Source organism: Streptomyces sp. NBC_01433 (assembly GCF_026340105.1).
In the GTDB taxonomy this organism is placed as follows: domain Bacteria; phylum Actinomycetota; class Actinomycetes; order Streptomycetales; family Streptomycetaceae; genus Streptomyces.
The window spans coordinates 171885-228523 of sequence record NZ_JAPEPM010000004.1 but is presented as its reverse complement, the minus strand read 5'-3'; the positions used below and the strand labels follow the sequence as shown (position 1 = coordinate 228523).

Annotated in this window: 56 protein-coding genes (2 of these 56 cut by a window edge); 12 read left to right on the top strand and 44 right to left on the bottom strand. The window is 70.2% G+C overall.

What is annotated here, in order from left to right:
- From OG413_RS40730 to queC, 34 genes are all read right to left on the bottom strand, one after another.
- Positions 1 to 285 carry the beginning of a DEAD/DEAH box helicase gene (locus tag OG413_RS40730; protein WP_266814710.1) on the bottom strand. It extends 2469 nt beyond the left edge of the window, so 285 of the gene's 2754 nt are visible here — the first part of the coding sequence; its start codon is at positions 283 to 285; its stop codon lies off the left edge, out of view.
- 230 nt (positions 286 to 515) lie between these two features.
- Positions 516 to 1190, bottom strand: coding sequence for a 2'-5' RNA ligase family protein (locus OG413_RS40725; protein ID WP_266814709.1), 675 nt, complete (start codon positions 1188 to 1190; stop codon positions 516 to 518).
- Complete coding sequence (locus OG413_RS40720; protein ID WP_266814708.1) at positions 1190 to 2146, bottom strand: endonuclease/exonuclease/phosphatase family protein; 957 nt, start codon at positions 2144 to 2146, stop codon at positions 1190 to 1192. The genes OG413_RS40725 and OG413_RS40720 overlap by 1 nt, the downstream gene beginning before the upstream one ends.
- Positions 2147 to 2245: 99 nt before the next feature.
- Positions 2246 to 3361, bottom strand: coding sequence for an NUDIX hydrolase (locus tag OG413_RS40715; protein ID WP_266814707.1), 1116 nt, complete (start codon positions 3359 to 3361; stop codon positions 2246 to 2248).
- Positions 3362 to 3481: 120 nt separating this feature from the next.
- The gene (locus OG413_RS40710) at positions 3482 to 4006 is read right to left on the bottom strand and encodes a GFA family protein (protein WP_266814706.1); all 525 of its coding nucleotides are present in this window, start codon (positions 4004 to 4006) and stop codon (positions 3482 to 3484) included.
- A 38-nt stretch (positions 4007 to 4044) separates the two neighbouring features.
- A complete protein-coding gene (locus tag OG413_RS40705) occupies positions 4045 to 5139 on the bottom strand; it encodes an NUDIX hydrolase (RefSeq protein WP_266814705.1) in 1095 nt (364 codons plus the stop codon).
- Between the two features lie 57 nt (positions 5140 to 5196).
- A complete protein-coding gene (locus OG413_RS40700; RefSeq protein WP_266814990.1) occupies positions 5197 to 5955 on the bottom strand; it encodes a PIG-L deacetylase family protein in 759 nt (252 codons plus the stop codon).
- 5 nt (positions 5956 to 5960) lie between these two features.
- Positions 5961 to 8324 (bottom strand): methyltransferase, FxLD system, encoded by a 2364-nt coding sequence (gene fxlM / locus OG413_RS40695; protein WP_266814703.1) that lies wholly within the window; start codon positions 8322 to 8324, stop codon positions 5961 to 5963.
- 50 nt (positions 8325 to 8374) lie between these two features.
- A complete protein-coding gene (locus tag OG413_RS40690) occupies positions 8375 to 9028 on the bottom strand; it encodes a M15 family metallopeptidase (RefSeq protein WP_266814701.1) in 654 nt (217 codons plus the stop codon).
- Positions 9025 to 10059 (bottom strand): GNAT family N-acetyltransferase, encoded by a 1035-nt coding sequence (locus OG413_RS40685; RefSeq protein WP_266814699.1) that lies wholly within the window; start codon positions 10057 to 10059, stop codon positions 9025 to 9027. The genes OG413_RS40690 and OG413_RS40685 overlap by 4 nt, the downstream gene beginning before the upstream one ends.
- A complete protein-coding gene (locus OG413_RS40680; RefSeq protein WP_266814697.1) occupies positions 10056 to 11504 on the bottom strand; it encodes a phosphotransferase in 1449 nt (482 codons plus the stop codon). The genes OG413_RS40685 and OG413_RS40680 overlap by 4 nt, the downstream gene beginning before the upstream one ends.
- Entirely contained in the window at positions 11501 to 12370 is an 870-nt protein-coding gene (locus tag OG413_RS40675; RefSeq protein ID WP_266814696.1) for a class I SAM-dependent methyltransferase, read from the bottom strand. The genes OG413_RS40680 and OG413_RS40675 overlap by 4 nt, the downstream gene beginning before the upstream one ends.
- On the bottom strand, positions 12367 to 13662 hold the full coding sequence (locus OG413_RS40670) for a methyltransferase (RefSeq protein ID WP_266814694.1): 1296 nt from the start codon (positions 13660 to 13662) through the stop codon (positions 12367 to 12369). Before OG413_RS40670 ends, OG413_RS40675 begins: the two co-directional genes overlap by 4 nt.
- Positions 13659 to 15248: an NUDIX domain-containing protein gene (locus OG413_RS40665; RefSeq protein WP_323138026.1), complete on the bottom strand. Its 1590-nt coding sequence runs from the start codon at positions 15246 to 15248 to the stop codon at positions 13659 to 13661. Before OG413_RS40665 ends, OG413_RS40670 begins: the two co-directional genes overlap by 4 nt.
- Positions 15245 to 15736 carry a hypothetical protein gene (locus OG413_RS40660; RefSeq protein WP_266814692.1) on the bottom strand — a complete coding sequence of 164 codons (492 nt, stop codon included), beginning with the start codon at positions 15734 to 15736 and terminating at the stop codon, positions 15245 to 15247. Before OG413_RS40660 ends, OG413_RS40665 begins: the two co-directional genes overlap by 4 nt.
- A complete protein-coding gene (locus tag OG413_RS40655) occupies positions 15733 to 16698 on the bottom strand; it encodes an MFS transporter (protein WP_266814690.1) in 966 nt (321 codons plus the stop codon). The genes OG413_RS40660 and OG413_RS40655 overlap by 4 nt, the downstream gene beginning before the upstream one ends.
- Entirely contained in the window at positions 16682 to 17716 is a 1035-nt protein-coding gene (locus OG413_RS40650; protein WP_266814688.1) for a phosphotransferase enzyme family protein, read from the bottom strand. The genes OG413_RS40655 and OG413_RS40650 overlap by 17 nt, the downstream gene beginning before the upstream one ends.
- Complete coding sequence (locus OG413_RS40645; RefSeq protein WP_266814686.1) at positions 17713 to 18249, bottom strand: HIT family protein; 537 nt, start codon at positions 18247 to 18249, stop codon at positions 17713 to 17715. The genes OG413_RS40650 and OG413_RS40645 overlap by 4 nt, the downstream gene beginning before the upstream one ends.
- Positions 18246 to 20255 (bottom strand): ABC transporter ATP-binding protein, encoded by a 2010-nt coding sequence (locus tag OG413_RS40640; protein WP_266814684.1) that lies wholly within the window; start codon positions 20253 to 20255, stop codon positions 18246 to 18248. Before OG413_RS40640 ends, OG413_RS40645 begins: the two co-directional genes overlap by 4 nt.
- Positions 20256 to 20755: 500 nt before the next feature.
- On the bottom strand, positions 20756 to 22078 hold the full coding sequence (locus OG413_RS40635) for an aminotransferase class I/II-fold pyridoxal phosphate-dependent enzyme (RefSeq protein ID WP_266814682.1): 1323 nt from the start codon (positions 22076 to 22078) through the stop codon (positions 20756 to 20758).
- A 64-nt stretch (positions 22079 to 22142) separates the two neighbouring features.
- Positions 22143 to 22916 (bottom strand): HAD family hydrolase, encoded by a 774-nt coding sequence (locus tag OG413_RS40630; protein WP_266814680.1) that lies wholly within the window; start codon positions 22914 to 22916, stop codon positions 22143 to 22145.
- Positions 22910 to 23737, bottom strand: coding sequence for a 5'-3' exonuclease H3TH domain-containing protein (locus OG413_RS40625; protein ID WP_266814678.1), 828 nt, complete (start codon positions 23735 to 23737; stop codon positions 22910 to 22912). The genes OG413_RS40630 and OG413_RS40625 overlap by 7 nt, the downstream gene beginning before the upstream one ends.
- Positions 23734 to 25113, bottom strand: a complete 1380-nt coding sequence (locus OG413_RS40620) for a glycosyltransferase family 4 protein (RefSeq protein ID WP_266814676.1) — start codon at positions 25111 to 25113, stop codon at positions 23734 to 23736. Before OG413_RS40620 ends, OG413_RS40625 begins: the two co-directional genes overlap by 4 nt.
- Before the next feature lie 18 nt (positions 25114 to 25131).
- Complete coding sequence (locus OG413_RS40615; RefSeq protein ID WP_266814674.1) at positions 25132 to 25935, bottom strand: reverse transcriptase domain-containing protein; 804 nt, start codon at positions 25933 to 25935, stop codon at positions 25132 to 25134.
- Positions 25932 to 27035 carry a glycosyltransferase family 4 protein gene (locus tag OG413_RS40610; protein WP_266814672.1) on the bottom strand — a complete coding sequence of 368 codons (1104 nt, stop codon included), beginning with the start codon at positions 27033 to 27035 and terminating at the stop codon, positions 25932 to 25934. The genes OG413_RS40615 and OG413_RS40610 overlap by 4 nt, the downstream gene beginning before the upstream one ends.
- The gene (locus OG413_RS40605) at positions 27032 to 27583 is read right to left on the bottom strand and encodes an SUMF1/EgtB/PvdO family nonheme iron enzyme (RefSeq protein ID WP_266814670.1); all 552 of its coding nucleotides are present in this window, start codon (positions 27581 to 27583) and stop codon (positions 27032 to 27034) included. The genes OG413_RS40610 and OG413_RS40605 overlap by 4 nt, the downstream gene beginning before the upstream one ends.
- A 134-nt stretch (positions 27584 to 27717) precedes the next feature.
- On the bottom strand, positions 27718 to 28317 hold the full coding sequence (gene folE / locus OG413_RS40600; RefSeq protein WP_266814668.1) for a GTP cyclohydrolase I: 600 nt from the start codon (positions 28315 to 28317) through the stop codon (positions 27718 to 27720).
- Positions 28317 to 29024 (bottom strand): WbqC family protein, encoded by a 708-nt coding sequence (locus OG413_RS40595; protein WP_266814666.1) that lies wholly within the window; start codon positions 29022 to 29024, stop codon positions 28317 to 28319. Before OG413_RS40595 ends, folE begins: the two co-directional genes overlap by 1 nt.
- Positions 29024 to 29722 (bottom strand): PIG-L deacetylase family protein, encoded by a 699-nt coding sequence (locus OG413_RS40590; protein WP_266814664.1) that lies wholly within the window; start codon positions 29720 to 29722, stop codon positions 29024 to 29026. Before OG413_RS40590 ends, OG413_RS40595 begins: the two co-directional genes overlap by 1 nt.
- A 52-nt stretch (positions 29723 to 29774) precedes the next feature.
- A complete protein-coding gene (locus OG413_RS40585; RefSeq protein ID WP_266814662.1) occupies positions 29775 to 30344 on the bottom strand; it encodes a phosphoribosyltransferase in 570 nt (189 codons plus the stop codon).
- Positions 30341 to 30790: a DUF6884 domain-containing protein gene (locus OG413_RS40580; RefSeq protein ID WP_266814660.1), complete on the bottom strand. Its 450-nt coding sequence runs from the start codon at positions 30788 to 30790 to the stop codon at positions 30341 to 30343. The genes OG413_RS40585 and OG413_RS40580 overlap by 4 nt, the downstream gene beginning before the upstream one ends.
- The gene (locus tag OG413_RS40575; RefSeq protein ID WP_266814658.1) at positions 30780 to 31496 is read right to left on the bottom strand and encodes a 7-carboxy-7-deazaguanine synthase QueE; all 717 of its coding nucleotides are present in this window, start codon (positions 31494 to 31496) and stop codon (positions 30780 to 30782) included. The genes OG413_RS40580 and OG413_RS40575 overlap by 11 nt, the downstream gene beginning before the upstream one ends.
- Entirely contained in the window at positions 31493 to 32194 is a 702-nt protein-coding gene (locus OG413_RS40570) for a 6-carboxytetrahydropterin synthase (protein WP_266814657.1), read from the bottom strand. The genes OG413_RS40575 and OG413_RS40570 overlap by 4 nt, the downstream gene beginning before the upstream one ends.
- On the bottom strand, positions 32191 to 32901 hold the full coding sequence (queC, locus tag OG413_RS40565; protein ID WP_266814655.1) for a 7-cyano-7-deazaguanine synthase QueC: 711 nt from the start codon (positions 32899 to 32901) through the stop codon (positions 32191 to 32193). The genes OG413_RS40570 and queC overlap by 4 nt, the downstream gene beginning before the upstream one ends.
- Before the next feature lie 215 nt (positions 32902 to 33116).
- Between queC and OG413_RS40560 the strand changes: the two genes are divergently transcribed.
- On the top strand, positions 33117 to 34586 hold the full coding sequence (locus OG413_RS40560; protein ID WP_266814653.1) for a peptide deformylase: 1470 nt from the start codon (positions 33117 to 33119) through the stop codon (positions 34584 to 34586).
- Between the two features lie 606 nt (positions 34587 to 35192).
- On the opposite strand, the gene OG413_RS40555 is transcribed toward OG413_RS40560, so the two are convergent.
- Entirely contained in the window at positions 35193 to 36083 is an 891-nt protein-coding gene (locus tag OG413_RS40555; protein ID WP_266814651.1) for an SAM-dependent methyltransferase, read from the bottom strand.
- Positions 36080 to 36637 (bottom strand): DUF6302 family protein, encoded by a 558-nt coding sequence (locus tag OG413_RS40550; RefSeq protein WP_266814649.1) that lies wholly within the window; start codon positions 36635 to 36637, stop codon positions 36080 to 36082. Before OG413_RS40550 ends, OG413_RS40555 begins: the two co-directional genes overlap by 4 nt.
- A gap of 145 nt (positions 36638 to 36782) precedes the next feature.
- On the opposite strand from OG413_RS40550, the gene OG413_RS40545 reads away from it, so the two are divergent.
- Complete coding sequence (locus OG413_RS40545; RefSeq protein ID WP_266814647.1) at positions 36783 to 37103, top strand: hypothetical protein; 321 nt, start codon at positions 36783 to 36785, stop codon at positions 37101 to 37103.
- A 1385-nt stretch (positions 37104 to 38488) separates the two neighbouring features.
- Here the strand turns inward: OG413_RS40545 and OG413_RS40540 are convergent.
- Positions 38489 to 40297, bottom strand: coding sequence for a Scr1 family TA system antitoxin-like transcriptional regulator (locus OG413_RS40540; protein WP_266814645.1), 1809 nt, complete (start codon positions 40295 to 40297; stop codon positions 38489 to 38491).
- Positions 40298 to 40701: 404 nt separating this feature from the next.
- Here OG413_RS40540 and OG413_RS40535 point away from each other — a divergent pair, with 404 nt between their 5' ends.
- The 5 genes from OG413_RS40535 (at position 40702) to OG413_RS40515 (ending at position 44190) form a co-directional block, all read left to right on the top strand.
- Positions 40702 to 40902, top strand: coding sequence for an SDR family NAD(P)-dependent oxidoreductase (locus OG413_RS40535; protein ID WP_266814644.1), 201 nt, complete (start codon positions 40702 to 40704; stop codon positions 40900 to 40902).
- Entirely contained in the window at positions 40853 to 41305 is a 453-nt protein-coding gene (locus tag OG413_RS40530) for an SDR family oxidoreductase (protein WP_266814986.1), read from the top strand. Before OG413_RS40535 ends, OG413_RS40530 begins: the two co-directional genes overlap by 50 nt.
- Before the next feature lie 250 nt (positions 41306 to 41555).
- A complete protein-coding gene (locus OG413_RS40525; RefSeq protein ID WP_266814642.1) occupies positions 41556 to 42653 on the top strand; it encodes a polyprenyl synthetase family protein in 1098 nt (365 codons plus the stop codon).
- Positions 42650 to 43345, top strand: coding sequence for a polyprenyl diphosphate synthase (gene uppS / locus OG413_RS40520; RefSeq protein ID WP_266814640.1), 696 nt, complete (start codon positions 42650 to 42652; stop codon positions 43343 to 43345). Before OG413_RS40525 ends, uppS begins: the two co-directional genes overlap by 4 nt.
- Positions 43342 to 44190 (top strand): hypothetical protein, encoded by an 849-nt coding sequence (locus tag OG413_RS40515; protein ID WP_266814639.1) that lies wholly within the window; start codon positions 43342 to 43344, stop codon positions 44188 to 44190. The genes uppS and OG413_RS40515 overlap by 4 nt, the downstream gene beginning before the upstream one ends.
- A 2-nt stretch (positions 44191 to 44192) precedes the next feature.
- Here the strand turns inward: OG413_RS40515 and OG413_RS40510 are convergent, their stop codons facing one another.
- On the bottom strand, positions 44193 to 44969 hold the full coding sequence (locus tag OG413_RS40510) for an isoprenyl transferase (RefSeq protein ID WP_266814638.1): 777 nt from the start codon (positions 44967 to 44969) through the stop codon (positions 44193 to 44195).
- An 82-nt stretch (positions 44970 to 45051) separates the two neighbouring features.
- On the opposite strand from OG413_RS40510, the gene OG413_RS40505 reads away from it, so the two are divergent.
- From OG413_RS40505 to OG413_RS40485, 5 genes are all read left to right on the top strand, one after another.
- Positions 45052 to 45741, top strand: coding sequence for a hypothetical protein (locus tag OG413_RS40505; RefSeq protein WP_266814637.1), 690 nt, complete (start codon positions 45052 to 45054; stop codon positions 45739 to 45741).
- Positions 45738 to 46346 (top strand): hypothetical protein, encoded by a 609-nt coding sequence (locus tag OG413_RS40500; protein WP_266814635.1) that lies wholly within the window; start codon positions 45738 to 45740, stop codon positions 46344 to 46346. The genes OG413_RS40505 and OG413_RS40500 overlap by 4 nt, the downstream gene beginning before the upstream one ends.
- The gene (locus OG413_RS40495) at positions 46343 to 47011 is read left to right on the top strand and encodes a hypothetical protein (protein ID WP_266814633.1); all 669 of its coding nucleotides are present in this window, start codon (positions 46343 to 46345) and stop codon (positions 47009 to 47011) included. Before OG413_RS40500 ends, OG413_RS40495 begins: the two co-directional genes overlap by 4 nt.
- A gap of 178 nt (positions 47012 to 47189) precedes the next feature.
- Entirely contained in the window at positions 47190 to 49595 is a 2406-nt protein-coding gene (locus tag OG413_RS40490; protein WP_266814632.1) for a DEAD/DEAH box helicase, read from the top strand.
- A gap of 94 nt (positions 49596 to 49689) precedes the next feature.
- Complete coding sequence (locus tag OG413_RS40485; protein ID WP_266814631.1) at positions 49690 to 50244, top strand: NUDIX hydrolase; 555 nt, start codon at positions 49690 to 49692, stop codon at positions 50242 to 50244.
- On the opposite strand, the gene OG413_RS40480 is transcribed toward OG413_RS40485, so the two are convergent.
- The 6 genes in view from OG413_RS40480 to OG413_RS40455 are tightly spaced (at most 40 nt apart) and all read right to left on the bottom strand, a layout consistent with a single transcriptional unit that may run on beyond the window.
- Positions 50228 to 51568 (bottom strand): hypothetical protein, encoded by a 1341-nt coding sequence (locus tag OG413_RS40480; RefSeq protein WP_266814630.1) that lies wholly within the window; start codon positions 51566 to 51568, stop codon positions 50228 to 50230. The two genes, OG413_RS40485 and OG413_RS40480, sit on opposite strands and share 17 nt — an antisense overlap.
- 22 nt (positions 51569 to 51590) lie before the next feature.
- Positions 51591 to 52406, bottom strand: coding sequence for an inositol monophosphatase family protein (locus OG413_RS40475; RefSeq protein ID WP_266814629.1), 816 nt, complete (start codon positions 52404 to 52406; stop codon positions 51591 to 51593).
- On the bottom strand, positions 52403 to 53440 hold the full coding sequence (locus tag OG413_RS40470; RefSeq protein WP_266814627.1) for an N-acetylglucosamine kinase: 1038 nt from the start codon (positions 53438 to 53440) through the stop codon (positions 52403 to 52405). The genes OG413_RS40475 and OG413_RS40470 overlap by 4 nt, the downstream gene beginning before the upstream one ends.
- Entirely contained in the window at positions 53437 to 54582 is a 1146-nt protein-coding gene (locus OG413_RS40465) for a 3-dehydroquinate synthase (RefSeq protein WP_266814625.1), read from the bottom strand. Before OG413_RS40465 ends, OG413_RS40470 begins: the two co-directional genes overlap by 4 nt.
- The gene (locus OG413_RS40460; RefSeq protein WP_266814623.1) at positions 54579 to 56474 is read right to left on the bottom strand and encodes a thiamine pyrophosphate-dependent enzyme; all 1896 of its coding nucleotides are present in this window, start codon (positions 56472 to 56474) and stop codon (positions 54579 to 54581) included. Before OG413_RS40460 ends, OG413_RS40465 begins: the two co-directional genes overlap by 4 nt.
- A gap of 40 nt (positions 56475 to 56514) precedes the next feature.
- On the bottom strand, positions 56515 to 56639 hold the end of the coding sequence (locus OG413_RS40455) for an amino acid adenylation domain-containing protein (RefSeq protein ID WP_266814621.1). The gene runs 1411 nt beyond the window's last position; only the last 125 of its 1536 coding nucleotides appear in the window; the start codon falls outside the window, past its right edge — the gene reads right to left on this strand; its stop codon occupies positions 56515 to 56517.

Genomic DNA, 56639 nt, shown 5'->3' with positions numbered 1-56639 from the left:
CATGACCTCTCTGTCGCCACACACAGCGATGATGTGGCCCAGCGCTTCACGACCCAGGGCCTCCAGCCAGCCGGTGAGCGTCTGGGCAACCAGGTCGAGCGTGGGCACCACGATCAGCACGGGCCCGGACGGCGACACCAGACCCGCTACTTCGGCTCCGACCCGAGTCTTCCCTGTGCCGCACGCCATGACATTGGTGGCGCGCCCCGCCGAGGAGAGTTCGGCTTTGAGGTCGCGCAATGCCTCGCGCTGGTGTTCCCACAGGGGTAATGCTGTCAACGCCACGTTCGCTCTCTCTGCTTTCGAGGTCGTAGGGGTGGCGGCGCCTTGCCGACGCCGTCCGTCGTGTGATCGAAATTCCGGGCACCTGACCTGCTGTGAGTGACCGTCTGGCCGGACACCGTTCGCGTCCCGGGACCAGAACTGAATGCCGCCGAAGCGGCACGGCGTCGTCGGCGACGCCGCCTGTGTCCGCCGGCCCGCGCCGACGGACACAAGGGCGGATCAGCGTCAACTCACGCGGCCTTGCCCAGATGCAGCTCGTGGACACGGGTGAACGTGTACGCGTTGCGGTCGGGTTCCTGCCGCTCCCACACCAGCCACAGGGTGGAGACGGTGGCTGAGGTGCGGATGCCGGGGCGAATGCTCTTGCCGATCTCCGAGGCGAACTGGTCTGACCGTGCAGCCAGTTCAGGCGTATCACTGTCCTGGGCCCCGTACCCGCACGAAATGTGGCACCAGAAATGCTCCTCGGCCGGCGGGAGGATCATTCCGGCCGACAGCAGGCCTTCGCGGACGCGCCGGTTAAGGTTCGCCAGCCCGTCCTCGGGCCAGATCTCTACGATGCCCGCGGAGCCGGATGCACGGGCCGGGCCGATCTGGATCTGGAAGGGGTCCACGTCATCGAGCTGTCTCTGCACCGTGACGGCGGCAGCTGCGAGCTGCTCGTCGTCCACGCGGACACCGGAGGTGTTGAGCTGCCGGACGGACTGGATTGTCATGTGCAGGTCCTCGTCCGCGATCGGCGTGATCACGTCCGGGAACCGGGCGGCGATCTCGCGCAGCCGGCCGAAGTAGTCGAGGACGTGCGGGTCGTCCTGCGGTAGCCACAGCACGTGCGGCTTGATCCAGTCCTCGTCCGGCCCCTCCACGCTGCCCCACAGCCGATTCGGGCCCATGAAGCGCCGCATCACCGCTCCTCGCTGATCTTGGACGGGTCGATCTCGCAGATCACGGGCAGATGATCCGAGGCCTCCCTCGCGGCCGGGCTCGTGTGCGTGCTGTAGCTGACCAGGGCTGGTACGACGGGCCGGGTGGCGTACACCAGGTCGATACGGCGCGCACCCCACGGGTCGGGATCACCCTGCCCGTCCTCCCAGTGCCCGACGGTCGCCTGCCACGGCACCCCGAGATGGGCGGCGGCGTCGACCATGAACCCGCGCCGCAAGAGGACCTCACTCTGGCGGCGGTCGGCCAGCTGCGTGTTGCCGATCGTCCCCTCCAACAGCTGGTACTCGAGGTCGTCGTGGTCATGGTCGAGGTAGGGCTCGGGGTCGTAGTACTGCTCGCCCTGCGGCCCGTCGACGTTCGCGGCCGACAGGGCGTTGAAGTCCCCCAGCGCCAGGCCGGGCTTGGCGCCGCCGGTGGTGCGGAAGGCGCTCTTGATGCGGAACGCCTCGTCCCGGCGCCAGTTCCCGCGGAACGGATCGCCGTGGTACGAGGCGACCGTGACCGGCTCGGCGGACCCGATGTCGAAGCGCACCGTGGTGAAGCCGTGCCAGAAGTCCGGGGCGCCGTACGGGCGGAAGCCTCCTGCGACCGGCTTGACGGTGCTGGGGTTCCACAGGAGCGCCGTGTACCAGCCGCGCGCCAGGTTGTTGGCCATCGCGGTGGGGCCCGGCGTGCCATCGGCGCGCAGGGTGGTCGCGCTCAGCCCGGTCTCGGCGGCGAGTTGCTGGATGACCGTCGATGCCTCGGTCGCCCACTCTTCGGACGGCCGGGTCTCGTCGACAATCACCTCCTGGAGGGCCAGGATGTCCGGGGCGATCTCGCCGATCGCGGTCACGCGCGCCTTCCACGACGAGGTGTCGATCGTGTCGCGGCCGAGCTTGTAGGCGTTGAGGTTGGCAAGACGTATGGTCCGCACGAAGTCCCCTCCTGCTATGGGCTGTTGATTGCTACTGGTGTGCTGGATCTGGACGAGCCGTCGGCACGGGCGGGGCGCGTGCCGGGGCGAACGGTGCGCTCATACGTGCGTCGCGCGGAGTTCGGTAACCGGGCCCGCTGCCGCGCGGGGGATACCCCACCGTTCATGCGCCCAGCGGGCGGCGAGTTCGGCCTGCTGATAGCCGCTCTCGCCCCAGCCCAGGAGCGCGGCCGCCTGGTCAGGGGTGGCGAGCAACCGGGCGAAGACGCGGCCGGTGGCCGGATCCACCCCGGCCGGCCCGACACCTGTGACGGGGGCCGCCAGGCGGAGGCGTGCGCACGGCCCGATGCCCCCGTAGACCTCCCCCGTCGCGTCATGGACCCAGCCGAGCCGGACGATGTCGTCGCCGATCGTCACCTGAGCCTCTTCGACCGCCTCGCGCCGCAGCGTCTCCTCGGGCGAGGCGTCCGTGGTCTCGACCGTTCCTCCCGGCAGCGCGGGGAGCCGGTTGCCGGGGTCCACGACGAGGATCACGCGGCCGTCCGGTACGAACAGCCACCCCCACGACTGCATCACCGGTAACCCCGCCGGCACCGGTTCCGGGCGCCAGGGCCACGTGCGACCGGCCCGGGGCCGGACATACACGTCGTGGCGGTCCAGCGGGGGGACCTCACCGACGTGCCGGCCGCTCTCCAAGTGCGCGGTCGTGCCGGACAGTCGGGCACGCAGCGCGGCGAGCATGATCTGCCCGTCGACCGGGATCATCCGTTCGCGGGCCTGCGTGGAGTCGACGAACTCGAATCCCAGCAACTCGTCGGCGGGCACGCGCAGCGCCGCCATCTCCTCTTCGGTGAGGGTGCCGCCGTCCAGGATGTACCGGACCTCACCGGGCACGGTCATGCCAGCATCGATGTCCGGATGATCCGGGGGCAGCCAGTGCACGGCCAGCAGCCGGCCCGGCGCCCGCTCCATACCGAGTTCCTCGCGGACCTCCCTCACCCACGCCTTCGCGGGGCTCTCCCCGGGCTCGGCGCCACCGCCGGGCAGAAGCCACTGCTCACGGTAGGTGGGCTTGACCAGCAGAACGCGGCCGAGCGGGTCGGTGAACAGGGCCGCGGCGCTCATCCAGACCGTATGCCGGGAGCGGGCGTACTCGGCCGCCGACATCTGCGGTTGCTCAGGGAGGGCGGGGGCGGTCTCGTGCTCTGTATTCATCAAGGACTCCTTAGTCCGCGCGCGGGCCTGGGGGTTCGGGAGTGTCGGCCGGGCCGGGGCACCGCTGCAGTCGGCGACGCCCTCGTGCCGGGTGCGCGACGCAGGGCAGCCAGGTGACGGTCAACAGATTTCGGTGGTCGGGCGGTTGAGCGGAGCAGGGGCGAGGGTGATGTTCATCCACGGCACGGCTTCCTCGCGGAAGGAGTGCCCAACGGGATCGGTGCCGCTGCGGTCGTCGAGGCTGAAGCCGGTCACCATGACCATGTCCGAGCCGTTCGCGACGGAGACGAGATGGGTCCCGCAGCGCGGACAGAAGCCCCGCTTCAGGGTGGGGTAGGTCGCGAACCAGGTGGGTTCACTGCCCGGACCGGTCCACTTCAGTCCGTCCTTGTGGAAGCCGACCCAGAGCACGGCGGGGCCGCCGGAGATGCGTGTTTCATGCTCGCAGGAACACAGGTGCGGGTCGTCCGGCGTGCCGAGCACCTCGTAGGCGATGTCACCGCACTGGCAGTGTCCCGTGCGGCGCTCCGGTTCCAGCCCTGCCGCCGCGGCACCCGGAGCGGGCGCGGGCCGGACCGGATCAGCCGCAGGCGGCAGAGCGGGGTCATCAGAGGCGGGCGTTGTCGTGCGGAGCGCGGGGTTCATGGGTTCCTCGGGAGGTTGGGGGAGCGGAAGCGGACGGGCTACCAGGTGATGGGGTCGGTGAGTTCGGTGACGGGCTGGCGGGTGGCCCGGGGGAGACCGAGTTGTCGGCGGGCCTGGTGGACCGCGGCGAGTTGGTGTGCGGTCGCCGGTCCCCAGTCGAAGAGTTCGGCGGCTTGTTCGGGAGTGGCCAGGATCCGGGTGTAGGTGTTGCCAGTGGCCGGGTCGGGCTGGGCGGGACCGATTTCGGTGACTGCGGCGGCGTAGCGCAGGTATCCGCGCTGGGCGGAGGGGTCGGTGACGTGTCCCAGGAGCAGCGGGTTGATGATCCGGGCGGCTGCTTCTTCTTCGGTCTCGCGGCGCAGAGTGGCTACAGGATCATCGTGGTCCTGCTCCTCGGGTGTGCCCCCGGGCAGGATGGCGACTGCGGTGTCGGGTTCAAGGAGGACCAGGACGCGTCCGTCCGGCGCGAACAGCCAGCCCCACACCTGCGTGACGGTGAGGTCGTGCGGGGCCGGTCCGGGGTGCCAGGGGTAGCGGTAGACCGGGCGGGCGGTCCGCAGAACGCCGAGGCGGTCCAGGACCCCGGGGGCGATGGGTTGGCCGTTCTCCAGGAGTGCCGTGCCGGCGGAGTTGATCCGGGCCCGCAGCGCGGACAGGGCGCGCCGGGCGTCGGCCGGGGAGAGCAGCTCGGGCAGCCGTGCGGGTTCGACGAACTCGACCGCGGTGATCTCGCTGGGCGGTAGACGGATTTCGCCGATCCGGTCGTCGTCCCAGACCCCGCCGTCGAAGACATGGAGGAGCTCGCCGGGAAACCGCATGGCCACTGGCGCGCTGGTGCTGCCGGCGGCGACCCAGTCGACGGCCAGGCCCTGGTTGGCGGCAGCGGTGATCCCGAGTTCCTCGCCCAGTTCACGGGCGGCGGCGTGAGCGGGGGACTCGCCCTGGTCGACGGCACCGCCGGGCAGGAGGCAGGTGTCGAGATAGTCGACGTGCTGGACCAGGACCTGCCCCAACTGGTTGGTGATCAGCACGGACGCCCCGACCCACAGGGCGGCCGAGGCCCGCAGAGCGCCGTACGCCTCGTCGGTCATGGCGCTGCCGGGCAACTCGCTGGGAATGGATGTGGTCGTCATGACTCTCCGATCAGGAACGGGCCGGTCCGGCCCGGAAGAGGGGGTAGTTGGCCGCCGTCAGGCGGTGAGCCGGTGGGGGCCACCCCGGACGGGCCCGGCCGCGAGCCGGGTGAAGTACTCGGTCGCGATGATGTCTCGCCGGGTCTCCTCGGGCAGGCGGGCGAGGATTCCGGGCAGCGGCCGTTCGCCGGCGACCTCCCCTCGGTGCGCAAGGATGGCCGTCCATTTCTGCTTCAGCCAGGGGGTGACGTCGACGGTGGTGGTGGCGTACGCGTCCGGGACCGCGAGCACGGTCTTGCCGACGGCCTCCAGAAGCGGACCGAGCTCGCCGACACCGGACTCCGGGTGTGTAGCGCAGTACACGGCGCGCGGTTGCCAGGGTTGCCCGGCTTCGGGGTGAAGGTGCGCGAGACCCGCGTCCTGGACGGCGTGCAGAGTGGCCTGGTGAGTGCGGCGGTGGTCTGGGTGGCCGGTCAGCTGGCCCAGCGCGTCATGCGTCACCACGATGTCGGGGCGGAACGAGCGGATCTGGTGGACGAGAGCGCCGATCACTTCGTCCAGCGGTGCATCGACGAGCCGGGAACGGCCGGGGGCGGCGTGCGGGTTGCGGGCGTCGCCGTATCCGAGCATGCGCGGTGGGCCCGCGCCGAGTGCGACCAGCGCGTCCGCGAGTTCGGCGGCCCGCGCGCTGTCGGATGCCCAGGTCATGGTGACGACAGCGGTACGCGCCCGCGCGGCGGCGTGCTGGGCGAGTACGCCGCCGGCGAGGAGGCTCTCGTCGTCGGGGTGAGCAAAAACGCCCAGCACGCTGCACATCTCGCTCACGCGACCTCCACCGCCAGGACAGCATCGGCGCCCTCAGCGGGAGCCGGGAGGTGCCCGGTACGGCCCGGCCACTGGAACACCAGGCGGCAGTGCTCCTTGTCCAGCACATCACCTGCGGGCAGGGCATCATCGGGAGTGCCGGCCGGGTAGACGGTCAGGACCGGGTCGATGTGCTCGTTGTTGTCGTCGGCGCGCACGTGGCGGTCCCACGCTCGCACCGTCGCTACCAGCTGCTCGGCGAGCCAAGGGGCCTGCTCGCCGAAGCCGTGGACGAACCACTCCCATTCCTTGTCCTCGGGGCGCTCGCCGTGCCGCGTCTGGACAGCAGTCAGGTAGGCCAGGGAGGCGTCGCCGACGATCGCGGGCACGTCCCTGCCCTTCGCGATCTCGGTGACGCCCTCGTCCGGGTCGCGGTAGGCGGCCAGCCGGCAGAAGCCGGGCAAGGTGGTGGCCGCGTACAGCTGCAGTGAGCCGAAGTAGACGCCCGATCCCATGGTCAGGCCGGTGGCGACCTCGTGCCGCGGCCCGCGCAGGGCCTCCTCCAGCCCTTGCGTGGGGGCAGCCTCGCCGTGCTCGAAGCGGAGCGCCAGCTCACCGTCGAGGAGGTCGACGACCGGAATGGCGCGGGCCTGCTGCCCCTGATCGCGGACGAAGCCGCAGTATGTGAAGCCGCGCGCGTGCAGCACCTGATCGCGCCGCTCGAAGGTGATGGCCCGGGTGTAGCCGCCGATCTCGAGCGGCAGGACCAGGCGGGCGCCCTGGGCCAGCTGCTCCCGCCAGGCCGGGGCGATGTCCCAGCAGTTGTAGGTGATCATGCTGGCGTCGAAGCCTCCGCGCGGCACGAGTGCTGCGGGTGCACCGAGGGCTGCGTCGGCCTGGACGACGCTGACGCGTCCGCTGCCGGCCTCCGTGGTGAAGCGGCGGGTGCGGTGTGCCACCCACGGGTCGATGTCCACGGTGACCACGCGCCCCGCAGGACCGGTGACGTGAGCGATCAGCTCGGCGTTGTAGCCGCCCGAGCCGGCCTCGTACACGATCGCGCCCGGAGTCAGGCGCAGGCTCTCGATCATGTCGGCTTGCAGCCAGGCCGCGGACACCGAGCTGATCGCCGTTCCCGTCCCATCGCGCCGGGTGATGACGGCCCGGTCACCGCCGTCGTAGGCGTCCGTGAGGGGGAACTCTGGCGCGTAGCGGTGGCGGGGCACGGTCCGCAGCGCCTCCTGGACCCGCTCGGAGGGAGCCCAGCCCCCGTCGATGACCGTCTCGGCCATCTGCTGGCGCAGCCGGGTCGCTTCGGCCGGCTCACCCGCTACGGCCGGCTGGTCGGCGGCCAGGGGGTAGGAGGTCACGGGCGGCAGGTCGGGAAGGACCCCGGGCCACACAGCGTTGAGTGCCTGGGCGCTGGGCGCGAAGATTTTTCCGAGCGAGGCCAACGTGGACAGCGCGTGCCACTCCCACCTCAGGAAGCGGTGCGGCTCGGGCAGAGCGAGTTCGCCGCCCCAGCTGGTGACACGGAGCACGGCGGTGATACGGCGTACGTCCAGCCGGTCGTCGTGGAGCACGGTAATGAAGTGGGCGTCCTCCGCTCGCGCGGTCAGCCCGCACTCCTCCTCCAACTCCCTTACAGCCGCCGACGGTGCGGCCTCACCTGTCTCGATCCGGCCGCCTGGCAGCTCCCACATGCCCCGGGTCGAGCGGCCCAGCAGAACCCGCCCGAAAGCGTCGGTGACCAGCACTGCGGCACCGAACACGGCCTGCGGATCGGGCCGCAACTTCTCTTCCGCGCTGAACGACCCGTCCCCACCGCGCAGAACCAGGACCGCCAGGCCCTCCGCGTCGAATCGCTCGGGATCCTTGAACCCGTCGGTGAGCGCGGCGAGTTCCGCCTCATCGAGCGCGATGTCGCGCCGCTCGTCCGGGGTGTGCTCGGCGACCGGAGTGATGACGACGAGTTTGCCGTGCTCGCGCAGCCGCGCGGCAAGGCGCCGAAGGACATAGGAGCGGTCGAGGAAGAAGGCGACGGACAGCCGGGTGACGATCAGGTCGTACCCGTCTTCGGCGAGGTCGGCCAGGTCGTCGTGCTCGATGTCCAGGCACAGCCAGCGCGCCCCCTCCACGTCGGCGTGCTCGGTGCGTGCCCGCTTCAGGGCGCCGTCGGCGAAGTCCGCCGCGTCAACGGCATAGCCCAGCCCGGAGAGGAACGCCGTCATCTCACCGGCACCACAGGCCACATCCAGGGCCCGGCCGTTCGGGGGCGGCGGAGCGAGCTCGGTGATGAGTTTCCTTTCCTCGTCACCGAGAGGCCGAAACCCCCGGCCTTTCTCGTAATGCGTGCTCCATTCGGCGCGGGTGTATCCCATGCTTGGCTCCTCACATCGAAACGGGGAAACTGTTTGGTGTGCTGGTCTGGTTACGGCAACTCGGCGGGCCCGTACAGGGCGGCAGGAAAACCGCCTTGCAGTGCCCAATATCTGTCCCCGTATGAGAAATGCCAGAATTCTGTTTTGTAATTACAGAAACCCGCCGCCTCCATTGCTCCGCTGAGAATGGCCCGGTTGCTCCGGGCCTGGTCGCTGATGTTGGGGGCATCGGTGTAGCAGGCGCCGCTGGACTCCTCCGGGGAGGCATTCACGCGCGTGCCCATGTCCAGCTCGCGGCCCTGGCCTTCGGTCAGCGTCACGTCGACGGCCGCGCCGGCGGAATGGGGCGCGATCTCCGGAGGCGAAACGAAGCGGCTGGTGGCTGCGCGGATCTCGGCGGCCTGCCAGTCCGGGTGGGCCCGGGTCAGCTCTTCGGCGTACTCCTCGAAATACCGCTTCTGCAGGCTGGGCGGCCTAAAGCCCTCGACGAACAGCAACTGCAAGCCGTCAGGGAGAACGGATTGCGCGTGCAGCAGCCGGTCGAGGACCCCTTGCCGGACGTGGGCGTAAGACCCGGCCGTATCGAATTTGCGGTCATCGACCTTGAGGCTGTGCGCGCGGACGTCGACGAGAGTTTCGCCGCATTCCTGAAGGGGGATGGCGGTCACTCTTGCGTCGGACATGAGCACGATGCTGCTGTTCATTCATCCCCCCAGTCCCAGGTGCCGAAGTACGCGGCCTCACCGGTACGGCGGGCCTTTTCCAGCGTGGTCAGGCGTGCGAAGTCGCGGGCCGGCATCGGCGCTTTCCATTCGGCCAGGGGCAGGATGCGGACCTCGTCGTGCTCCTGGGGGTTCAGGGCGATGTCGCGGATCTGCGCGGTGGTGAGCCGGCCGCCGTCGAAGACCATCCCGAGGGTGCTGTAGGGCCACTGGGCGCCAGGCAGCCCGAACACCGTGGCCAGGAGCCGTGGCGGGCCGGACACGGTCAGGCCGGTCTCCTCCCGGCATTCGCGTACGGCCGTCTCCCAGGGACGCTCACCCAACTCCATCGTGCCGCCCACCAACTGCCACGGGTGGGAGGGGGAGTAGACGGAATGCAGCTGAAGCGGCCGGTTGTCCTCGTCGGTGAAATACATGCAGGCGAACGCGGTGCTCTTGGGCAGCGTGGCGGCGTACTGCTCGGGCGGCATCCAGTCGGGGCCACTCGGTGGCGATGTTCGCGCTGTCGCAGGTTCGTCGAGACGGGTCATGCGCATCAGGGCGGGACTGCCCGCGAACCCGAGCTCGCGGTAGAGCGGGGCTGCCTCGATGCTGGTATGGAGCTCGAACAGCGTGACGTGCTCCACCTGGGAAAGGTGGTCGAGCAGCATCGACACCACGGCCCGGGCGTAGCCGCGGCGCCGTTCCTCCGGGCGGGTGGCGACGACGTGCACGCGGGCTGCGAGCCCTCGGGGGTAGGCCGGTGCCGGGAGGACGGGGTGGATCAGGCCGAGGGCGCAGGCGGCCATCGAGCCGTCCGGGGCGGTGACGACGAAGGCGCGTGCGTCCCCCGCCTCGGTTAGCCGCGGCGCCAGCTCGTCGGTGCACCGCCGGATCCACTCCTCGCTCAGGGGCGTGGAGAGGACGTACGCGGAGCGCATCCGGATGATGGATTCGGCATCGTCCGGCGTGGCCGGGCGGGCGGTGGCAGTCGGCGGCTTCGCTGTGGCGGTCGGTAAAGCATCACGGTTCACGGGGTTTCTCCTGTCGGCGAGTTGGGTGTCCGGTACTCGGCGCGCAGCCGGGCCAGAGTGCGCCGGCCCCGCTCGACGAGCTCCGGGTCACCGTGGGCGCTGCCGTATGCGATCCCGGAAACCGAATCGAGAGCCATGTCGATGACCAAGCGCGCTACCTCGGCGCCGGTCAGGGCCCGGCCGTAGCCGGTCAGGAACGCCTCGTACAGGTCGGGGCGCCCTGACCAGGCGTCGGACAACCGGACCAGATCCCGCACCGCGGGCCCGGGCTCGCTGCGCTCGAGGTCGATCACCGCCACGCAGCCCTCCGCCCCGTCCACAGCGTCAGAGAGGTCCGCTTTGTCGGTTAGGAGAATGTTGCGCAGCTGGAAATCTCCATGGGTCTGCACCCACTCCAGCGGTGGCAGCACCTCTGCTTGCCGGACGAGTCCGCGGACGAACTCCGCGTCACCCGCCGCCAGATGCGGCTGCGCCGCGGCCAGGTGCCGGTCGGCCTTGGCGACTGCCGCACCGGCGCCGGAGGGGGCGGGCCGCGGAGGAGATGCCTGGTGGATACGGCGGGCCAGCGCACCGATCCGGCGGAAGGCCACGCGCTCCTCCCGTGGGGACAGGACCGCGCCGTGCAGCGGGCGGCCCGGCACCGCAGTGAGCACCACCGCCCGGAGCTTCTCGTCGCAGGCCACCAGCCGGGGCGCGGCCGCGCCCAGCGTGGCCGCCCACGTGCGCAACCCGCGCACTTCCCTGCTGTGGAACGTATCGTTCTGGTGGATCTTCACGTACCAGGTGCCGCCCTGGGCACCTCGGACCCGCCAAACACGGCTGGCCTCGCGTGCCCACGACGTGTCCGTCCACTCGGTGATCCGTCCGACCGCCTGCTCCGCGAACTCCACGACGGCCGCTTCGGGGCGGTCGGCGGATTCCGGGACGCCCACGTCCGGCACGAGGCGCAGGCGATCAGCGTCGGGATCGTAGGCGATGCGGTCGCCGGGCATCTGGAAGTGGATCGCCAGCCGCGCCCCGGCCTGGTAGGCGTCCAGGCCGGCCCGGCAGTAGGCCACCATTGCGGCCGGCAGATCGTCCAAGCGGGTCCACTCCATCGCGTCGCACAGATGCGGCTCCGCGATACGGGCGTCCCCCTGCCACCGCCGGACGTCGAAGAACACACCGGTGCGGGAGAATCCGCCTGGACTGCGGTGATGCACGACCACCGCAGCGTGCACGTCGGCAGGGTCGATGATGACGCTGGTCTCCTCCCGGGCCTCCCGAACCAGGGCAGTGACGACGTCCTCGTGCGGGCCGTCGAGGCGACCGGACGGTAGATGCCACAGCCCCGCCGCGTACACCTGCCCGGCTCGCCGCGAGAGCAGGACCTCCGGCCCCTGGCTGGTGTCCCGGCGCAGGATCAGGTGGACGTCCACCTCCTCGGTGTGCCTCTCCCCGCTCATCGCGCACCCTCGGGACGCCGGGCGAGCAGCACCCTGAACGTGGCCTCCTCGACCAGAGACCCGTCCGCCGATTGCGCGTGGAGCAGTGCGAGGGCCTCGTCCTCGAACGCCCGGTGTCGCTCGGCGAAAAGTTCCAGCCCGGCGAAGGATGTGGTGCGCAGGTAGCCGAGTACCTCCTCCGGCGTCCAGGTACGGGTGACGGGGAAAAGGTGCTCGGTGAAGTCGCTGAACGGTGAGGCGGCGAGGTCCTCCTCGTACGAGCGGCGGGGCTCGGCGTAGGGACGGCGGGCGCCGGCCCGGCGCTCGGAGCCCAGGTAGAGCTGGATCAACTCGCGCAGCGCACGGGTCCAGTCGGCGTCGTGGGTCCACAGGCTCCCGTCGCCCATGATCGCCACTGCGGCACCCGGTGTGGCGACCCGATCGGCCATCTCCAGGACCGTCGTACCGTTCATCCAGTGGTAGGACCGGCAGCAGGTGATCAGGTCCGGGCCGGAGTCCGGTTCGCCGGGCAGCGTCGCGAGCGGCTCGTAGGCGTCGGCCGCCGCGTGGACCAGGGTGAGGGTGCAGTGGCCGAGCACGGGGGTGAGGGTTTGCCTGGCCTGATGCAGCATCTGCGGGCTGACGTCGACCGCTTCGATGTGCGTCAGGGCAGCGCCGGCGGACAGGAGCGCGAAGGGCACCTGCCCGGTTCCGGTGCCCAGGTCGAGCAGCACCGGGGACGGCCGGCCCCGCAGCGTGTCGGCGAGCAGGCGCACCGCCGCGTCCGGCAGGCCTGGGCGGTGGCGGGCGTAGGTCAACGCCGCGGCCTCGAACATCTTCTCCTGCTCCGGTGGGAGGCCCGGAAAGGGCCCCTCGGGGTAGGTCACGAGATGGCTCCCTCATCGAGCGGGTGGGGGGCGGGCAGGTGCCAGGACAGGCGTCCGCACTCGGAGGCGGCGCGCTGCCGACCGTCCGGGTCGAAGAAGAGGCGGTAACGGTCTGGGGAACGTGCGGCCCGCCACCGATCGGCGAGGTCCTGGATCTCTTTCCAGATATCCCGCGGTCCGTTGACGGTGACGCTCCAGCGCCGGTGGCCCACCGGCTCCGCGCGCATCCAGGATCCGCAGCCGGGTGCGCCGATCGCGAGGCGCTCAGACCCGAAGTCCCGCACAAGACCACCGCCGAGGAGATGGTCGGCCGCCAGCCAGAAACCGCGGTCACTGTCCGCGGGCGGCGCCAGCATGCTCCGCTGAGTCCACGTGCCCGGCTCGGTGACCATGCTCTTCCGGAACTCGTCGCTGAGCCAGATCCGCGCCATGCCGTGCCCGGCACGATGCGCGAACTCCACGGCCCGCAGCTCCGCCGTGATCCGCCCGTCGGCGGTGCGCCCGACGACAGCGAGGCCGGGCCACGACGGGGACGCGCTGCTGACGTGTGTCAGCAGCTTGCCCCCGGACGCGAGCTGCTCGACCAAGGCCGCCGGCACCTGCCCCACCGTGTACGACACGAGGATCCGGTCGAACTCTCGGGCCGGCACGCCCTGTTCGCCCGAACCGCACACCGCCTGCGGCCGGAAGCCGAGATCGGCCAGCCGGGCGGCGGCTGCGTCGGTGAGGTTCCGGTCCCGGTCGAGGGTGACAACCCCCTGGTCGCCGCAGACCTGGCAGGCCACCGCGGCGGTCACCCCCGCGCCCGTCCCGACGTCCAGCAACCGCAGTCCCGGGCGCAGATCCAGCTCCTCCAGCAGCTCGACGGTCAAACCCATCACCGTCGACATCGACGTGATCGACGCCCTCGACCGCGTCCCGCGCGCCCGGCCCAGCAGCGGCTCCCCGTCGTGCTGGACGAGCACACTGGCCCCGCCGTACAGCAGCCCGAGCAGCTCTGGGCGGTCCTGCGGCCCCGACCAGTCCAGCAGATCCCAGCGTGGCGGCTCCTCGCCCGGGGCGCTGCGCCGTACGTACGCCTGTGGCATCAGCACTTCGCGGGGCAGCGTGAGGAGGGCGTCGCGGACCGGGCCCGGCCGCAGAGACCCTTCCTCCTCGAGTCGGGCGACCATCGCCGCCCGCGCGGCCTTCGGATCCGCTTCCCCACACGTCGGCGTGACTCCGCCGCCCGGGCCTGCAGTCTGCTCCGGCGCCTGGTCACCGGCGGCGGGACAGGTGTCCAGAGTGCTCATCGCTCGCCCCAGCCCTGCTCGGAGTACGGGCGCCCCCGACGGATTCCGTCGATCGCCATGCGGGTGTACGGCACGACCGCTTCCGGCAGGTCCTGCGGCGTCCACCACCGCCACTCCACGCACCGGTCGGGCTCCAGGACCTCCGGGTTGCCGGTCCAGGAGCGGGCCTGGAAGACGAGCGCGATCCTCGGCCGGGCGTCGGGTGAGTCGACGTGGTGCACCGTGTGGACGAGCTCGACGTCCTCGGGCGCGATGGTGAGGCCCGCTTCCTCCTTTGCTTCCCGAACCAGGCAGTCGATCGCCGTTTCCCGCTCGCAGTGGCCGGCCAGGAAGTGCCAGGTGTCCGGCGCATACGTGGAGTCCGGGTGGCGCAGGCCGAGGAGGATCCGGCCCTGGTCGTCCTGGAGATGGAGATGAACGCCGACGATGTGCAGCTCGGTTCCCGGCGGAGCCTCGTCGGCCAACGGGACTGTGTCGTCCGGAAGTTCCTTCGCCGCGGGGTGCTCGGCCGCGTGGCGCCGGATCAGCTCCCCGAGCCCGGGGCTGAGGCGCAGCCGGTCGAGCATGTCCACGGTGCACCACGTCAGCAGGACACCTTCGCGGAGATCCACCGCCTCGGCATCGCCGCTCCAGTGGCCGGCGTAGACGCCGATGGGCACGGCCAGGCCGTCGACGCTCGTCGCCTCCTGGACGGCGAACGGCATCAGGCCCGTGGGCTGCAGACCCGGGACCTCCTCGGCGAGCTCGCGCCGCAGTGTCGCCTCAAGGCTGGCATCGTCCCGCGACCGTTTGCCTCCCACGAGGGCCAGGACCCAGGGCTCCCACATGCCTTCGCGGTCATCGCGCAGATGAAGGAGATACCGGCCGGCTCCGTCGTAGATCAGGGCGTTGGCGCTGACGGGCTCCGGGCGCCCATCCAGGCCGTGCGGCTCGGCAGCGAGGAGCTTGGCCCGCAGTGTTGGGGAGCGGACGTCGGCGTACGGGAGCCACTGGGCCCCGGCGACTTCCTCGTCCTGCAGAGCGAGCGCGGGCGGTTGCTCGGCGGTGAGGTAGAACGCGAAGCGGAAGTCGAAGTGCTGGTGAGCGGGCTCGCCCTTGGCCGCGTTGGCGTCGATGTCATGGACGTCCACGTCGATCGGCTCGTCGAGGAGCTGCGGAGTCAGGCACAGGTCGCTGGGGCGCAGCCCGGCCTCTTCGCATACCTCGCGCACGGCCGCGGCCAGGAGCGTACGGTCACCCGCCTCAGCGTGGCCGCCTGGGCAGAGGGTCAGCCCTGTCACTCGATGTCCGATGTGGAGCACCCGGCGGTCGCGGTCGATGACCACCGCGCTGCAGGTGACGTGACCGGGCAGCGTGGCGCGGCTCGACGGCTCCCCGGTGCCGTCGAGGACAGCCAGCAGCCCCTCCAGAGCGTCCCGTTCCTCGGCATGCCGGCTGAGATAGGCCTCTACGGTGGCGCGGATATCAGAGCGGGAGGGCGGCACGTGATCACCTCGGATATTGAAGGGCAGGGAGTAGGTGCTGAGCAGGAGGGGCGCGCCCGACGGCGGCTCCAGGCCAGGGTCCGTGTCCGGGTTCGTGCTCACCGGCCGCCTTCCGTAGAGCGGTCGCGCCGCGCATCCACGGCGACCGCGGGATTCGGGACGATCGGCCCCGACGGCGTCGGAGGTGTGACGGCCTCGACCGAAGGAGAAGCCACGGCGGGTGAGCCGGGCATGTCCTTCAGACCGCGCAGCGGGGAGCGGTAGAGAACCACGAGGGGGACGACGAGGAGGCAGGTGCCGACGACCAGGGTGGGGCGCACGCCGATCCAGGTGCCGAGCCCGCCGGCGAGGAGCGCGGCCACCGGCCGCCCGCCGGAGGTCAGCCAGGTACTCACGGCCTGCATGCGGGCCTGCATGCCGTCGGCGGTGACGACCTGGCGAATGGTGCGCTGGGTCGTGCCCGCGGCCCCGGCACAGGCCAGCTGGAGGAACAGGGCGGCACCGATGGCGAACTGCCAGCCGAGGCCCGGGGAGGCGAGGAGCAGAGGGATCTGGGTGAGCGGGGTGATCGCGAGCGCGGTGAGCATCATCGGCCCGGGCCCGTACCGCGCCGCGAGCGACGGGGCGGCCAGAGCACCCGCCGCCGCGCCCAGGGCTCCGAATCGGCCCGGGCCCGTACCGCGCCGCGAGCGACGGGGCGGCCAGAGCACCCGCCGCCGCGCCCAGGGCTCCGATGCCCAGGACCACGCCGAACGCGGTTGGGCCCAGGGCGAGGGACCGGAGCAGGTACAGCGCCCACAAGGTATTGAGGAGCGCCAGGGCGGCCGAGGTCGTGGCGTTGACGAGGGTCAGGGGTGCGCAGCCGGTGGTCGCCGTTCACGTAGCGCAGACCCTCACCGATGTCGGTGTGCAGCCGACGGCCTTCCGCTGCCGGCCGGGGGCTTTCGGGGGCTTGGATGCGGGCGGTGCACCAGGCGCTGACGAGGTAGGACAGGACGTCCCCGAGAAGGGCACGGGCCGGGCCGAGGAGCGCGGTCAGGGCGGCGCCGAGGTTGCTGCCCGCGGTGGCGGCGACGGCGAAGAGGCTGCCGATGCGGGCGTTGCTTCGCTGGAGCAGGGACCGGTCGACCAGGCCGGGCAGGAGACTGATCGCGGCGGCATCGTGCAGCACGCCCGCCGCGCCCTGCACGGCCGCGACCACCATCAGCTGGGTCAGGGACAGCCGGTCCAGCGCGGCCGCCACCGGCACGCTGGCCAGCGCGGCGGCGCTGACCAGGTCGCCGGTGATCATCTGCCTGCGCTTGGAATGGCGGTCGGCCAGGGCCCCGGCGTGCAAGGCCAGCAGTGCGGGCGGCAGTTGGCCCAGGAACGTCAACCAGGCGACTTCGGCGGTGGTCGCGTCGAGTTCGAGCACCGCCAGCACGGGGATCACCATGCTGCTGATCGAGCTGCCGGTCACGCTGGCTGCCTGCCCGGTCAGGTAGCGCCGGAAGTCGCGGTGCCGCCACAGCGACGGCCGGGCGCCGGAGGAGGGGTCAGCGGAGGAGGTCATGGAGCGCCTCCTCGGCTTCCGTCAGGTGCTCCCACAGCACACGCTGCGCCTGATGCCGGTCCCGCGCGTACGCCTCCAGCTGAGAGGTGACCGCGGACGGGTCGTCGAGCGGCTCGGACAGGGGATATGCCGAACAGGCCAGATAGCCGGCCGCTACCCGTGGCACCGTCAGCAGGTCTTCCGTCGACATGGCCGGGTTGGCCTCCCGGTAGGCAGCGACGGCTGCGGCCAGGCCAGCGGGCCAGTTGGGGGCGGCGAGAACCGTGCGCGGGTCGAGCACGATGCGGCCCAGCTCCCACATCGGGCTGCGGTGCGACGGCGGCCGGAAGTCGATCACTGCGGCGACCTTCTCGCCTTTCAGCATCAAGTTCAGGGAGGAGAGGTCGCCGTGAACGATCTGCACGGCGAGGGTCGGCGGGAGCGCCTTGAGCATGGAAGCCGCGGCAGGGAGCCCTTCCAGCCGCTCCCGAGCGGCGTCCCTCGCCCATACCTCGAAGGGGCAGCTCGGGGGCTGCTTCGCATAGCGGCCGAGCAGTCGCTCCAAGCGCTGTCGGCCCCGCTTGATGTCGCAGACCTCGCGGGCGGGGGCGCGGCGCGGCGGCCCGTCCGGATGGCGGGCGAGTTTGCGGTGCAGCCGGCCCACGGTCTCGCCGACGGCGGCCCACCGCGTGCCGGACAGACCGCCTTCCGCTGTCTCGGCACCTTCAACGAACGCGGCGACGGACACCGACACCCCGCCGCCCGCCGCGATGAGATCACCGTCGAGGGTGCGGCGCATCACCGGCACCGGGACCCCGCTGCGCGCGGTGAACTCGGCCAGCTCGAGGGCACGCTGCTCGGCCGCCAGATCAGCGCTCGCCGGATAGACCTTCACGAACCATCGCCGACCGTCGGCGTCCTGGGCCACGTAGTTGCAGGTGGCGGTCCCTGACGGCCCCTCGGAGACGTCGGTCGGGATGATGCGGTAGTGCAGCGCCAGGACTCCCGCCACCACCATCACGGCGGCCTCCGCGCTCATCGCGGCACCACCGAGGACCCAGTGCGGCCCAGCAGCTCGCGCAGGCCCCGGGCGTCGGACTGCAACTGCTCCTCGTCCTGACGGCCGTGATCGAGGACGTCGAAGGGGAGCGGCCCGCCGGGCGCCGGATCCTGGTCGGCGGAGCGCCGGGGAGTGATGTGGAAATGGGCATGTGGCACGGCGTTACCGAGGAGCTGGTAGTTGAGCTTCAGCGGGCGGTAGTACTGCTCCACCGCGCGACCGGCGGCCAGCGCCTCGTTCCAGAAACCCGCGGCTTCAGCGGAGGTCATCGCGGTCGGCTCGGCGACGTGCCGCGCGGTGAAGATCACCACCACATAGCCGCGGACCTGACCGCTGCGCCACAGATAGGCGTTGGCGAACGGGCCCTTGTTGATCAGCAGGCCCCACCCGATGTCCTCGGCGGTGAAGTCGTTGGTGCAGATCGGGCAGCCGGTCCCGGCCAGGTGGTCCTCGAAGTGCTCCGGCCATTCAGTGCGTGGGGCGGGCGCGGTCCGCCTGTCGGCGGCGCTCATCCGCTGTCCCCGTTCCTGCTCGGAGCCTCGGCCTGGTAGGCGGCGGCCTGGAGGGTGAACATCTGGTAGTACTCACCGCGTTGAGCCATCAGCGAAGAGTGATCACCGCTTTCGATGATCTGGCCGTCCTGGAACACGAAGATCCGATCGCACTCGATCACGCTGGCCAGCCGATGGGAGATCAGGATCGTGATGCGGTCCGCGCGACGGCGGCCGCGCAGCACAGCGGTGTAGGCGGCGTGCTCGGCACGCGGGTCCATGCTGGCGGTCGGCTCGTCGAGCAGGAGGACCGCGGCGTCCTTGTAGAGACCGCGGGCCACGGCGAACTTCGCCCAGTTCCCGCCGGAGAGCTCTTCGCCGTCCTTGAACCGCTTCGAGAGCGGGGTCGTCCACTGCTGGCGCAGCCCGGCGATGACCCGGTCGGCGCCGGACGCCGTCGCGGCCTCGTGTGCCCGCTCCGGATCGGCCTGCGTGATCGTCCCGGTGGAGATGGTGATGTTCGCGAGGGCCGAGAGCGGCCACTCCACCGGGTCCTGGAGGACCATGGCTACCTGGGCCTGCACGCTTTCGGCGTCCATCGTCAGCACGTCGGTGCCGTCCCAGGCGATGCTGCCGGCCGTCGGCTCGTACAACCCGGCGATCAGCTTGGACATCGTGGACTTGCCCGAGCCGTTCGCCCCCACGAACGCGACGGTGGAGCCTGCGGCCAGTTCCAGGGACACGCCGTTGAGCGCGGGCTTCTTCCCGTCGGGGTAGGTGTAGGCGACGTTCTCGATGCTGATCGTCTTGACCTGGCCGGGTGCGGCGAGCCCGGTGCGGCGTGGCAGCAACGTGCGGCACTTCTCCAGGAAGGTGTACAGGTCCGACACCCACAGGGCGTGCTCGTACACGTAGTGCGTCGCGAGGACGATCCGGGTCAGGGTGCCCTGGCTGGCCCGGATTGCCAGAACGGCGCCGCCGCCGGAGGCCAGCGGCAGCCAGCCCACGATCGTCATCCAGGCGAGCGCGGCGTAGGTCAGGCCGGTGGCCACACCGCCGACTGCTCGGCCGAACAGTGCCGTGCGGGCCTCGGCCCGCCCCAGCCGGGTGTCCTCCTCCTCGATCCGCCGGGCGATGCGCTCGTGCTCGCCCAGCAGCGCCGGCTGCGCGGTCGAGGAGCGCAGCTCCGCGGCGGCGTCCCGGTCCAGCAGCAGCCAGGTGAACAGCCGCACGCGCCGCTGGAGGGTGCTGTAGCGGACCTGGCTGAGGAACCGCATGCGTGCGGAGCGCACCGAGGCGAGCCCCTGCGGAATCACCGAAGCGAGAAGCAGCGGCAGAAGAAGAGGGTGGAGCAGGGTCAAAACAGAGGCGGCACCGATGAGTCCCAGGAGCGCGGAAGCGAGTTCCATGATCTGGGTGATGGACTGGCGCGCGTAGTAGAGCCCCCGGTCGTTGGCGCGGTTGGAGTCATCCGCCCAGTTCGCGTCGTCGACGGCCTCAAGCCGCACGTGGGCCGCCAGGCGAAGGAAATCCATCTCGACAATGCGGCGGATCTTCGGTGTCAGCCGAGCCTGATACAAGGCGACCCCGGCATCGAGCACGGCCCGGAACATCAGCAGCCCGGCCACCAAGGCCAGGGACGGGAACGCGCCGCGGATCCGGTCTGGTGTGGCGCCCTGGGCGAAGAGGGCCTGCAGGACGCCGATCGAGGCCAGGAGCCCGAACGCCGCCATCGCCGCCGAACCCAGCTGCAGGACGATCACGGCCCAGGTGGCCCGTGCGTCGGCGCGCCACGCCATCCCCAGCACACGGCGGATGATCGCGGGGAGCCTGGCGAAGATCTTCCACATGCTGGTGCGGGAGGCCTCACCGTCCCAGGTCGACCAGTAGGCATCCTTGAGTTCGTCGCCAAGCTCAGCGCCTTCGGGCGAGGGCGGGGCAGATGCCGGAGGGAGCGGCAGGGGCTCAGTACGGGCGTGCGGTACGGATCGGGCGCCCGGTGCGGCCGGGCGCAGCGGATCGGTCATGACCGGCTCCCGGAGACCGCGGTCCGCACTGCCGGGACAGGCCGGCCGACGGGCAGAATCCTGGAAGATGCCGCCCGGCAGCCACCGTCGTGGGTGGCGGGCGACAGCGATGAAGGGGCGTGGCGGCGCGCCTGCGTCCCGCGGCGGCTGGCCGCTGCATGGGTGGGCTCGCTCATGCTGTCCACCTCGTATCCGGTCGTGCTGAGCGGTGGGCGACGGCGTCAACCCGCTGTGCATTGCGGGCGAGAGGAGCAGCCGAAGGCCGCAGCTGTTCGAATCCGGGACGATGAATGGGAGCGGGCCCAGTGTTCATGGTGTCCTCCATCTGGTCGTTCGGTTGGTACTGGTGCTCTAAGAACGCGCCGGATCCGGGGCCGTTACGGCCCCGGACGGGCGAATGTCTCGAACGTGAATGCGGTCCTCGCGTCTCGGGCAAGGGCCGCCTGCCTGGTCACTTTTGAATCCACACGTTCGAGTGGTTGGCGACGTGCGGCACCCGATCAGGGGCTTGCGCGGTCCTTCCGCAGAACCGGGGCAGGAGTGGGACGGCGTGTGTGGTGGCGGATCATGTCCAGGCCCTGCTGGAAGGTGGCCGGGGTCTCCGAGAGGTTGAGCCGCAGGAGCTGGCCGCCGGGATACAGCGCGTCCCAGGCGGCGGAGGTCCCGCCGTGGACGACGGTCGGGTTGAGCCGCAGCCCCGCTCGCCCGCAGCGCGCCACCCAGGGAAGGAAGCCCTCCTGGGGGGTGCTGAGTTCGGCGAATGCGGAGTAGCCCGCGGCCGGCTCCATGCCCGGGATGCGCCGCACGGGAGATCCGGGGCCGTCGAGTGCGTGAGCGTTGTGTCGGAAGCGTTCGGCCATGACGGTCAGGTGATCGCGGACGCGGCGGTAGGTCTCCTCCTCGGGGAGTGCCGCGAGACCTGCTCGGCTGACGCTGTCCTGAGCGATCTGGACGAGCTTGGCCGTCTGCTCGACGGGGGCCCCCACCACGGTGAGGAGGGAGGCGTAGAAGAGCATGACGACCTCGCCGACGGGGTCGCCGCTCATGGCCATCCGCTCGAACCGGTCGCGGACCAGGTGCTGCAGCAGCGCCTTGTTCCTGGTGACGACGACGGCTGCGCGCAGCCCGGGCAGGGAGAGGTCCTTGGAGGCGGTGAGAATCAGGGCGGCCCTGCTCAGGTCGATGCCGTGGACGCGGTCGCGGAGTATCCCGTCGGGCTGCGGGCCTTCGGCCCCGATCTGGAAGGGGACGTCGAGGAGCGTGAAGTCCGGTTCGGCCCGGTCGGGCAGGGTGTGGCGGGCGCCGGTGACTCCGTTGGGGAGGACTTCGACGAGACAAGTGCGCGCGACCGGGGACGTGCCGGTGGGATGAAGGGTGCCGTCGTGCCGGTAGTAGCCGGTCACCGGGGCGCCCCAGCGCACAGCGCACTGGTCGAAGGCGTAGTAGTTCGGCAGCGGCAGGATTAGACCGTGACCGGTCTCGGCGAGATGCGCGACGGTCAGGCTGATGGCCTCCGTGCCGCCGCGGGTGAAGAAGATGTCGGCCGGGTCCAGCCTCATGTTCAGGTGGCTGCCAAGGAGTTCGGCCATCGCCGCCCGGGCGCCCGCCCGGCTGCGGCCGGCGTACGCGGAGAGGGTTCCGTCGCGGATGAAGTGGTCGAGCAGGGCGGAGAGGTAGCGGGCGAGGTCCGGGGAGGGCGGGAAGCGGTTGCAGCCCTCCCCGAGCTCGACGGTCGTCTCGGTGTCCGGGTCGGCGCCGTCGCGAAGGGCTCCGAAGGCGGTGAGGCAGTCGGCCTGCGCGGGGGCCGGAATGGTGTCGTGCACGGTGGCTCCGGTGCGCCATGGGCCGGGGCGCTGCCGGGCTTCCGCGGTGCGGACGTCGGCGACGTTACCTGATAGGGAGCGCCTCGGGGGCAGTTGGCTGCAACGGGGGGACCTCGTGCAGAGCCGGACGCCGCCCGTTCGGAACGGGCTCGGGGGTCAGGAGGATGCGGGCGGCGGCATCGAGGTCGGGTGTGTCGGTGTGCTGATCACGCCGCACCCAGATGGCGTCGATGCCCGCGCGTCGGGCCCCGGCAGCATCGGCCCGGGGGTTGTCGCCGATCATGACGAGCCGATGTGCCGGGCCCGCCTCCGCCCGCGCGAGCTGGAACGCCTGGGGGTGAGGTTTCTCGTATCCGCTGGCCGCGGAATTGATCACCGCCTGGAACCGGGTGTCGATGCCGAGGGTGGACAGGAGTTCGGGGAGTTCGGGGACGTGGTTGGAGAGGAGGACGTGTGTCCAGCCGTGTGCGGTGAGCCGGTCCAGGACGTGCAGTGTCTGCGGATAGAGGCTCCACGCGGCGGGGTCGGTGTATGCGGCGCGGATCCCGGCAGCCACAGCCTGCGGACGGGAGATCCCGAGGCGGGTGAGTGCCTGGGCGACGACGCTGGTGATGTGGTCCCACCAGGCGTCGGGGTCGTTCAGGTGCGGGTGGGGTTCCTGTGCGGCGTGCCAGGGGAAGCCGGTGGCGAGAGCCTCGAACATCTGGGGGAAGGCCCAGCGGTGGCCGGGTTCTTGGGCGTCCAGGACCTCCAGGAGGCACTCTGCCCAGGTTCCGTAGCGGCGGTGGCCGAGAGTTCCGTCGAAGTCCCATATCGCGGTCTTGGCTCCGGTTACCACAGGCCGAGCGCTTCCAGGACGTGCGCGGCCTTGGGCAGCGGCGCGGCGGGCCCGGCGGTGAGGAGGTCGTCGGGGAGGTCCGTCTTCGTGTCGAGTTTGATCATTTCCCGCCAGCGCAGGGCATGCGGCCACTGCTCGGTCCAGGTGGGGCGCAGTTCCTCGGCGGGGATGTTCTCGAGGCGGCGTGCGTCGGTCAGGAGCCGGGCGGCGGTCTTCGCGCCGATGCCGCGGATGCCGGGGATGTTGTCGGCCGGGTCGCCCATCAGGGCGCGGAAATCGGGCCACTGCTCGGCGAGGACGCCGAAGCGGGGCAGGATGTGCTCGCCGGCGGTGTAACGGCGCTCCATGGCGAGACCGGTGTTCAGCAGGCGCACGCTGGGGTCGGCCAGGAGCTGGATGTAGTCCTTGTCGGTGGTCATGATGTCGACTGCACGGCCGTCGGCGCGGGCGGCGGTGGCCAGGGTGGCGATGACATCGTCCGCCTCGCAGCCGTCCTGCTCGATCCACCGGACGCCGCTGTGGTCGAGGGCGCCCTTGACCAGGGCGAGGGATTCAATCAGGCCGGGCTCCGGGGCGGGGCGCTGGGCCTTGTAGTCGCTGTCCTCTCCGGCGCGGGCCTGGGAGCCGTCCTCGGAGTCGAAGACCACGAAGATCTCGAAGCCGTCGGCGTGCTGGACCTGGGCTTTGCGCAGGAGCGCGGCGAAGCCGAAGACACCGGTGCGGTCGATGGTCTTGTCGCGGCTCGTGATGCGGGCGGCGAACCCGAACCAAGCGCGGTGCAGGAGGTAGTGGCCGTCGACGAGCAGCAGGGGTGCGGTCATGGCGTGGCCTCCAGGGGATGGTGCGTGCTGGTGGGTGCCTTTGACCGTGGCGTACGGGCATCCGTTGCCGGATGACCATGGAGTGTAGCGACGGGCCTGGCGCGGGTCTGCCAGAACGTGGCCAGGAGCGTCGCGAGGTGCTCGGCGGCGTTGCGTTGGTTGAGGACCTTGCGGTGGGCGGCGGCGCGTAGCCGGGCGCGTTCGCTGCTGGTCAGGGCGAGTGCGCGGCGAAATCCTGCGGTCAGTGCGCCGGGAGCGGGGTCGTAGAGCAGGCCGTTGCGGCCGTCGGTGATCTGTTCGGGGAACCCGTCGATGTTCGGGGCCAAGACGACGGCGCCGTCGTGCTGGGCCCACAGGGCGGTTTCGAAGACGACGTTGGCCAGGGTCTCGCCGCGGCTGGGGACGGCCATGGCGAAGGTGTCGGGCCAGGCGGCCAGCGCGCGGGGGATGTTCCGGTCGTAGCGGCCGATGATGGTGGCGCTGAGCCCGAGCTCGGCGCTGCGCTGCTGGTAGAAGTCGAGCAGGGCGGCGCGGTCGTCATCGGTGGGGACGGCGACCATCGCCAGGTGGACGCTCTCGCGCAGAGGGGCGAGTTCCTCGATGAGGACGTCGAGGCCCTTGGTGTGGTCGGTGCGGCCGACCGCGGCGACGACCGGGCGGCCCGCGGGGATGCCGAGGCCGCGCACGATGCGTTCGGCTTCGGTTCTGGTCGGCGGGGCAAGGTCGGCGGCGGTGAGGTCGAGCCCGGACGGCCAGGCCCGGAGCGTGCCCGGATCGAGTCCGTACTGGTCTTGGAGGTGGCGGGTGAGGAAGTCGCCGATGTCCGCGACCCAGGCGCGGGGGTGGAGGCCGGCGGAGGCGATGGCCTCTTCCTCCCAGGCGATGCGGCCGGGGTCGGGGTGGGGGCGTTCGGTGATGCGGGCGGTGGAGAACAGGGCCAGCAGCACATCCACCCCCGGTTGGGTGTGGTGGGCGAGACCGGCGAAGGGGGTGTCGACGCCGATGGCCAGTACCTTCTCGTGCCGGTCGGCCAGGTGCCCGGCGGCGCGGGCGGCGCCGTCGGACAGGTGCCGCCAGGTGTCCGTATGCCAGAAGGGGCGGCGGGTGTCGTAGGGCAGGGCGATCACCTCGCCGCCGAGGCCCTCGACGATACGGCGGGCGTAGCGGAGGTCGTCCTCGTTGTAGCCCCAGGTGGCCGGGCCGGGCTCGGGGACGGCGAGGTATGGGGTGAAGGCGCCGGCGTGTGCGCTCAGGCGGTGGTGGTGGCGGGCGAGGGTGGCCAGGAAGGTCTTGGTCTGGCGGCCGATGCCGTTGGTGTTGTTCGCGATGCCGTTCACGGCGCAGTACAGCAGCGCCTTGGTCGTGGACGTGGACAACAGGTGTCTCCTTCCAGGTCAGCCGGCGGCGTAGAGGTCTTCCGGGTTCGGGCGCCAGATCTTCGACTTCGCCGCGGCCGGCTGCATCCCGTGCGCGGCCAGGAGGCCGGTCAGGTGCCGGTAGGCGGCTTCCGCCTCGGGCGAGGTGGCGGCGAACAGGGTGTAGTTGTCCGTCATCCGCACGGCCGTCCGTCCGGTCAGCTGCTGGTCGACGGGGGTCATCCTCAGGTTCGTCAGCATCGGGCTCAGGCCGCTGCCGGGCGCGAGCGGGTCGGGCAGCGCGCTCAGGATGTGGCGCAGCAGGGCGAGCACGCTCCCGTCGTGGATGAAGCGGGCGACGGAGCTGATCGCGTCCTCCAGGGCGACGCCGTGGCTGGCGGCGGCGACGTCGATGTCGGCCACCCAGGTGAGCCCGGCGTTCAGGTGCCGGGCGGCGGCCGCGACCGCGAGGGGCCGTCCGGCCCGCCGGTGCCAGCCGAACATCCAGGGCGGGTAGGCGTCCCGCTCCAGGACGGGCTCGACGGCGTTGCGCAGTGCCCGGTGGACGATCCGGTCGGTGACTGTGGGGATGGTGATGGTGTGCCGTTTGCCCCAGGCGTCGAACTCCTCGGTGCGCAACGGGCCGGGCTGCCACGTGCCGGCCGACAGTGCTGCGGACAGTCCGGTGATGCGGGTGGACATGTTCTGGCGGAAGGTTCTCCAGGTCATGCCGTCCGCGCCGGGGGAGCCGGTGCGGCCCATGCACTGGCGGGCGGCTCGCTTCAGGGCCCGCTCGCTGACGGCTTGGCGCATCAGCGAGTGCGCCGCTGTATGGCTGCTCACCTGATCATCCCGGTCGCGGCCAGGAACGCCTGGGCGACAGCGGCCGGCGTGTGGGCGGCGACTTGTCGCGGCCCTTGGTGGGAGGCCGCGTGGTAGGCGTCCGGGTCGCCGAGCAGGGTCGTGAGCGACTTCCACAGGGCTTCGGGCCCGCTCTCCAGGGCGGTCATCCGCCCGGCCGGCCCCGTGAGGGCGGGCAGATGTCCGAGCCCGTAGCCGACCACCGGTGTGCCCACGGACAGGGCTTCCGCGGCGACGTTCCCGAACGTCTCCGGGCTGGTGGAGGAGATGACCGTGGCGGCGGCTCCCGCGAGGAAGCCGGGAACCTTCTGCCAGGGCAGGGCCGGGAGGATCTCGACGTCGGGCAGGGCGGCGGCCAGGGCCCGGCACTCGGTGACCACCTCGTTCTGCATGCCCGGCCAGTACTCGAATCCGGCCTCGGCCAGCACGATCTGCAGCGGCCTGCCCAGCCCGGCCGGGCAGGCCTTCAGGAGTTCGGCGATGCCTTTGTGCGGCTCGGCCCGGGCCACGATCCGCACGGGTCCGTGCTCGCGCAGCGTCTCCCGCTCGTCCGGCGTCGGCGGCGTGATGGTGTGCATGAGGGCGTTGGGGACCACGGCCCATTCGCCGGTGTCCACGCCTTCGCGGGCCAGTTCTTCGATCATGAAGTCGCTGACCGTCAGGACGCGGCCCGGGCGGTGGCCCAGGCTCTGGTAGAGGGGGGCGTCGGTGCGCGGGACGTGCACCATCAGCGCGGTGGCCATGTGGGCCGGGGCCGGGCTGAGGTAGCCCAGCCCCCACACGGCGTCCACCCAGCACACGAGATCCGCTTCGTTTCCGGCCAGGAGGCGGCGGACCTCCTGCTCCACGGGTGCGGGATCGGCGAGGAGGGCGGTGAGGTGCTCCTCCAGCGCGGGGCGCGGCAGGGTCAGGCTGTCCAGGCGGAGAAGGTCCGGGCCGTCGCCGGGGGTGGCGGGGCCGGCGGCGATGATCAGGGCGCGGTGGCCGAGTTCCCGCAGGCCGGTGGCGAGGGCGGCGATGCTGCGCTCGATTCCGGCGGGCTCGTCGGGGTTGTGGGTGAGCAGGACGAAGGCGATGTTCACTCGGTGGCTCCAGTGGTCGCAGGGGTGGGGGCGGTGTCACGGACGGGCCGCAGCCCGATGCCCGGCGAGACGATGCCGGGCGGGACGTCGTTGGCGTGAGCGCACTCGGCGTACTGGGACAGGGAGTTGTAGGAGCCGCCGCGCAGCAGGGCGACTCGGTCGCGGCGCCACGGCGCCGTCGTCCACTCCCACACGTTGCCGCCCACGTCCCAGACACCGTCCGGGGTGTGGCCGGCCGCATGGGACCGGACCGGCATGGGGCGGCCGGGGCCAAGGCCGCGCAGGTTGGCGTGCCCGGGCCCGGGCACCTGGTCGCCCCAGGGGAAGCGGCGAACTGCGCCCGCGGCCATCCACTCCCATTCGGCGGACGTCGGGATCCGAGCCCCGAGCTGGTGCGCGAGCTGGGCGGCCTGGGGCAGCGTCAGGCCGGTGACCGGCATCCCGGCGACGGACAGCGGCGTCGACGCCCACCACAGCGTGGCCACCTCCTGGGCGGGGTGCCACTCCCCGGCCGGAACAGGGCCGCCGGATATGCGGATCCACTCCACCGGATCCACTTCTGCCGCTACCGTGAAAGGGTCCCGGGCAGCAGGCACGCTCCCCGGAGGAAGAACCGGTCCGCTCACCAGCACACGCGGGCTTGCCTCCGGCGAAAGACGGCCCTGTCCGGGCGCTCGCCCACTCACCGGACCCCGGCCCCGGCAACCGCGAGGAGCTGGCCACCGAGGATGCCTCCGTCGGCAAACGCGCCGCTGAGACTGCGGCTCAGAGTGCGGGCCGCGTCCTGGCGCACCCCCCGCATACTCATGCACATGTGGGCGCCGTCGGCGACCACCCCGACGTCCGATGATCCGGTCGCCTTGGCCACATCCGCAGCAACGCCGTCGACGATCCGCTCCTGGAGCTGGAGACGATGCGCGTGAGCGGAGACGATCCGGGCGAACTTCGACAGACCCAGCACGCTCCCGCACGGCCGGTACCCGATCGTCAACTCCAGCCTCATGGGCAGCAGATGATGCTCACACAGACTCCAGGCCACGATGCCCCGCACGATGACCACCCGGTCCCTACCGGCGGGCAAGTCCTCCTCGAAGACGGTGTCCGTACGACCCGCGTCATGGTCGAGGAATTCCGTCCACCAGCGGGCGGCCCGCTCCGGGGTGCCACGCAGCCCCTCACGCTCGGGGTCCTCACCCACCGCCTCCAGCAGCTGCCGGTACAGGTCGGCCACCCGCGCGACATCCACACGCGGGCGCGCCACGAGGTTGTCCAGGCTCGTCATCAGGCAAAGGCCTTCGTCTCGGTCCGTGCACCGGCACGGAGAACGGAAAGGGCGTTCGGACCCTCGTGCAGCAGCAGGTCCACGGCGCTCAGGCCCGGACTCCAGCCCGGCGCCCGGCCGTAGCGCGGATGGGAGTACGTGGCGACCTCGACCGTGATGGCGTGCTCGGCCAGCAGGACGTGGTCGAGGTAGACCAGCGCACCGGTCCCCACCCGCAAGCGCGTCGCGCCCCGCTGCCGACAGAGATCGATGAGCATGCCGGTCTGTCGTCCCGCCGGAGGCCGGTCGCTGGTGCGGACCACCGTGCACGGGAGACCGAACGCGTCGAGCAGGAGCCGCAGCAGCGCCTCGTTCAGGTCCGCGAGATGGGTCCAAGGCGTGCGGTAGATGGCTTCGAGGGCCTCCCGGTGCGCGGGCCAGTACGGGGCGTGCCCGTACGTCTGGGCGAGGCTGCGCCAGTGCCGCCCGGCCCAGAGGTCGTCCGCGATCCGGGTGTCGGTGATGCTCTGGCCGAAGTGGCGCCGCACCGGCACGGTGAGCCTGAGGGGCCCGGCGGTGCCGCGGATGTAGTTGCGGTTCTGCCAGCCTCGTTCGGCGAACTGCACGTGGTCCAGCAGGACCAGTTCGTCCGCGTCGGCCAGCCGCGAGAAGTAGCCGGGCCAGGGCAGATAGGCCGGCTGGTGGGCGACCAGTACGCGCCCGCCCATCAGCAGGCCATCCGGTAGGCCACGAAGGCCTCCGCCCGCTCGGCGCTGCACGACGCCCCGGCTGCGGCGTCGAACGCCCGGATCCGGTCCAGGGACCGCGGGTGGTCACCAGCGCGCAGCTCGCGGGCGTAGCACTCCAGCGCCTTGTCCTTCACTGCGGCGGTGCCGGTGACATCGACCCACACGCTGGGGCGCGGGAACTCACGGCTCCAGGCGTGGTCCTCGGGGCCGTGGAACCCGAGGACCATCCGGGGCCAGTGGCGTAACGCTCCGCTGGGCCGCGCCGCCGCGTAGCCGGCCTGGTGAACGACCTGATGGTCCTGGTGGACGGCTCCGGCCGCCGGGATGAGGAGCGCGGCCGGTTCCAGCGCGGCCAGGGACAGGCCCGGGCCGGCCTCGATGAGGCGGACCAGTTCCGCGGCGTGACCGGCGAGGTCGCCGGCCCGAGGGTCGTCGCTCCAGGCGATGTGGCGGCCGCTAACGCCCAGGACGTCACAGGCCGCGTTGAACTCCTCGTGCCGCAGTCGGCTGTCGGTGGGTGTTCCCCACCGGGGCTGGGTCAGGCACGCCACCGCCAGGACGTGCACGTGGATTCCGGCGGCGGTCAGGCGGGCGATGGTGCCCCCGGCGCCGAGGGTCTCGTCGTCGGGGTGCGGGGCGGCCACGAGAACGTGGTCGCCGGGGCTCAGGCCGAACATGGGCCTGCCTCCTCTTGATCCGTGGAAGGGGAACGGGCGTAAGGGGTGCCGGTCAGGCGCGGATTCGGGGTGCCTCGGGCCGGCTGCGCAGACGGGTGAGCGGGGGAAGGGCTTCCAGGCGGCCGGATTCCGGGGCGGGCTCCCAGGGGAAGTGGACCCAGTCGGCGACGTCCCAGCCCCAGCTGTCGAGCGGGTAGTCGGAGCCCTCGTTGCGGCAGAGCACGGCCGTACGGACACCGTCCGGGCCCACCGTGGCGGTGAGCATCTCCGCAATCGCGTGCAGAGTTGCTCCCGAGCCGCAGATGTCGTCGACGACCAGCAGCGACGAGGCGGCGGGCAGAGCGGCGAGCGCGTCCTCGTTGTGCCCGTGATCCATGAGGACCCGGCCGGTGGCGGCTTGCTGGATGCCCGCCGGCGCATTGTGGCGGGCCCGGACGACGACGGCCGGGACACCGAGCTGCTCCGCGACGACCTCGGCGAGACGGACACCGCCGCGGGCGATCCCGAGCACGGCCGCCGGCGCGTACTCGGCTTCCCGGTCTGCGATCAGGCAGGCCGCGGTGAGGAACTCAGCCTGGGTGAGCTGCCAGACGCGGCGGTTCTCGAAGATGCGAGTGTTCACGGCCAGCTCCAGGAGTCGAGGACGGCGTGGATATCGGCGTGCCGGTCCATCGGGTCGGTGATCAGGTGCGTCCTGGTCACCGGGACCGCGCCCAGCACCTCGGCGTACGGGGCTTCCATCAGCAGCAGGGCCTGCGAGGAGGGGAACCGGGCGAGATGCCGGCGCAGGACCGACGGCGCCGTCCCGGCCAGGACGCTCGCCCGTTCCTCGGTCATGGGCTGCTCGTACGTGGTGACGGGTGCGTCGGCAGTCACCAGCCCGTACAGGGCCGACAGCACCAGGACTCGGGCTCGCAGCCCGCTGCGCTCGGTGACCCTGTCGCGGATGAGCGGGACGACCCACCCCTCGTACAGGTCGAGCGCGGGCAGGGGAGCGGCGGTCACCCGCTTCTCCTTGCAGCACGCCACGACCACCAGCCCGTCGGTGACGGCGTGTTCAGCGGCCACGTTCGTCACCCCACAGCAGCACGTGCAGGCGGGTGCCGAGCCGGTAGCCCCGCTCGCGGACCGGGCCTTCCAGGGTGCGCATGCCCGCGAGGATCACCTCCGGGTCGGTGCCCTCTGGCATCACCGAGATGTCGGTCAGGGCGTAGGCCGCCTCCAGCGTGGCGATCTCGTCCACCTCGGCGGGCTCGGAGACGACGAACTTGAAGCGGGCCCGCCCGGTGGCGACGAAGGCCCGCAGGACGTGGGGGACGAGACGCCGCGTCTCCGGCATGGCCGCTCCGAACCGGGACAGCTTCGGGGAGACGTTGAAGTACGGCCCGGTTGCCACCAGGGCCTCGGTCGGGGCGATGGTGCCGTTGGTCTCGATCTCCACCGTTCGTCCGGCCGCCCGCAGTCCCTTGACCAGCTCGGTCACGGCGGCCATCTGGATCAGCGGCTCGCCGCCGGTGATGACCACGAGGTCCTCGGGCTGGTCCACTGCCCACGCCAGCAGCTCCTCGACGCTCTCGTAGTGGGCCTCTTTGCGCAGGTCGAACCGCGTGTGGTCCCAGCTGTAGGGGGTGTCGCACGGCGAGCAGATGAGGTTGCACAGGGCGAGACGGATGAAGCACGCGGGCACCCCGGTGCTGGGGCCCTCGCCTTGGACCGTGCTCCCGAACTTCTCCGAGACCCGGATCCGTATCCCGGCGCTCTGCAGCGCGCTCACGCCGCGCCTCCCAGGTACTCGGCCCAGCTGGTCTCCGTCTCCGAGACCCGCACGCCCGCCCCGCTACAGCCGGTCCCTCCCATGGCCCGGTCCGCCAGCCACTGCGAGAAGTGCCGGGCGAGGTTCTCCGAGGTGGGGTTCAGACCGGGAATCACCTCGTTCAGGACCCGGCCGTGCACGGCACTGCGCAGGTGGTTGCGCAGCAGCACGGGGACGTCACCGAGCCGCGGGACGGCGGAGATGGGCACGCTCAGGACGTAGGAGTGGCCGTGCAGACGCCCGCACGGATGACCGTCGCGCAGCCCGCGCAGTTGGTGCGAAGCCTCGAACGTGGCGAACGCGGACGACGGCAGCGGCTGCAGCCTCCCGGTCCGGACCCGGATCTCCTCCAGCACGGACACGACGTCGGACGCCAGATGGTCGCGTGCCCACCCCAGGAGATGCTGGGCAATCCCCTCGTTGGAGACGTCCTTGACGCAGTCGTTGAGGATCTGGTGGTCCAGAGCCCCGTCGATGTACCGCTTGAGGGGGGCCAGGTCACCGAAGTCGGCGACGAAGCCCTCCGGGCTGAGCACCGCGGAGGACAGCACGGCCTCAGCGGTGAACGAGTGCCCGTCGTAGTGTCCGTTGTCGAGCCGTCGCGTGGCCTCGAAGCGGAAGCCCTTCCCGATCCGGAAGAGGTTCTGCGTGCTGCTCATCGGACGACGCCCTTCTGCGCCGGCACGTAGGGGGTCGGGTCGGCGACCCCGGCCTCGGCGAACGCCTCCTGGCGCTCCACGCATGTCCCGCAGGCGCCACAGTGCACCTCGCCGCCCTCGTAGCACGACCACGTCAGCGCGAACGGCACACCCAGCCGGGCGCCCTCGCGCACGATGTCGGCCTTGGTCAGGTTCAGGAACGGGGCGACGAGCTGGAAGCCGGCGTCGATGTGCCCCTCGTTCCCCGCCTTCATGGACGCCTCGATGAGGGTGAAGAACTCCGGACGGCAGTCGGGGTAGATCGCGTGGTCCCCGGAGTGCGCGCCGAACGCCACGGCGTCCGCCCGCGCCGCCACTGCGGCGCCGGCCGCGATCTCCAGCATGATCGCGTTCCGGTTTGGGACGACCGTGCTGCGCATGGTCTCGGCGCGGTAGTGGCCGTGCGGCACCTCGATGGCCGGGTCGGTCAGGGCGGAACCGCCCAGGATCCGGCCCAGGGACGTCAGGTCGACGATGTCGTGGGACACGCCGAGCTGATCGGCCAGGTTCGCGGCGTGGGCCAGTTCCTTGACGTGGCGCTGCCCGTAGTTGAACGAGAGCAGGCTCACGGTGGCGCCCTCGTCGCGGAGCTTGTAGGCCGTGACGGCGCTGTCCAGGCCGCCGGAGAAGATGAGTACCGCGTGACGCGGTACGGCAGTTCGAGGCATGGGTGTGCCCTTCCGAGGTCCCCCGGACCGTGTCCGGGGCAGTGAATTGTGTGGACCTGGGGTCTGCCGACGGGGAGGAATCCGCCAGCCGCGCGAGCGGGGTCGGACTACTTCCGCCACCGCCTGGTAACAGTGAGCCCGAAGCGGGCAGGATGAGGCATCGGTGAGCCGCGCTCACTCACGCAATCCGCGAACTCACGTACAAGGAGCGCCACATGCCGGGCCAGGGGGAGTCGTCGTTCGCGGCGGAACTGAAGCACTTCCGTGAAGTGCGAGGCCTGTCCAAGGTGGAACTGGCCCGCCGCCTGAAGATCTCCCCTTCGTACGTGAGTCACCTCGAATCCGGGCGGGAACACGGATCCTCGGACCTCGCCCGGCGCCTGGACAAGGAGCTCGACGCGGGCGGGAAGCTCTGGAAGGCGTGGCAGGACGACGACGGCGGCACGCAGCCCGTCCCCGAGTCCGCCGACGCTTCGCCGTCGGCGGGCATCCTCGTGCTCGAAGACGCCGCGGCGCTGCGGTACGACGGCTCCGTCTACCACCTGACGATGCACCGTCGGCTGCGGAACACCGGCACCGAGCCGATCACCCGCTACCTCGTCCGCATCGCGGTCGACCGCTACCCCGGCGAACCCGAACGCTCGAACGCTCTCTACCGGACGCATCCCCTGACCTGGGAAGAACTCCAGCTGGAAGCGCACTGTGGCGACGAGCAGATGGGGCGCGTCGTCAAGCACGACCGCGATGCCTTCAAAGAGGTCTGGCTCGAGTTCGCCAACGCGCGCACCCGCTTCCCCCTTTACCCGGGCCAGGAAGCCGGGATCACCTACAGCTATTCGGTCACTGCCGACAAATGGGGTCCCTGGTTCCAACGAGCTGTCCGGCTCCCCACCCGCGAGCTCACCGTCAGCCTGGCCTTCCCCACTGACTTCCAGCCCACCGTCTGGGGCACCGAGACCTCCCTCAGCGCCAGCTTCGCACCCCTGCGCACACCCCCTACCCAGGCCATCGACGCAGACCACACCGTCTACACCTGGACGACCCTGGACCCGCCCCTCCACGCCCGGTACCGGATGGAGTGGCGGCTGAAGACTGCACACCTTCCAGAGAGCGAGCCCGTGAACACCCCCACCCCCAGCGCCCTCATGGCCACCGCCGGCATCGTCCAGGAAGGCGACATCCTCCTCCAGACAATCGCCCAACCTTTCGACCTGCCTACCGAGGCCGATGAAGCCCGCCGCATCGTCCACGAACTCCATGACGCGATCGCGCGCGTCAAGAGGCTCCACGACTTCGGCAAGGGCATGGGCATCGCCGCACCCCAGATCGGCCTCGGCCGTGCCGCCGCCGTCGTTGTCCCACCCGGCGACGACTCCAGTCCGATCGTCCTGCTCAACCCCACCATCGTGGAGACCTCGACCGAGACCGACCGCCAGTACGAGGGGTGCCTCAGCTTCTTCGACGTACGCGGCCTCGTCCCCAGGCCTCTCCACATCGTCATCAGCCACACGGACATCGACGGAGCGCCTCGCCTCACCCGCTTTGAACACGGCTTGGCCCGCCTGGTCCTGCACGAAGTCGACCACCTCGACGGCAGGCTCTACCGTACCCGCATGGACCCAGGCACACAGCCGATCCCGGTCGAGGAATACCGTGGCACAGGCCAGAACTGGACTTACCAATGAGTTCTGGGCCTTCGCACGCTCCCGGCCCCGATCCGAGCCGACGGAACAGCGGCTCAGCCCTCCAACTCGCCAGATGGGGCGTACCGGCGAGTGCGGGGCTCGTGTCGTGGACATCGGTCACGCCGCCCGGGTGAGCGGGTTGTTGAGGATGTCGGTGAGAGTGTCCCGGTCCAGGCGCACCACGACCGTGTGGTGGTCGGACAGGCCCTTCATGTCGATGACCTCGACCTCGCGCACGGCGGGCAGGAGTTCCTTGCCTGTAGTGCCCGGCGTCGTAGTACACGTCCACGTCAGAGGCTGCGAGGGGCAGCAACTTGTGGGCAACCCTGCGGTCATCCGCGTCAGGCCGGTACAGGTGCTTCAGGTCCAGTACGTCACGCTCCCTGAGCGCGGTCGTACCCTCGGCGCGTTCCCAGCGGGACAGCGCCGAGGCAGTGCGTCGCACGTGGTGGGCGGCTTCGGCGAGGGTGCGCCCTGCTGTATTGCGCGCGGCGGTCAAGTGCGCACCCAGGAGCGTCCGCGCGATGGGCGGTTCGGGCATTGCGGTGCGATCGGTGAGGTGGCGCACATTGCCAGGAGGCCTGCTGTGGGGCAGTTCGCCGGTGATCACGGGGTGTCCTTCGGGGAAGAGCTGACCTGTTCGGGGTAGCGGTTGACAGGGTGGATGGCGATGGCCGCGTATGCCCCGGAGTGGTGCTTTGGCAGCAACGTGTGTTTGTGCGCCGGGTGACAGCGCCCGGTGGGAACGAGCCCCGGGCTCAGGAGTTGCCAGGGGCTGAGCAGGTCACGGATCTGGCCATGGGTGCGCGGCCGGTACGGGATGCCGGCCTGTTCGATGATGCGTGCTGCGGCTGTCGCCTGCTCGGGCCGCAGGTCTGCTGTGGCGTGGGTGAGGGAGATCGCGCTGCCGAGTGGCAGCCAGTCCCGAAGGGTGCCGAGGATGTGGTCGACTTCCGCGGTGTCGGTGAGGTAGGGCAGGACGTCGTGGAGCAGCACACCTACCGGCTCGCCCCCGGCTTTCAGGGACTGGACATCAGGTTGTTGCAGAATCCCGGTGATCTGACGCAGGTCAGCATGCAGGTAGGGATGGTTGCCGGGTGGTCCGGCCATGCACATGCGGGCGTGCCCGCCTACCATCGGGTCGTGGTCGACGTGCAAGATGGTGGCGTGAGGAATGGATTCCGAGGCCACGGTGTGGATGTCCGGGTCTGTCCTGTTCAGGAGCGGCAGGCCGCATCCCAGGTTCAGGAAGTGCCGGATCTGCCTTTTGGCGAGAGCCCTGACGGTGAGGTGGCTGTAGGCCCGAGTGATCTTCACCGATGCTTCGAACCACGGTGCAGCGGCTCGCAGTTGGGTACCCACCGCTCGGTCGGCCTCGTAGTTGTCCCTTCCGCCCAAGGCCCAGTTGCTGATGCGGGCGGCATTGGCTCGGTTGGCCCAGAGTTCGTCGTGGGGCAGGCCGCCCAGCCCGGCCGCGGACGCGGCGGGCCAGGTCATGCCCGCGCCTCGCCCGGAGCGCGGTTCGGGGCCATGGCCTGCCCGCCCGGTAGGAGTTCGCCGGTGAGGGCCGCGATCAGGCGCCAGGCGGTAGCCGGTGTAAGGGCGCCGAGCGTGATGGTCGGGGTTCCACAGATGCAGGTTTCGGCAGACCGCGGCGTCTTCCCGACCCGTGCGCGGATGCTGAGGCCGTAGAACCGCATCAGGTCCGGATCGCCCGTCCGCGATCCGGGCCCAGGCTCCGGCTCGCCCCACGCCGCCACCCATCGCCCGCGCAGGCGCTCGAGACGCACGTCGTCGAAGCCGTCGCGGCCCAGCAGCGCCCCACAGATGGCAAGAGCTGCCATGCTGCTGCCCCCGTCAATGTTTCCGGCACGTCGAACGCCTCCGATGGGTACGGTCAGTGTCGGCACGCGCAGCCCGGTGACGCTGTAGCTGCGCTGGAGGAGCTCGGGCGTCCGCAGATGCGCGGCAAGGTACTCGTAGTCCGCGGCGCGCGATGCGTCGTCATTGAGCCCGATCAGCAGCTCGTCGGGGCTGTTGTTGCGGTTCACGAGTGGTCACCTCCGTCGGTGGCTCTGGGGCAGGCTGTACGGTCGTCCGCCTGGATACGCCGTGCCGGGCGAGTACGTTCTGTACGCGGTCAAGGCGTAGCCCCATGCGGACTGCGATGACGCCAGCTTTTTCACCGTGGGCACGGTGACGGAGAATGAGCGCCGTGATGCGGTCGTGATGCCGGTAGACACGGATGATTTCGAGGACTTCCGCAATGGACGTTCGCACGGCTGCGGCTATTTGACGAGTGCTCTGACGCCGAGCGAGCCGCGAAAGGATCTCCTGATCCCGGTGCTGCCACGGTGCGACCGCTGGAATTCGTATAGGGGTGGCCTCGGGGTCCGGTGCGTCAAGGAGGTCTACACCCGCTTCCCGAAGGCGGGCGAGAACGGCATCGCTGCTGATGTACAGGACTTCTCCCGTGACCGTGCTGGAAGCAACGCTCCGATAGATGGCAATCAATGAGCCAACGTCAACTCCGGAGGCATCTGGCCGGACGCGTGCCTCCAGGCCGTTGCTGGTGAGCCTGCTGTGGACAAATTCGTGACTCCGGCCGACTAGGATTCCGATCTCCGCTTGCCTGAAGCCCAAATTGTGGAGTACTGGGACGGCTATGGCAGGTAATGGTGTATCAGGAGGCAGGAGCTTCCTTTCCTGTCTCCTGGCACCTCCAGGCGGCCGCCCAGGCGGCCGCAGTTCAATGCCCGCTTTGCGTAATCGGGACACTACGGTCTCACTGCAGATACCTAGCTGCTGGCCAGTGTCCTCAAGGCTTAGATCGTTGCTGTACAGGCGGATGAGGCGTGCAACGTCTACCGTCTTGCGGATTCCGGAAGGGGGAGTCCGACGCTTCGCCGGTGGTGTCACGATGCCAGCGTCAAGCAGCCGTCGTCGCGCAGTCGATGCTGAAATCCTAGCCTTGAGGCCGATTTCCTCGTAATTCATGCCGGCGCGGCGCCATTTGGCCAATTCTTGGATGTCAACGCTCAAACGTCCATCGCGCCTGCTTAGTTCAATTCCGGCGGCAAGCATCCTCCTGCGCGCAGTCGTGGTTGAGCACCCGCAGAGCCAGCCAACCCGGGCGATGCTGAGACCCAAACCGTAGAGCCGATCCATGATAACCGGCTCTGGAACCATCGGCGGGGTTTGCCTGTCGTCGCGGATCGCGACGCCCTCCCTCACCACGGCTGCGGCCACACACCGGTGCGACGTCCGGTAGAGAGTGGCCAGGTCAGCCAGGGACTTCCCACACTTGTAGAGCATCGCCATCTCCGCATCCCGCGTGTCCGTGCCGCTTGGCATCGGTGGAATTTGCTTTCGAGGCGGAAGAGCGATGTATTTCTTTCGGAGATTATGCACCGAGGTTCCTTTCCGTGGCGGTGCAGGCTCATCTATTCGGAATGGGGTCGACTGCTGCTAGGCGGCCTGCCTACTGCAGTCATTGATATGCGTTCCTCTCTTGCGAACGTGCGGTTGCTGGTCAGCAGGCTGTCGACATAGGTCAGGGCGATCGGGTCGTTGCCGATGTAGAGGGTGCTGGTGCCGGCTGCGGCGGCCTGGACCGCCTCGTGGAGGTAGGGCTGAACGGGGTGGGCCGACGCCGATCTCGATGAACTGCCGTACCCCTTGGTGGGCGAGGTGCCGTGCGACGCGGTGGGCGTAGGTCTGGCCTGCCAGCGCTGACAGGGTCATGGAGGGGAACGCTGTCAGGACTGCGCGGTCCTGCCCCAAGTCCGTGGCGTCGTCCCGGTGCTCAGGCCGGTCGCTCGTCCCCCGGCGGGTTCGGGGGACCTGAGCGGTCATGCTCATATGCGTGTGGGGCCGGATGTGGAGTGGACGGCCCGGGGACACTACGCATCGCTCGACTCCCCGGGGTGAACCTGCGGGGTGGCAGTGGGGGAGGCCGGTGTGCCGAGAGCTCGGTCGCGGGCCTGTTCGAGGAGGCTCCGACTCGTCGCCTCGGGCACGGCGTTCTCGCGGGCCCGGTCCAGCAGCAGGCGGCAGGAAGTGCCTCGGGAGAGCCCACGGTAGGTGAAGCCGTCCACCCGCCAGAGCGTCCCGCCCGTAAGGGTGTGCTCGGTGAGGCTGGCGACCGGCATCGCGAAGGGGGTGTCGAGGCGGAGTACACGCACGGTGATGTGGGGGAGGGCGTCGATGAAAAGCAGATGGTCGAGTTGCCCAGCCAGGACCTGTGGGTGGCCGAAGGCGCGTTCAAGGAGGATCTCATCCAGGACGAGGTCCCAGGTGCAAGCCTCCGTGTCCTGCGGGGGAGGCGCGTCAATCTCCGGGAGGAGCCTGGCAACGGGGCCGATGAGGTGGTCGCGGGAGAACAGAGCGGCGTACTCGGAGGTCTGGAAGGCCTCGGGAATCCGGTCGAGCGCGAAGGCCCGGACCCCGGTCGCGGCCCGTAGCGCGGCGTTCGCCCGGTCCAGGTTCCCGGGGTAGAGGTCGCTGAATTCCTCCCGCTCCCACGGCAGATGCGACGACCACATCCCGTCCACCGGGGGTAGCAGCCGTTCAAGGAGACTCTGTGCACCGTAGTCGTCTAGCTCCATGGCTCGGAGCATCTGGCTGGTCTTCCTCGTCAGCCGGTGGCTTCCCGACTCCCACAGGGCGAGCGCAAGCGGTGGCACGGACATGCTCGCGGCAGCGGAAGAAAGCGAAACGTCCCTCTGTTCCCGCAGCGCTTTGAGCGTCGCGCCAACCAACAGCAGCCCCGGTGTGCGGTCGGGCTCCTTGGCCAGCATGCCGGTGACCGTCGTCGGCTCGGGCCGGGCCGTCTTGGGCACGGTCACAGCCGCGTAGGCGTGCGATTCCTCCGCCGGCAGCTTCCAGGTCGTTCGCAGGTGTTGCGGAATATGCGGGGGCTGCTCTTCACGCCATCGACCCGTGGGCTGAAGGCCGGGAGAAAGTAGGCCCCACGCGCCGAGGAGGTCTTCGACGGCGGCCAGGGACCGCGGCCGGTAGTTGAAGCCCTCCTTGGCGTACTCGCTGACGAGGACGGCCATGGCCGCGGGGTCGTCGTCGACCGTAGCGTGAGTCAGGGAGACCGCGCTGCCTGCGGGAAGTAACTCGTGCAGGCACCGCAGGACGAGAGCGGCCTCGTCGTCGGTGAGCCAGGGCAGGACGTCATGGAGGATGACGCCGACCGGCTGGTCGAGGTCCAGGAGCTCGATGACCTCGTAAAGGGTCAGGAGCGCAGGGACGTCCCGGGCGTCCGCCTTCGCCGCAATGGTGCCCTCGTGCTCGTCGAGTTCTGTCCCCGCATGGGCACGCACGTAGTCATCGACATCGACGTACACCACCCGGGCGTCGGCCTTGTGCACGTTGTGCACGATGTCGAAGGTATGCGGCGGGATGTACTCGCAGCCCTTCTTCGTTTCGGTGCCGCCCCTGGCGCCCCAGCGGGAAGGGTATCCGCAGCCGAGATCGATGAACTGGGTGATACCCAGCTCGTGGGCCAGGACCAGAGCTGCTTTTGTCCGATGCCGTTTGTTGATCCACATCGAGACCTGAACCCAGGGCACCTTCTTGGCGATCCGCCGCCCGAACTCCGCGTCGGGTGCGAAGCTGTTGCCTCCGCCGGTCAGGAAGTCGTACACGCGTGGCGGCCACGGCAGTGCGGTGTTCCGCGTGCCGGGTACCTCTTCACTGGTCATTGCGTCGGTCGAACCTGCTTGCTGGTCAGACACCGTTCGGGCCTTCTCCTCGCGGGATATTCGCTACAGGCGCGGCGGTGCTGGGCCAGGTCGCGCCTGGCCCAACACCGCGGGGGTTACGACGTAGGCGGCCAGCCGTTGGCAGGTGCGAGGCACATACAAGGGTGCTCCCCGTGACGGCCGCCGAGCAGTCTGGTCGGCAGCGGTGCCGGTGGCAGGGTTGCTGGATGCCCAACTCCCAACTTCTGTATAGACCTTGGTCGGGAGATCAGTACACCCCTCTGAGGTGTCGCGCCGCCAGCGTGCGCGTGTAGCGATGCGCGCGCTACAGCGCGGCACCCTTGGCGGTGCCCCTACGGTCGGTCTCTGACGAACAACTGTCAGTCAACGGAAAGGGGCTGCCGATGAAGGCTGAACTGACGGGAACAACGGCGCTGGTCACTGGCGCGTCGAGCGGGATCGGGCGGGCAATGGCGCACCGGCTGGCATGCCTGGGAATGACCGTGGCACTCCTCGCCCGCGGGTTGGAGGGCCTGGGACAGGTATTGCCGGGAGATCCGCAGCGCCGGCGGCGAAGCCTTCGCCGTCTGCGCGAATCGCGATGATGCCGCCGGGGCCGAACAGGCGGGCACTCAGGTCGTCGACACGGCGGGCAGGTTGGACATGCTGATCAACTGCGCAGGAGCCGCATACCTCAGCCACTTCGCCGACGAAGAGCCGAGCCGGTGGCAGTCCATGATCGACACCAACCTGACCGGTAGCCTCAACATCACCCATCCCGCGCTTCAGCACCTAACGGCCGCCGCCTCGTCCGGCCGGGGGACTGCAGACCTTGTGATCGTCGGCTCGACAGCAGGGCGGCAAAGCATCTCGGGCGCCAGTGTGTACGCGGCAACGAAACACGCCCTCACCGTGTGGAGCGAGAGTCTGCGCCGGGAACTCGTCTCTTCCGGCGTACGGGTGGGCCTCCTCCAGCCGTACGCCGTCGACAACCCCTCTCGCCCATGACCTCGGAGCCAGCCCCGCTCGCGGACTCGCTGCCGATGATGTCGCGGACACGATCGCCTACATCGTCACCCGGCCCGCAGGAGTGGCGGTGGCCGACCTCGTCGTACGCGCCGCAGACAGGCAGCGGCGGCCCGCGTAGCGGGCGCATCGCGACAGCCACCTGTCTGGCGGCGCTACGCCCGGGCACGGTCGACTGGCGCCCGGGCGCCCTGCGGCGCCCTCTTTCAACCAGAAGGGCATTGACGGGCGCATGAGTCACGACGACAAGGAAGTCACCCGGCAGATGGGCAGCCGGATCGCGCAGCACCGCGACCGCTTCCAGGACCTCTTCCAGAAGTACTTCGCACAGCTGCACGCGACAGCCGATGTCCCTGGGCTGAGCCGGTTCGCGCCCGAGTGCCTGCGGATGGTCGAGGAGTTGGCCCTGCGGGGCGGCAAAAGGCAGCGGGTCGCGTTCGCGTACGAAGCCGCGAATCTGATGCCGGGCGTCGCAACGACGGCGAAGGCGGTGGACACTGCCGCCCTGAGTATCGAACTACTGCAGGCCCACCTACTCATCCACGACGACATCATCGACAACGCCGCCACCCGCCGCGGGGGCCCGTCCACCTACTACGCCTACCGGGCCAAGCTCCCCGACCACCCCCAGCACGCCCTGGGCCTAGCCGTCCTGGCCGGCGACCTCGCCCTCGTTCTCTCCCAGCAGGTGATCGCCGACTCAGGCCTGGACCCGTGGCTGACCCAGTCGATGGCCACCATCCAGAACACCGCCAGCCTCAGCACGTTCATCGGCCAGGTCTTCGACCTCGAACGGGACTTCCTCGGCGTACCCGAGGAAGAACTGCTGCACTCTGTGTGCGACTACAAGGCGGCCCGGTCCTCGGCACTTGCCCCGCTACAGCTCGGTCTGCTGGCCGCCGAGCAGGACCCGAAGGAGCACGAGCGGACACTGCAGCGCTACTCCACCTTCTTCGGCGTCTCCGGGCAGATGCGTGACGACTACCTGTCGCTCTTCGGGAAGGAGGAGATCACCGGCAAGCCCGCCACTGCCGATGTCGCCGACGGCCGGGTGACCTACCTGATCCGCCGCGCCCTCCTTGCCGCCTCGGAAACTGAGAAGAAGCTCCTCTCCTCTGTGCTGGGCCAAGCCGACGCGACAGAGACGGATGTGGACACGGTTCGCGAGATCGTGACCGACCACTGCGTCGACCAGAGCCTCCTCGCTGACATGCGCCGCTTCGCCGAACTGGCCAGCACCGAAGCCGCAGAATGGGCTGCCTGGGGGCAACCGGATGCCGTCTCCTTCTTCCGGGACGTGCCCGTGTGGGGCGTCCAGCGGCTGCTGTGAACCCCGTCCAGCCGCAGCACGTCGGGATCGTCCTGGACGGCAACCGGCGCTGGGCGAAGGAGCACGGCCTGTCCGCGTCCGACGGGCACCGGATCGGCTTCGGCCGCATCCCCGAGGTTCTGTCATGGTGCGAGGCCAGCCAGATACCTCTGGTCACGCTATGGATGCTCTCCACTGAAAACCTGCGCCGCGATCCGGCCGAGGTCGAAGCGCTGATGGAGATCATCACCGGCGCGGTGCTGCAGCTGTCATGGTCCGGCCGGTGGCGTGTCCGTCATCTGGGTGAAGCCGACGCTCTTCCATCCCGCGTAGCCCAGGCCGTCCGTCACGCTGAGCAGGCCAGCGCCAGCGCCCCAACCGCGCTGACGGTGAACCTGGCCATCGCCTACGGAGGACGCGTCGAAATCACCAGCGCCGTCCGCCGCCTCATGGCGGGCTGGGCCCGCGAGGGCATCGCGGCTGACGAGGCCGCGAAGCAACTCACCGTCGAAGACCTGTGCCGCGCGATCAACGGTGGCCAGCCCGATCTGGACCTCCTCATCCGCACTTCCGGGGAACGCCGAAGCTCCGGCTTCCTGCTCTGGGGTGGCGTCGGCGCTGAACTCTGGTTCACCCCCGCCTACTGGCCCGACTTCACCCGCCAGCACCTCACCCAGGCCCTGACCCACTACCGGGAGGCACACCGCCGATGACCCGATCCGGCTCCGCGATCACTTTCCTCGGCCCGGACGGGGCGGGCAAGAGCACCATCGCCCGCGCCGTCCGCCAACGCCTTGCCGACGACGGCAGACCCGTACGGATCCTCTCCCGGCGGGACTACCTCCGGGCCCAGCCCACGGGGCACGTCGCGGACACCAACCGGGCGCTGTACGACGCTGGTCTGCGCTCCCTCTACAGCCTTGCCGAGGCCGCCCACGGCACCGCCCTGGGCACTCTGCTGCCTGCCCCGCCGGCCGACCTGCGTGACAGTGCTCTGGAGAAGCGGCTGGACGCCGCGCCGATCGCGACGAACGACGCGCAAGCCATCACCGCGGCCGCGCTGTGCGAGATCGCCGGCAGCCTCTTCTACTACGCCAGCGTCATCCATCCGGAACTGGAGCAGGGCATGATCGTCATCGAGGAGACCCACCCTCTGAAGATGGTCAGCAAGCTGTGCCTGCTCGCTCAGCGTACGGCGCGCCACGACAGCCACGCGCGCGCTGCCGCCACCGTGCTGCGCTCGGCCGCCATGGTGTTGCGCCCCAACGAGGCCCGCGCCGTCCCCGTCCTGGTGCGCTGCTCCCCGCACCGTGCGTACGACCGGCTGATCGCCCAGCGCGGCGCCCTGGGAGGACTGGAGCACCATGGCGCGGCGGGAAGCGGCCGGGGCAAGGACGCCTACCTCGATCTGCAGACCCGGCTGATGGAAGCCCTGGAGGAGGTCGCCGCGCCCTGGCGGTGCGTGGTCGTCTCCAGCGACGAGGAGGACCAGGACAGTTCAGTCAAGCGGGCCGTGGACGCGATCCTCGCCGACCCGCGGATGGCGCACCTGGCATGACGTCACCGGCCATAGCGGCGTTCCCGCGCCGCGTACGAGCGCAGCGCGCGCAGCAGGTCGATCTGCCGGAACGCCGGCCACAGGACCTCGACGAAGTGCACCTCCGCGTAGGCGGACTGCCACAGCAGGAATCCGGACAGCCGCTGCTCGCCGGAGGTGCGGATGATGAAGTCGGTGTCGCGGCCCGCCGGGGAGTACAGGTTGTCGGAGATGTGCTCGAGGTCGAAGTTCTCCGCGAGCTCCTGCGGGTCCCCGCCTGCGGCGCTGTGCTTCTCGAAGGCGGTCTTGACGGCGTCGACGATCTCGCGGCGGCCGCCGTACCCGACGGCGACGTCGACCTTGAGTCCGGTCCGGCCGGTGGTGCGGTCGGCCGCGTCCTTCAGGACGCTCGCGCTTTCGCCGGGCAGCAGGTCCAGCGAGCCGATGATCTCGATGCGCCACTGCTCGTCGGCCGCGCAGATGCTCTGGACGGTCTCTTCGATGATCTCGATCAGCGGGCCGAGCTCGTTCGTGGGCCGGTGCAGGTTGTCGTCGGAGAGCATCCACAGCGTGACGTGCTCGATCTTGGCGGCCTCGCACCAGCGCAGGAAGTCGCCGACCTTGGCCCCGCCGACGCGGTAGCCCTCACGCGGGTCGTCGTGCCCGGCTCCGCGGGCCCAGCGGCGGTTGCCGTCCAGCATGATCGCGACGTGCCGCGGGCGGGGGAGGCCTTCCACCTTGCGGGCCAGGCGCCTGACGTACACCGCTTCCAACGCCGCGCGAAGCGCCCTGAGTGCCACGCCGTGTCCCTTCGATCAACAACCACGGGTTTCCGGACGCAACCGTATCGCCACGGAGGCCCATGGAAAGGACGTTCGCCCCATGCCCCCAACGGATCTCGCCACCGCCCTGGACCTGATCAACTGGGACAACCCGCGCCAATGCGCTGCCGAGACGAGCACGGCCCTGCGCGCTCTGGCCGACGACCGGGAACTGCTGACCGGTCTGGTCACCTCGATCGGCGCCGATTCCGAGCGCCTGGCCCGCTGCGAGACCAACCCTCTCGTCAACCGCCTGGTCCTGACCGAGGACACCTCCGGCGCCGACCGGTGGCAGCTGCGGCTGCACATCTTCCAGGACGGCCGGCTGGAGCTCATCCCGCACGACCACAAGTACCCCTTCGCCGTCCACGTCCTGACCGGCGGATACGCCCAGGTGTGGAACCGGCGCATCGCCGCCGACGGGCAGACAGGCCCCTTCACCTCCGCCGATCTGGCACCCGGACTGGTCACCGTCGAGCGCCCCGGAACCGCCTACCTGTTCTCCGACTCCCTGGTGCACCAGACCGCCGTCTTCCCCGGCACCGCCACGCTGTTCCTGCGTGGCCCGGTACGCCAGCGGCGCTGGAACTCCGCCACCGACCTTCACGACACCCGCATCGACGGCGACGACGGCTCTCCCACGGACCAGCGCTACCGCCTGTCCGGCCCCATGTCCTTGTCCGAATATCGCGCCTTCGTCGCCGACCTGGAGCGGCTGGGCGTTCTCACCTCCGGAAGGATCACGCGTTGACCTCCCACGCGCTCGCACACCTGGCCCCGGTCGCTGCCCTGCTCAACCAGGGCAGCGCACCCGCCGACGTCCCCGACAACCCGGACATCCTTCAGGGCGGCTGGCGGCCCGGCGCGGTCCACCAGGCCCTCGACCTGATCACCCGCGCTGACCCCCAGTTCGCCGGACGCTCGTTCACCGCCGCCGGCCACACGCATCTGCTGCTCGCCGAAGACACCGAGCACGACTGCCTGCTCTACCTGCGCCTGTACGCCGAGGGCAGTCCGGGACCGGAAGCGGCGACCGAGAAGACCGTCACCCTGACCCTCGCCGGCACCAGCCACGTCGAGTGCTACCGGCACCAGGGGGACGTCGGCGACGACCACCCGTGGCTGGTGCGCACCTTCGCGGAGGAGTCGATCTACGCCTGCCACCCCGGGACCCTGCGCACCATCGAGACCAGCGACGACGGCTGCCAGCTCGTGCTGGCGCGCACCGCCCTGGCCCCGCCCGTGGGCGCCGCGCCGCTGACGGCCTACAGCTACCGCGAGGCACTCGGCACCGCGCAGCGGATCTTGACCGCCGCGCTGCCGGGCGACGAGACCGCCGCCGAGGTGACCGCGTGACGACGGCGACGAACTGGCTGGAGGAACTGCCCGCCCTCGACGACAACGACCTGCGCCTGGCCCACCGCCGCAGCCGCGACATCCTGCTCCGGCTCGGCGCCGACCGCCGGCTTCTCACGCAGCTCGTCGGCGAGATCGAACACGACCCGCAGCGGATGACCGAGAGCGAGGTCCATCCCCTGATCAACCGGCTCGTGATCTACCAGGATGACGCCCGCGGCTTCCAGATCCGCCTGCACATGTCGCCCGGGGCGCGCGAACTGGTTCCGCACGACCACAAGTACACCTTCACCACCCTGGTCCTGGCTGGCGCCTACATCCACGTCTGGCGACGGCGGACCGACGGCGGAGAAGGCGAGTTCACCGCGGAAGACCTTCAACCGGGCCTCATCACAGTCGAGCGCCCCGGCTCGTGCTACACCCTGGGCCATCCTCTGGTGCACCAGACGGTGATGCTCCCCGGCACCGTCACCCTGTTCATGCGCGGCCCGCGGGCCAAAACGCGATCCAACGCCGCGCTGGACATGCTGCCCGCCGCTGACGAGTGGCCCGAGGCCTCGCAGTCCGGAAAACCTAAGCACGCGCGCGGGCAGCGGCCGGTCACGGCCGCGGAGTACCACGCCATGCGGAGACAGCTCGTGGCGCAGGAAATCATCACCAGCTGACAGCCGGATTCGCGCGAGGCCGCGCATTTTCTGGTGGGCAGCACCGCTGGGTGCTGCCCACTGTGCATGAGCGCCGAGTCTCTGCTCAGGAACGCATCTGTGCCAGCCCTAACGAGCGGACACTCACGGGATTCCGCGCGCCTCACAAATCACATGACAGGCAAGGCATTTACAGACGATGAACCCCTCGATAATTACCCCGCCACCGCTATGGCCGCACCAGCGAGAAGCCGTCGCGGCTGCGACCGCGGAGCTCGCTATTGCTTCCCGTGCGACCGTGGTGATGGCCTGCGGGACCGGCAAAACCCGCGTCGAAAGCGAGGTTGCGGATGCCGTCTCGCCGACCGCGCCTGTTCTCGTGGTCCTCCCGACTCTGGATCTGATTGCACAGACCCTCAGGTCGTGGGTGCAGACCTCTGGCCGGGCCGCCTTGGGTACCGTCATCGCCGTCTGTTCCGACGACGAGATCGCGGACCGGGAGGCCGCAGCGGATCTCAGTTCCCTCAATGCTCAGGTCACCACGGATCCGGAGCGTTTATCGGCTCTGTTAGCAGAACGCAAGAACAGTCGCTGCACTGTGGCCATTACCTACCAGAGCCTGCCGATCCTCGCCGCCGTCCATCGTGAGCAAGCGGTCGACGCCTGGAGACTGGTCGTCGTCGATGAGGCCCACAGATCTGCGGGCGCGCGGGATCGGACCTGGTCGATTGTCCATGACGATGTGCTGGTTCCCGCATCGAAGCGCTTGTATCTGACGGCGACACCACGCATTGTCCTTGCTCGGGGAAAGAGTCAGCCTGCCGAGATCTTCAGCATGGATGACGAGAAGACCTTTGGGCGCGTGGCCTACCGCCTCTCCTTCGCCGAGGCGCGCAAGCGTGGCCTGCTTGCCGACTACCGTGTTGTCGTAGCGTTCGTCACCGATAAGGAGATTCGCAAACTTGCCACTGCCGGGGACGGGACCGCGCAGTTCTTCGGTGTAGGCAGAGCGGCGGTGTCGGCGCCGATGTTGGCTCGGCAGATCGCAGTTCTACGAGCAGCGCGAGAGTTCGGTATCCAGCGCCTGTTGACGTATCACCACCGAGTTCGTGACGCGGAATGGTTCGCCAAGACGTTGCCTGCCGTCGATACGCTGCTCAATCCGGCGAATGAGGCGCCGACGGGCCTGATCACGGGGTGCGTTCACGGCGGGCAAAATGGCGCTGAGCGCCGAGCTGTCCTAGAGGGTCTGCGTGCCGAGGGGACACACCGCGTGATCATTTCGAACGCGCGGGTATTGGCCGAGGGCTACGACGCCCCCGCTGTGGACGGGGTCGCGTTCATCTCCCCGCGCGACAGCCCGATCGACACGATCCAGGCCGTCGGACGGGCTCTGCGCCTGGGAGGACAGCGAAAGAAGACCGCGTGCGTGGTCATTCCTGTGCTTCTCGAACCAGGACAAGACCCGGTTTCCGCTCTGGAGGGCTCCTCGTACGGGCCCGTGTGGCGCGTAATTCAAGCGCTGGCCGCCCACGACGAGATGCTTGCTACCAGCCTCAAGGCATCCCGCACGGCGTTAGGCCACACTGACAGCGGTCCTCGCGAAGTTCCCGGGTGGCTGGCCTTCAGCGGCGCGCCGGTCCCCCCGACCTTCGCCTCCGCCATCACCGCATACGCGGTCCGATCAGCCACCGAGTCCTGGGACGAGTTCTTCGGCGCCCTAAAGCAGCACCGCAAAGAGGTCGGACACCTCCAGGTTCCGACGGACCACGTAACTCCTTCCGGGCTGCACCTGGGCCGTTGGCTCTCTGAGCAGCGCTCGCTGCATAAACGAGGTCGTCTCGCTCCAGAGCGCTGCCGACGTCTCGAGGAATTTGGCGTTGTCTGGGACCTGCGTGAAGCAGCCTGGCAGCGGTATTTGCACGCCGCCCGGGAGTACCACCGTGCGCACGGGCATCTACGGGTCCCGGCGGACTACTGCACCGACGACGAGGTGCCGGTTAACCTCGGCGGGTTCCTCCTTCGGGTGCGTGTTCAGGATCAGCAGGTATCCGAGGACCAGAGGGCCGAGTTGAACAAGCTCGGCATCGTCTGGGCCAGCAGCAATGATCACTTCTGGGACAGGATGTACGCGGCTGCCACTGCCTACCGGGCCGAACACGGAGACCTGAACGTGCCGACGTCCCATGTCACCAACGACGACCCGCCCCTCCAACTCGGAAAGTGGCTGACCCGCTGCCGCGCCTGGCGCAAAGCGGGAGACGTCTCCACGCTCACCTCGCAGCGTGCGCTAGACCTTGATGGCCTGGGGATGGTGTGGGACGCCCGAACCCAGAAGTGGAACTCGTGCCTATCGGCCGCTGAGGCGTACTTCAAGCAGAACGGCGATCTTGCCGTGCCGACGGCGTACGAAACTGAGGGTTCCGAGCCGATGAAGCTGGGGCTCTGGATCCAGAAGCAACGGAAGAACCGTAAGGCCGGCATCCTCTCAGCCCAACAAATTGAAGCGCTCACGAGGATCGGCATGATCTGGGCTGTGAGGACTCGCCGAAGAGGAACCGCCGTGGTGACTGATCCTGGCGTCATCACGTCGACCACCGTGTGAGGCCGTTCCCCAACACAGGCATGGACGACGTCAGTCGTTGGCTGCCCCGCCTCGCCTGAACCTGTAACGATTCGCATCGAATAGGATACAGAACGTGACTCAAGAACGTGACCTGCTGGCGTGGACGCTGAAGAGCGAGCGTCCGGAACCTGCTGGCTACCTGAAGGTGCGCTGCCGCACATACACCCAGCCCAACGGCAAGGACTCCGACTGGGACATCCTGCAAGGCCCCCGGACTGTCGCCCTGGTGGCGTTCACCGAAGACGGCCAGGGCATTCTCGTCCGGCAGTACCGCCCCGGCCCGGGCAAGGTCCTGGCCGAGCTCCCCGGCGGCCTGGTCGGGTCCGACGAGGACGTGGTGGCCGCCGGGATCCGGGAGCTGCTCGAGGAGACCGGTTTCCAGGCGGGGAGGGCCGAGGTCGTCATGCAGACCTTCCTGGCGTCGTACGCCACCCACGTCCGGTACGCGGTGCTGGCCCGGGACTGCCGCAAGGTCGCCGAGCCGACCCCGGACGCGGAGGAGTTCGTCGAGCCGGTGACCCTGCCGCAGGACGAGTACGTGGCCCATATCCTCGGCGGTCAGTACACCGACGCGGACATGGGCCTGGCCGGACTCGTGGCGGCGGGCCTGCTCAAGCAGACAGGTTGAACGCCGGGCCCCCCAGGGCCCGGGTGAGGTGTTCGACGACCGGGACCGGCGCCTCGATGTAGAGGCGGGTGGCGGGTTCGGTTCCCGAGGCGCGTACGGCGATCCGGCCGTGCGCGCCGTCGTCGTAGACGACCGGATCGCCGGAGTGGTCGGCCCGCCAGCCCGGCAGCAGCTTCGGCAGCTGGTGCAGCACGTCGGTCAGTGTCTCGGGCACGGTGTGCACGAGCTGGGTGTGCGGGTGCGCGCGCCGTACGTCGTCGACCGCGTCGTCCAGGGCTTCCAAGGTCGGGAATGCGTGCAGGACGGCGGTCAGGGCGGCGAGGCTGTCGCGCTCGAAGTAGCCGCAGCCGCCGCTGACATGGACGAGGGCGCCGTTGGGTTCCAGGCCGAGTGTGGGCTTGGGGTTGTTCTGCCAGGCGGTGACGATGTGCTTGAACCCGACGGGCGTCTCGGTGACCCGCAGCCCGGGGCGGGCCCGCTTGGCTGCCCGTACCGCCATGCGCGGGGCGACCGCCGTGGTGATGAGTCGGTCGACCGGCAGGCCCGCATACAGCAGGGCGGCGGCCTGCTCGGGGCTGCCGATGTAGCCGGAGCGGCGGGTGAACAGGACGAGCCGGTCGCCGTCGCCGTCGGTCATCGCCAGCAGCGTCGGACCGGTCTCCTGTTCCATGAGCTCGCGGGCGGTCTGTTCGGCCTGGGGGCGGGGGACGGGGTCGGGGGTGCGGCCGGCGAAAAAGGGCAGCGGGCGTGCCCGGCGGACCCGGACCGCGCCGAGGTGGCCGGCCAGGGCTCCGACAGCGCCGTGGGCGGCGTCAAGGAGCACGTCGGCGTCGAAGTGGGCGGCGGCTTCGTCAAGAGCGGCGCCGGTAGCTGCGGCGTACGGGGCGAGGACTTCGATGGCTCGGTGGCTGCGCTGGGGCAGGCGGCCCGGGTCGAGGACGGCGTCGGGCGGCGGCTGCGGCCACACGATGCCGTGCCCGGCGGCGTTGCGGAGCTTCATGCCGATGTAGCCGGGTGGGTTGTGGCTGGCGGTGATGATGACGGCCGCGCTCAGATCGGCGTCCTGGTGGACGAGCCATCCGCAGGCGGGGGTGGGGGCAGGGGTGGAGGTCAGGTGCGCGGTGATGCCGTGCTCGGCCAGGAGGTCGGCGGCGAGCCGGGCGAGTTCGGGGGCGCCGGCGCGGCCGTCATAGCCGACCAGGACGTTCTCGCCGAGCACGTCGCGCTCGGCGCAATGGTCGAGGGCAGCCAGCAGGTGCGGCTCGGCGAAGCCGGGACCGGGCAGGCCGCGCCAGCCGTCGGTGGTGGCGGGAGTGGAGGACATGCGGCGGATCTCCTGAAAGGTGTCAACGGGCGGGGAGCATCAGGGGCTTGAGGTCACCGGGCGGGCGCGGGGCATGGGAGGTGGCCAGCCACCCGTCGAGGCGCGCGGGCAGGGTGCGGGCGAGGTTGCGGCCCGCCGGGTCGCGGGCTTCTCCGCCCGCGGCGTGGACAGCCAGCGCGGCGGCGGCGTAGTCCCAGGGCGCCGCGCTGCCGCGGGCGGCGGGAAGGTAGGCGGCGGCCCGGGCACGGCCGAGCGCCACGAGGACCATCTTGACGCTGGCCGTGGGCACGGCGGCCACAGGCCGGCTGGGGAGCAGCCGGGCGGCCAGGTCGGTGTGGCGGGGGCTGGTCAGCACGGTGTCTGGATCGAAGGAGGGCAGGCGGCTGACGTCTCCGGTGACGGCCAGTTCGGCTCCGGTGGTGCTCACCCGCACCTGGTAGGCGGGCAGGTCCACGATCGCCTGGACCGGCCGCCCGGAGCGGACCAGGCAGACGGCGATCGCGAAGGCCGGATTGCCCTCCAGGAAGGGGACGGTGCCGTCGAGCGGGTCGACCAAGACACAGTTCTCGGGGACGTGGCCGATGCTCTCGCGTCCTTCCTCGGCGATGACCGGCAGGCCGGGCCATGCCTGCTCCAGCGCGGTGGTGATCAAGTCCTGGATACGTAGGTCGAGTTCGGTGACGGGCTCCATGCCGCCGTGGACGCTGTGCTTGAACCGGACGAGCTCCGGGCCGCTCTGAAACGCTTCGATCTCGGAGGCCGCCCGGTCCAGTACCGGGTCGAGCACGGCGCCGAGTGATGGGCCCTCCTCCAGCGGGAGGAGATCGGCGGTGGTCACGTGCGAGCTCCTTCGGCCATCGAAGGAACGGGGTCGGAATGGATCGGCATGGCCGCGGTCAGCGGCGGCAGAGCTTGTGGGGTCAGCCACAGATCCCGCAGGCGCAGCAGATCCTCCGGCCGGCTCTTGGGGGTGTGCCAGAGGAGCGCGGTGGGCGGGAGATTCTCATGGGCCCAGGTCATGAAGTGCCCACGCAAAAAGGTGGCCTCCGTCAGCAGTGAGCCGGACAGCAGCAGGGTGTAATCCGTGCCGGTGGTGATGCCGGTGGCCCGGCACACCGCGGCGGCACCGGCGGCCAGTTCGTCGGCGGCGTTCTCCACGAGCCGTCCGGCCACTGCGTCACCGTCCTCAGCGGCCTCCAGGACGTGCTGGGCGAAGGTCGCGACGAGCGGCTTGGCACCCTCCTCCCGGTAGACGTGGAAGAAGAGATGCTCGCCCAAGTCACCACCGGTGCAGTCCGACTCGGCGCACCACGCTTGAGCCAGGCCGGTCAGGACGGTGCCGGGGCCCCGTCCGTCCAGGGCGCGGACGACGGCACGCAGCCCCGCGACGGCTAGGTCGTGGCCTCCGCCTTCGTCGGAGAGCAGCCACTCCAGCCCAGAAGAACGGGCCCAGCGGGCGCCGTTGCGGGCGGCGAACCCGGTGCCGGTGCCGCATGCTGCTACGCACACCGGGCCCGGCGCGGACAGCAGAAGCGGGGTGAGGTCGTTGGTGACCAGCACCGGCCCGGCCATCGGCCCGACGAGGGCAAGGGCGCGACGTATCAGGGCGGCGAAGTCCCCGGCCGCCGCTCGAGTGGAGGCGGCACCGTGCGCGGCCACAACCCCGAGGGGGGCTGTGGTCGGGTTGTCCCAGACCTGGCCGATGAGGTCGACGAGGGTGTGGACGGCGCGCTCCTCGCCGACCGACCGGGGGCTGGTGGACGGGCCCTCGGCAGTCGTGAGGACGGTGTCGCCGGTGGCGGTGGCCGCCCAGGTGTGGCTGCCGCCTCCTTCGAGGAGCAGCCAGGCCGGGGGAGGAGGTGGCGAGGTCACGGGCGGGCCGCCAGGTCGTTGAGGGCCTTGTCGAAGGCGGGGCGGTCTATGTCGTCGGTGATGGTGCAGTGACCGGGCTGGTGCGGCAGGACGAGGTGAAGGGGCCCGTTACGGATTCGGCGCACTGTGGACATGCCGTCCCATACCGCGTCCCGCAAGCTGTCCGGGATGACTGCCGGCAGCCGATAGGCGGCCAGCAGGTTCAGGACGCGCTCACGGTCCTCAAGCTCGGTCTCGCCGCTGAGGTAGGCGTGCGCGGCGGCGACTGCGGTGCCGGCGGCGACGGCTTCGCCGTGCAGAACCCGGTACCCGGTGGCTGCCTCGTAGGGATGTCCGACGCAGTGCCCGAGGTTCAGTAGTCGTCGAAGATCCTTTTGCTCAAACGGGTCCGGGGCGAGTAGCAGCAGCTTCGCGGCCACGGCTTCGCGCACGATCTCGGTCAGCACCTGGCCGTGCGGTAGCGGCCTGGCGGACCTTTCCAACGTGGCGAAGAGCTCCGGATTGCTGATCAACGCGACCTTGATCACTTCGGCGAGTCCGGCCCGGATGTGCCGGATGGGGAGAGTGGAAGTCAGCGACGGGTCGATGTAGACCCCGACGGGGTGGTGGAAGGCGCCGAGCAGGTTCTTCGCCGCGCCATAATCAATGCCGCCCTTGCCGCCGATTGCGGCGTCAACCTGGGCCAGGACCGTGGTGGGCACCAGCGCGTACGGCGCCCCCCGCATGTAGAGGGCCGCGGCGGCCGTCACCAGGTCGCACACCACGCCGCCCCCGACCCCCAGGAGCAGCGTGCGCCGGGTCGTCCCGTGCTGGTGCAGGGCGCGGATCAGGTTGTTCAGGCCTTCGGGGGACTTACTGTGCTCTCCGGCCGGGACCGGCAGGGTGCGGAACCGCAGCCCGGTGCTCACCACGGCGGCGGTGATGGCGCCCAGGTGGTGCTCGGCCGCGCCTGTGTCGATCACGATGACGATCTCCGGAGCCTCCAACTGGGCAGCGAGCGTGCCGAGATGGCCGCTCAGCCCCTCGGTGGCGAGTTCTTCGGCCAGGTGGATGCGGTAGGTGTCGGAGCGGTGGGCGGTGACGGTGAAGATGTCGTCGGCGGCGTCGACGGCCAGCCGGGACGAGGAGGCCGAGGTGCTCACGCGTGCTCCTTGCGGATGCGGTCGGCGATCGCGTCGGTGGTCAAGTTGGCAGCCTCGTACAGGGCGGCCTGGGGCCATCCGGCGATGCCATAGGTGTCCACGCCGATGCGGGCCTCGCCGATTCCGCCGCGGGCGTGGGACAGGAGGTTGCCGAGCACGGAGGACGGCGCGTTGTGGACGCTGACCGCGGAGGCGTGGGCGGGGATCAGCTCCAGCAGGCGGCCGGGGGTAAGTGCGGCGAAGCGCGTGGGGCTGACGATCTCCAGGACGCGGACTCGCCGGGCGTCACGGTCGGAAAGAATCTCCGCAGCGTCGATGGCGCGCTCGCGCAGGGCGCCGGCCGTCAGGATGACGAGGTCGGGCTCGGGGTCGTCGACGAGCGTGAACACGCCCTCGTGCAGCGGACGGGCGGCGAGATCTTCCAGCGTGTGCCGTACGGGTACCGCCTCATGGGGCAGCCGCAGGTAGGCGGGCTGGCCCGAGGACAGGGCCTCCAGAGCGAGGAGCTTGGCGGTGTTGATGTCGGCGGCCTCGAAGACTTCCAGGTCGCCGATGGCCAGGAGAGCGGCGAGGCAGCCGTCGGACTGGACCATCGGGCCGAGCGGGTCGCCGAGGCCGCCGGAGGTGCCGACCAGCAGGACCGGCACCTTGGGGAAGGCGATCGACTCGCGGATCTGGTCGAGCATCCGCCAGTAGAACCCCTCCATGGAGAACAGCACCGGCCACAGGCCGGAGCTCGCGGCGCCGGCCGCGAGGGAGGCGGCGTCCTGCTCGGCGATCGCGCACTGCAGGACGTCCGCGTCCGGGGTGTGCCAGTCCCACGAGCCGACCTCGTCCATCCGGGGGAGGAGGCCGGAGTTGCGGATGGCGTCGGGGGCCATCCACAGCATCGGCAGGCCGGCCAGTTCGACGGCCAGTTCGCCGCCGAGCGCCTTCTTCGCCACCACGGCCGTACCGGGCTCGTAGCCCGTCACCCTCGACAGCAGCTCCGCCCGGCTGGGGCGAGTGGGCGGCACGGTCGCTGGGGCGGCTTGCCCGCGCCGGCGAAGCGCCGCGTCGGGGAAGTACCGGTCGATGGCCTCCAGCGCCGCGTCGATCAGCCCGGCGGTGTCCCAGTCGGGCAGGTGCTCGGCAGCCACGTCCGCGCTGAGGGTGTTGGACCCCTCGACCTCGGCGGCCAGGCCGTAACCCTTGATCGTGTTCAGGATGATCGCCGTCGGCCGGTCACTGTCCTCGCGCAGCGCCGCGGTGATGGCACCGAGGTCGTGGCCGTCGACCGCGATCGTGCGCCAGCCGAAGCCCTCCCAGCGCGCCGCCCACTGCTCGCGCGGCAACTTGATGACGCTGCCGGAGCCGTTGGCGTCCACGAGCGCGACGAGGTTGCGCAGTCCCAGCCGGTCGGCGGTCATCGCCGCCTCCCACACCTGGCCCTCGGTGCACTCCCCGTCGCCCAGGAGCACGAAGGTCCGTGTGGCGCGGCCCGCGCGATGGTCGGCCAGCGCCAGACCCACGCCGTAGGACAGTCCTTGGCCCAGCGCCCCGGTGCTCATTTCCATGCCCGGGACCGCGCCGCGTACCGGCATCCGTGGCACGGGGTGCCCGACCTGCCCGAAGCCGGCCGCCTGCTGCCAGGTCGTTCCGGGCATCGCACCGAGCGCCCACAGCGCCCCGTACCAGGGTGCGGCCGCGTGTCCCTTGGAGTAGATCAGGCGGTCCTTGTCCGGGCCGGCGTCGGCGAGGGCCGTGGTGCCGGAGAAGAACAGCGAGGTGATGGCCTCGGTGGCGGAGGAGGCGCCGCCGGGGTGCTTGTTCGCGGCGAAGACGAAGGCCCGCAGGCCCATTGCGATGGTGCTCAGCTCCGTGGTGGTCGGCGTGTTGCTGGGGGGATTCATGGCAGGTCAGTCCTCTTCTACGTACGCAACGGGGATCCGGTCAGCTGCCGGACGGGGACGGGTTGGTCAGTCGGGAGCGGTCGAGCTTGCCGCTGGAGTTCGTGCGGGGCAGTGCGTCGACCGTGAGGAAGCGGGCCGGTACGGCGGCCGCCGGGAGGTCCTGGA

What these genes read in the sequence shown, in the direction of transcription:
- OG413_RS40540 (WP_266814645.1), bottom strand. Translation starts at nt 40,297, where the DNA reads ATGACCAGTGAAGAGGTACCCGGCACGCGGAACACCGCACTGCCGTGG.
- OG413_RS40725 (WP_266814709.1), bottom strand. Translation starts at nt 1,190, where the DNA reads ATGCGGCGCTTCATGGGCCCGAATCGGCTGTGGGGCAGCGTGGAGGGG.
- OG413_RS40645 (WP_266814686.1), bottom strand. Translation starts at nt 18,249, where the DNA reads ATGAGCGCCGCCGACAGGCGGACCGCGCCCGCCCCACGCACTGAATGG.
- OG413_RS40655 (WP_266814690.1), bottom strand. Translation starts at nt 16,698, where the DNA reads ATGACCTCCTCCGCTGACCCCTCCTCCGGCGCCCGGCCGTCGCTGTGG.
- OG413_RS40535 (WP_266814644.1), top strand. Translation starts at nt 40,702, where the DNA reads ATGAAGGCTGAACTGACGGGAACAACGGCGCTGGTCACTGGCGCGTCG.
- OG413_RS40700 (WP_266814990.1), bottom strand. Translation starts at nt 5,955, where the DNA reads ATGTGCAGCGTGCTGGGCGTTTTTGCTCACCCCGACGACGAGAGCCTC.
- OG413_RS40490 (WP_266814632.1), top strand. Translation starts at nt 47,190, where the DNA reads ATGAACCCCTCGATAATTACCCCGCCACCGCTATGGCCGCACCAGCGA.
- OG413_RS40660 (WP_266814692.1), bottom strand. Translation starts at nt 15,736, where the DNA reads ATGATGCTCACCGCGCTCGCGATCACCCCGCTCACCCAGATCCCTCTG.
- OG413_RS40515 (WP_266814639.1), top strand. Translation starts at nt 43,342, where the DNA reads ATGACCCGATCCGGCTCCGCGATCACTTTCCTCGGCCCGGACGGGGCG.
- OG413_RS40560 (WP_266814653.1), top strand. Translation starts at nt 33,117, where the DNA reads ATGCCGGGCCAGGGGGAGTCGTCGTTCGCGGCGGAACTGAAGCACTTC.
- OG413_RS40640 (WP_266814684.1), bottom strand. Translation starts at nt 20,255, where the DNA reads ATGACCGATCCGCTGCGCCCGGCCGCACCGGGCGCCCGATCCGTACCG.
- OG413_RS40460 (WP_266814623.1), bottom strand. Translation starts at nt 56,474, where the DNA reads ATGAATCCCCCCAGCAACACGCCGACCACCACGGAGCTGAGCACCATC.
- OG413_RS40480 (WP_266814630.1), bottom strand. Translation starts at nt 51,568, where the DNA reads ATGTCCTCCACTCCCGCCACCACCGACGGCTGGCGCGGCCTGCCCGGT.
- OG413_RS40710 (WP_266814706.1), bottom strand. Translation starts at nt 4,006, where the DNA reads ATGAACCCCGCGCTCCGCACGACAACGCCCGCCTCTGATGACCCCGCT.
- OG413_RS40650 (WP_266814688.1), bottom strand. Translation starts at nt 17,716, where the DNA reads ATGAGCGCGGAGGCCGCCGTGATGGTGGTGGCGGGAGTCCTGGCGCTG.
- OG413_RS40680 (WP_266814697.1), bottom strand. Translation starts at nt 11,504, where the DNA reads ATGAGCGGGGAGAGGCACACCGAGGAGGTGGACGTCCACCTGATCCTG.
- OG413_RS40555 (WP_266814651.1), bottom strand. Translation starts at nt 36,083, where the DNA reads ATGACCTGGCCCGCCGCGTCCGCGGCCGGGCTGGGCGGCCTGCCCCAC.
- OG413_RS40670 (WP_266814694.1), bottom strand. Translation starts at nt 13,662, where the DNA reads ATGAGCACTCTGGACACCTGTCCCGCCGCCGGTGACCAGGCGCCGGAG.
- OG413_RS40570 (WP_266814657.1), bottom strand. Translation starts at nt 32,194, where the DNA reads ATGAGCAGCACGCAGAACCTCTTCCGGATCGGGAAGGGCTTCCGCTTC.
- OG413_RS40590 (WP_266814664.1), bottom strand. Translation starts at nt 29,722, where the DNA reads ATGTTCGGCCTGAGCCCCGGCGACCACGTTCTCGTGGCCGCCCCGCAC.
- OG413_RS40525 (WP_266814642.1), top strand. Translation starts at nt 41,556, where the DNA reads ATGAGTCACGACGACAAGGAAGTCACCCGGCAGATGGGCAGCCGGATC.
- OG413_RS40625 (WP_266814678.1), bottom strand. Translation starts at nt 23,737, where the DNA reads ATGACCGCACCCCTGCTGCTCGTCGACGGCCACTACCTCCTGCACCGC.
- OG413_RS40505 (WP_266814637.1), top strand. Translation starts at nt 45,052, where the DNA reads ATGCCCCCAACGGATCTCGCCACCGCCCTGGACCTGATCAACTGGGAC.
- folE (WP_266814668.1), bottom strand. Translation starts at nt 28,317, where the DNA reads ATGACGAGCCTGGACAACCTCGTGGCGCGCCCGCGTGTGGATGTCGCG.
- fxlM (WP_266814703.1), bottom strand. Translation starts at nt 8,324, where the DNA reads ATGGGATACACCCGCGCCGAATGGAGCACGCATTACGAGAAAGGCCGG.
- OG413_RS40595 (WP_266814666.1), bottom strand. Translation starts at nt 29,024, where the DNA reads ATGGGCGGGCGCGTACTGGTCGCCCACCAGCCGGCCTATCTGCCCTGG.
- queC (WP_266814655.1), bottom strand. Translation starts at nt 32,901, where the DNA reads ATGCCTCGAACTGCCGTACCGCGTCACGCGGTACTCATCTTCTCCGGC.
- OG413_RS40715 (WP_266814707.1), bottom strand. Translation starts at nt 3,361, where the DNA reads ATGAATACAGAGCACGAGACCGCCCCCGCCCTCCCTGAGCAACCGCAG.
- OG413_RS40705 (WP_266814705.1), bottom strand. Translation starts at nt 5,139, where the DNA reads ATGACGACCACATCCATTCCCAGCGAGTTGCCCGGCAGCGCCATGACC.
- OG413_RS40690 (WP_266814701.1), bottom strand. Translation starts at nt 9,028, where the DNA reads ATGAACAGCAGCATCGTGCTCATGTCCGACGCAAGAGTGACCGCCATC.